The organism is Pseudonocardia broussonetiae (assembly GCF_013155125.1).
Classification (GTDB): domain Bacteria; phylum Actinomycetota; class Actinomycetes; order Mycobacteriales; family Pseudonocardiaceae; genus Pseudonocardia; species Pseudonocardia broussonetiae.
Genome location: NZ_CP053564.1, coordinates 7070575 through 7128245, shown reverse-complemented (window position 1 = coordinate 7128245; position 57671 = coordinate 7070575). Strand labels below are relative to the sequence as shown.

Genomic DNA, 57671 nt, shown 5'->3' with positions numbered 1-57671 from the left:
TTGGCCAGGTCGTACCCGGCGACGTTCTTGATGACGTGCCCGCCGCTGCGGGCCACGGTGGCGTCGGCGAGCACGACGGTGACGCCGATGACGAGGTCGCGCAGCGTCCCGTGCACCAGCGCCGCCGGGCCGGCGTCACCGGTGGCGACGAGCCCGCCGAGCGTGGCGCCGTCGGCGATCCGGGCGGCGTCGATGCAGACGTGCTGGCCGTGCTCGGACAGCTCCTCGACCAGCGCGCGCAGCGGCGTGCCGGCGTGCGCGGACACCGTCATGTCGCCGGGGTTGTGGGTGATCACGCCGGACAGGCCGGACACGTCGAGGACGGCGTCGACGGGCTCGAGCGCGCCGGCCCAGCCCGCGGCCGAGCCGGCACCGGCGACGGCGATCCGGCCAGGGGTGTCGCGCACGGCGTCGCGGACGCCGGCGAGGTCGGTGGGCCGCAGCGTGGTGGTGGGTGCGGGGTGCGTCAGCGGGCTGTTCACAGGCGTTCGATCGCTCCCGATTCCTCGAGGGGGTGGGGCTTGTACTTGCCCGGCCGCTCCCCGCACAGCCGCGGCGTCGGGAGGACCTTGCCGGGGTTGCAGATGCCGTCGGGGTCGAACGCGGCGCGCACGCGGTGCATCGTCGCGAGGTCCTCCTCGCCGAACATCTTCGGCATCGAGCACGCCTTGTCGGTGCCGATGCCGTGCTCGCCCGAGAGCGACCCGCCCATCTCGACGCACAGCTCGGCGATCGCGCCCGACAGCTCCTCGGCGCGCTCGGTCTCGCCGGCGGCCGCGCTGTAGAGCACCAGCGGGTGCAGGTTGCCGTCGCCCGCGTGGAAGACGTTGGCCACGCGCAGGCCCGCCTCCTCGCCCATCCCGGCGATCCGGTCGAGCACCTCGGCGAGCCGGGTGCGCGGCACGACGCCGTCCTGCACGAAGTAGTCCGGCGAGATGCGCCCGACCGCGGCGAACGCGGCCTTGCGCCCCTTCCAGATCTTGGCCCGCTCCTCCGGCGACCCGGCGATGTGCAGCCGCGTGCAGCCGTGCTCCTCGCAGATCGCCTTCACCAGCTCGAACTGGGCGTCGCACTCCTCGACCGGCCCGTCGAGCTCGACGACGAGCGCCGCGGGGACCCCGACGGTGTAGCCCGCGTGCACGGCCTCCTCGGCCGCCTCGATGGCGAGCGTGTCCATCATCTCGACGGCCGCGGGCACGATCCCCGCCGCCACGATGTCGGAGACGACGTCCCCGGCCGCCGCGATCGAGGGGAAGTCGGCGAGCAGCGTCCGCACCGACTCCGGCGCGCGCAGCAGCCGCACCGTGACCGCCGTCGTGATGCCGAGCGTGCCCTCCGAGCCGAGGAACACCCCGCGCAGGTCGGGCCCGGCCTGCTCGCCCGTGTCGGTGCCCAGCGTGACGACCGAGCCGTCGGCGAGCACGACCTCGCAGCTCAGGACGTGGTTGGTGGTGAAGCCGTACTTGAGGCAGTGCGCGCCGCCGGAGTTCTCCGCGACGTTGCCGCCGATCGTGCAGACCTGCTGGCTCGACGGGTCGGGCGCGTAGTACAGCCCGTGCGGCGCGGCCGCGGCCGTGATCTCCAGGTTCGTGACGCCGGGCTGCACGACCGCCCGCCGGTTCACCGGGTCGACCTCCAGCACCGACTTCAGCCGCGCCACGCTGATCACCACCCCGTCGGCGACGGGCAGCGCCCCGCCGGACAGGCCGGTGCCCGCGCCGCGCGCGACGAAGGGCACGCCGTGCTCGTGGCAGACCCGCACGGCCGCCGCCACCTGCGCGGCGTCGCGGGGGAGCAGCACGAGATCGGGCCGCACGCGGTAGCCGGTGAGGCCGTCGCACTCGTAGGCGCGGCACTTCACGGGGTCCGACAGCACGTCCCTCGGGTCGAGCACGCGCTCGAAGGCGGCCCGTACCGCGGTGTCCAGGGCCATCGTCGTCCCCTCGCCGTCGAAGGTGCCACCGGGCTCGGTGCCACCCCGCGAGGCTACGACGGCAGCGGTCCGTCGCGCGCGTCCTGACGGCGGTGTCCCCACCCGCCGCGGGGTCCTACGGTCGGCCGATGGACGCCGAGCCCCCGCTCGAACCCGATGCCGTGCCCGAGCGCAGGCCGCTGCCCGAGCGCCGCTACACCGGACGGGTCGTGGTCGTGCTCGCCGACCGCGTGCCCCTGGACGACACGGGCGACCTGGTCGAGCACGGCGAGCGCAACGGCGACCTGCTCGGGCCGCTCGTCGGCTACCTGCGGGCCAACGGCGTGCGCACCCACCGCCTGGTCACCGGCGTCGCGCTCGCCGACCTGCTGCGCGCCGAGGAGGAGGCCCGCGACAGCCCGTTCCCGCCGCTGCAGAGCCTGGCCCGCTACTGGGTGGTGGAGGCCGAGGGCTCGGGGAAGGGGCCCCAGGAGGTGGCGCGCGAGCTGCAGGGGCTGGAGGAGGGCCGCGAGCCGGCGTCCCGCGGCGTCGCGCAGGCCTACGCCGAGACCGTCGTCGGCGACCCGCGCACGGCCGCGGTCGCGCCGCTCACCGCGTCCACCGGGCAGGGCTGGCTCGCCCCGCGCCCCCGCGGCGTCGACGCCTTCCACGCCTGGGAGCAGCCGGGCGGGCGGGGGGAGGGGGTGCGGGTCGTCGACGTCGAGCAGGGCTGGGAGCTCGCCCACCCCGACATCGACGGCATGGTCGGCCCGCCGCTCGTCGGCGTCAACCGGTTCACCCTCGACCCGGCCGAGGGCAGCCACGGCACCAGCGTGCTCGGGCTGGTCGCGGGGCGCGTCAACGGCCGCGGGGGCAGCGGGCTGGCCGGAGCGCTCGCCGAGGTCGCCGTCTGCTCGCACTTCGACGGGCAGACCGACGGCGACGTCGTCAACGCCGTGCTGGTGGCCCGCGAGCACCTCTCGCCCGGCGACGTCCTGCTGCTCGAGGTCGACCGCCCCGGCGACGGCTACCTCTGCGTCGAGACCGACGACGCCGTCTACGCCGCGGTCCGGCTGGCCTCGGCGAAGGGGATCGTGGTCGTCGAGGCGGCGGGCAACGGCGCGGAGGACCTGTCGGCGTGGACCGGGCCGACGGGCCGGCGCCTCTCGCGCGACGACCGCGACCTCGACTCGGGGGCGATCCTGGTCGGGGCCGCGCACGGGGAGGTGGTCACCGACCCCGCCGGGCCGGTCGAGGGGCACCGCTGGAACGCCGGTGCGCTGTCCAACTACGGCGTGCGCGTCGACTGCTACTGCTGGGGCGGGTCGGTGGTCGCGCCACTGGCCGTCGGCTACGGCGCCTTCGGCGGCACCAGCGCCGCCGCCGCGATCGTCGCCGGGGTGGCCGCGGTCGTGCAGGGGATGCAGCGCGCGGCGGGCGGCCCGCCGCTGGGTCCGCTGGACGTGCGGGCGCTGCTCGCCCACCCGGGAGGGACGCCGCAGGTGCCGGTGGCGTCGTCGTTCCGGATCGGGCGGATGCCCGACCTGGCGCTGATCGCCGGGATGCTGCCGGTGCTCAGCTCCTGAGCGGGAGCAGGACGGCGACGGTCGTGCCGCCGCCCTCGGAGGAGGTGACCTCGGCGCGCCCGCCCAGCTCCCCGGCCCGGTCGTGCACCGAGGTGAGGCCCACGCCGTCGGGGGAGGGGGAGCCGCCGAGACCGCGGCCGTCGTCGGTGACCGTCACGGCGAGGTGCCTGTCGTCGCGCCCGACGACGATCCGGGCGTGCGCCGCCCCCGCGTGCTTGACGACGTTGGTCAGCGCCTCGGCGACGATCCGGTAGGCCGCCACCTCGACGGCGGCGGGCAGGTCGTCGAGGTCGGCGCCGACGTCGAGCGCGATCTCCGGGCCCTCCCCGCCGAACCGCGCGACGAGCCCGTCCAGCGCCGGCCCCAGCCCGGCGTCGAGCGCGGCGGGGCGCAGGCCGTCGATCAGCTCGCGCACCTCGGCGGTGCAGCCGTCGAGGTCGGCGGCCAGCGCGTCGAGCAGGCCGGGCGCGGGGCCGTCGACGGCGACGGTCCGGCGGGCCGCCTCGGCGAGCAGCCGCGTCCCGACCAGCGCCGACGCGACGCCGTCGTGCAGGTCGCGGCGCAGCCGGCGGCGCTCCTCCTCGCGGGCGAGCACGAGCCGGTCGCGGGCGCGCTGCAGGGCGAGTGCGCTGCGGCAGGCGTGCGCGGCCTGCGCGGCCTGCCCCGCGAGGTCGCGCAGCAGCCGCGCCTCCGCGGCGGTGAACCGGGCGCCCGCGGTCCGCGGCGCCACCAGGAGCTCGCCGACCACGGCGCCGTGCGCGACCATCGGGAACGCCGCCGGCTCGCCCGCCCAGCGGCCGTGCTCGGCGGCCGTGCCGGAGCTGCCGTCGTCGTCGACCACCCGGACGGCGGCGTAGGGCACGCGCAGGGTCGTGACCACGGACTCGGCGATCCGGGGCAGCGCGGCCAGCGGGTCGCGGACCCCCTCCAGGCTGCGGCCCAGCTCGGTGAGCACGGCGTACGGCTCGTCGCGGCGGCCGTAGAGCAGGCGCCGGACGCCCCGCTGGGCCACCCAGTGCGCCGGCTGCAGGAGCGCGGCGACGGTGGCCGCGGCGACGACCGACCCGGTCGGCGAGCCCGGCTCGGCCACCGTCGCGCCGACGAGCGTGGCGACGCCGACGTAGACGGCCACGACGAACCCCGTCAGCACCGCCCACACGGTGCCGCGGTGGATGTGCAGGTCGAGGTCGTGGAACCGGTAGCGCAGGACGGCGACGGTGAGCCCGAGGGGGAACGCCACCACGGCCGGGACCCAGGCGAACGGCACCTGCGCCGCGTCCAGCCCGACGCCGGCGAGCAGCAGGACCCCGGCGGGCGCGAGGCAGGCGAGCTGGCCGCGCTCGTCCCGGTCGGCGCGCCGCCAGCGCACGCCCAGCGACGCCAGCACACCGAGCACGGCCGCGCCGGTGACCAGGGCGGCGCCGCGCGCGACCAGCAGCAGGGAGCGCGCGGGCCCGGCGATCTCCTCCCCGCTGAACAGCGAGCGGGGTTCGACCGCCGCCGCCGCGGCGGCGGCGAGCACCAGCACGGTCCCGGCGGCGACGAGGCCGGCCAGCAGCGGCCGCCACCGGCGCGAGGGCAGCCGCCCGTCCGGCACGAGCAGCAGGACCACCGGGATCAGCGCCCACGCCGGCAGCCACAGCCACTGGCTCAGCCACGCCGCGGGCAGGAACCCCGACCAGGCGACGGCGGCGGCTGCGAGCCCCGCCAGGCCCCCGACCAGCAGCATCAGGCGCCCGATCGGGTGCCGCGGCACGCGGCGCAGCACGAGGACGGCCAGCGGGAGGAACGACGCCGCCAGCGCGACGGTCATCGCGGGACCGGCCGAGGGCACCGGCGCGGCGACGAGCGGCCCGGCCGCGGCGACCGCCGCCAGCGCGGCCGCGCCCAGCAGCAGGACCGGCACCGGGAGCGCGAGGACGCGTCCGGTCCCGCCCGCGGCCGGGGCCGTCGGGAGCACCGGGGTGGCCGCCACCGGTCTCAGTGCGCCCAGAAGTAGTGCCACCAGCTGCCGGGGGTGGGGTCGCCCGGTGTCGGGTCGAGGCCCGGTTCGAGCATCACGAGCACGCCGAGCACGTCGGCCAGCTCGCCCCCGACCCGCAGCATCCGCACGCGCTCGTCGTCGGTGGGCGGGTCGCCGCCCGCGATCCGCTCCGCGACGTGCGCGTCGAGGCGCAGCTGGGCGTGGGCGAGCACGAGGTCGATCCGCGACACCAGCACCTGGCGGGCGGCCCGCGCCGGCGCGGCGAGGCCGGCGTCGGCCGCGGCCAGGCCGCCCGCGGTGACGGCGAGCGCCCGCCCGTCGGCGTCGTGGAACTCCCAGTCGGTGGCGGGCGCCGAACCGCCTGCGGGCGGCTGCTCGGCCGTGACGTGCGAGAGCACCGTCGCGGCCGGGCCGAGGTGCATGCGATCGCTGCCCGGGGTGATCGCCAGCACCGGCTCGCGGATCGCCGTCATCATCGTGCCTCCCGCCGTCGGATCCGACCCAGGGTGACAGGTCACCCGGCCGGGGACGGCAGGTTCGCCCCGTTCGGCCTAGTGCTGGGAGCGCGCTGAACAACTCGGGCCTACTGCGCGACGCTCGCGACGGCCGGAGTTCTTCAGCACCCGCCTAGGCCGGTCCGAGCAGGCCGCGGTCGCGGGCCAGCAGGGCGGCCTGCACGCGGTCGGCGACGCCGAGCACCCCGAGCAGGATCGCGACGCGGTTGCGCACCGTCTTCTCCGCGACGCCGAGCTCGCGCGCGAGCTGGCCGTTCGTGCGGCCCTGCGCGAGCAGCGTGAGCAGGCGGAGGTCGCCGGGGGAGAGGCGGTCGAGCGGGGCGGGCAGCGCGGCGGGCCGGTGCGTCCCGAGTGCGGCCGGGGCGACCTCCGGGCCGAGCACCAGGCCGCCGTCGAGCACGGTGCGGGCGGCGCGCACGACCACGTCGGGCGGGCTGTCCTTGAGCACGTAGCCGGTGGCGCCCGCGGCCAGGCAGGCGCGCACGGCCTGCTCGTCGCGGGTCATGGTCAGCACCAGCACGGGGCAGCCGGGGGCGCGGCGCAGGCGGGTGACCAGGTCGACGCCGCTGCCGTCGGGCAGGCCCAGGTCGACCACGGCGACGTCGACGCCCTCGGCCGCGCCGGCCAGCGCGCCCTCCCGCACGGACCCGGCCTCGACGACCCGGCCCACCCAGTCCTCGAGCCCGAGCAGCGTGCTCAGCCCGCGGCGCACCAGCGGGTGGTCGTCGACCACGAGCACCGTGACCGGCTCCATGGCGCGGGAGCCTAGCCCGCGGCGCCGGGCGGACGTCCCGATCGAGGCGGGACCCACGGCCTCCCCGCGGGACCGCCCGGAGCCGAGCGTCACGGGTGACCCCAGCAGGACCGCCGGAAGGGCCCCCGTGATGCAGACGACCACGATCGAGCAGACCACCGAGCAGACCGGCCCGGACACCACCGACCTGCTGCGCGCCGCCGCCGAGGGCGCCCCCGGCGCCTGGGACGAGCTCGTGCGCCGCTACACGCCGCTGCTGCGCTCGCGCACCCACGGCTTCCGGCTGCAGGAGGCCGACGCGCTCGACGTCGCCCAGGCGACGTGGCTGCGGCTGGCGGAGAACCTGCACCGCATCCACACCCCCGAGCACCTCGGCGGCTGGCTGGCCACCGTCGTGAGCCGCGAGTGCATCCGGCTGCTGCGCCACGGCTCGCGCACCATCCCGGCCGACGAGCCGCTCGCCGCCGCGGCGGACCCGCGTCCCGGGCCCGAGGACGTCGTCGTCGACGCCGACACGTGCGCGGCCCTGCGCACCGCGCTCGACGCGCTGCCGGCCCGGCGCCGCGCGCTGGTGACGGCGCTGTTCACCGACGACCGGCGGCCCTACGTCGAGATCGCGCGGGACCTGGGCATGGCCGTGGGCAGCCTCGGGCCGACCCGGGCGCGCGCCCTGACCGACCTGCGGCGGCTGCTGGACCTCGCCGGCGTCGTCGCCTGATTCCGCAATGCGGAAAACTTGATCCGTATGGTAGAAAAGCGCCCATGGACCTGCGGATCGACCCGACCCTGCGCTCGTTCGTCGCCGAGGAGCTCCTGCCCGGGCTCGACCTCTCCCCGGACCGCTTCTGGAGCGTCCTCGCCGAGCTCCAGGAGCGCTTCGCGCCCCGGATCGCGACGCTGCTCGCCCGGCGCGACGAGCTCCAGGCGCAGGTGGACGACTGGCACCGCGAGCACGGGGCGGGCGACGCCGCCGCGTACGCGGAGTTTCTCACCGGGATCGGCTACCTGCTGCCCGAGGCGACGCCCTCGGTGCAGGTGAGCGGCGTCGACGCCGAGATCGCCGACGTCCCCGGTCCGCAGCTCGTCGTGCCCGCCACCGTGCCGCGCTACGCGCTCAACGCCGCCAACGCGCGCTGGGGCTCGCTCTACGACGCGCTGTACGGCACCGACGCGCTGCCGCTGGACCACGAGCTCGCGAAGGGCTACGACGAGCAGCGCGGCGCGCAGGTCATCGCCGCCGCCGACGAGCTGCTCGACGAGCTGTTCCCGCTGGCCTCGGGCAGCCACGCCGACGTCACGGAGTACGTCGTCGCCGACGGCGCGCTGTCGCCCGCGCTCGCCGACCCCGCCCAGTTCGCCGGGTCGGGCGAGGGCGCGGTCCTGCTGCGCCGCAACGGCCTGCACGTCGAGCTGCGGATCGACCCGGAGCACCAGGTCGGGCGCCAGCACCACGCCGGGGTCGCCGACGTCGTGCTGGAGTCGGCGGTCACCACGATCGTCGACCTGGAGGACTCGGTCGCCACCGTCGACGGCGAGGACAAGACGCTGGCCTACCGCACCTGGCTCGGGCTGATGACCGGCGAGCTGGTCGCGAGCTTCGACAAGGGCGGGAGGACCGTCGAGCGCCGCGTCCACGGCGACCGCACCTACGCCGCGCCCGACGGCTCGGAGCTCGTGCTGCCCGGCCGCTCGCTGATGCTGGTGCGCAACTGCGGCCACCACATGACGACCAACGCCGTGCTCGCCGACGGCGCGGAGGTCGCCGAGGGCGTCCTCGACGCGCTGGTGTCGGTCACCGCCGCGCTGCACGACCTGCGCGGGCTCGGCCGCTTCTCCAACTCGCGCGCGGGCAGCGTCTACATCGTCAAGCCCAAGCAGCACGGGCCCGAGGAGGTGGCGCTCACCGTCGAGCTGTTCGCCGCCGTCGAGGAGGCGCTGGGGCTGGACCCGCGGACGGTCAAGATCGGGATCATGGACGAGGAGAAGCGCACCTCGCTCAACCTCGGCGCGTGCATCGAGGCCGCCCGGGACCGCGTCATCTTCGTCAACACCGGCTTCCTCGACCGCACCGGCGACGAGATCCACACCGACTTCGAGGCCGGCCCGGTCGTGCGCAAGGACGACATGAGGTCGACGCCGTGGCTCACCGGCTACGAGGACCGCAACGTCGACGTGGCGCTGGCCGCGGGCTTCGCGGGGCAGGCGCAGGTCGGCAAGGGCATGTGGGCCAAGCCCGCCGCGATGGCCGCGATGCTGGAGCAGAAGGGCGCGCAGCCGGAGGCCGGGGCGACCTGCGCCTGGGTGCCGTCGCCGACCGCCGCCACCCTGCACGCGCTGCACTACCTGCGCACCGACGTGCGCGCGCGCCAGCAGGAGCTGGCCGGGCGGACGACCGACCGGGCGCTGCTGCTCGAGGTCCCCGTCCTGGAGAAGGACCTCTCGGACGAGGAGCGGACGCACGAGCTGGAGACCAACGCCCAGTCGATCCTGGGCTACGTCGTCCGCTGGGTCGGGCTGGGCATCGGCTGCTCGACCGTGCCCGACCTGGAGGGCGTCGGGCTGATGGAGGACCGCGCCACGCTGCGCATCTCCAGCCAGCTCATCGCCAACTGGCTCCACCACGGGATCGTCGACGAGGCCACCGTCCGCGAGACGTTCGCCCGCATGGCCGCGCTCGTCGACGAGCAGAACGAGGGCGAGCCCGGCTACGCGCCGATGGCGGCCGACCTCGACGGCAGCCCGTCGTTCCGGGCCGCGCTCGACCTGGTCTTCTCCGGGCGCTCCGAGCCCAACGGCTACACCGAGCGCGCGCTGACCTCGTGGCGGCAGAAGGCGAAGGCCGGGGCCTGAGTCCTAGGGTCGTGGGGTGCTCCAGATGCGCCCCACGCCCTTCGACCACCCCGACTCCCTGCGCCTGATCGCGGAGGTCCAGGCCTTCTACCGCGAGCGCTACGGCGACGAGGACACCACGCCCGTCGACCCCGCCGAGTTCGCCGCCCCCCGCGGCTTCTTCCTCGTCGGCTACCTCGACGGCGTCGCCGTCGCGAGCGGGGGCTGGCGGGCCCAGGACTCCGGCGCCGACCCGGAGCTGCGCGACGGCGACGCCGAGATCAAGCGGATGTACGTGTCGCCGGCCCACCGCGGCCGCGGGTACGCCCGCGCGGTGCTGGCCGAGCTGGAGCGCACCGCCGCCGCGGCCGGGCGCGTCCGCACGGTGCTGGAGACCGGCACGAAGCAGCCCGAGGCCCTCGCGCTCTACGCGAGCGAGGGCTACGAGCCGATGCCCGGCTTCGGCATCTACCGCCACGAGCCCGACAGCCGCTGCTTCGCCAAGCCCCTGCACGCCCGCGTCGGGTAGCCCGCCGCGGCGGCGACCGGCTCGCCGGTGCGTCCGGGTCCGGGCGACGATCGGGTGCCAGATCTGGCGCGCGGACGGTTGTCGGGCGATCATCCCCGCACGGCACCGACGCCCCGGGGGAACTCATGATCTCTGCGCAGGCCGACCTGCGGCTGGACACCACGTTCGTCGACTACGTGTTCGTGGCGTTCTACTTCCTGCTCGCGCTGGGGATCGGGGTCGCCGCACGGCGGTCGGTCAACTCCAGCCTCGACTTCCTGCTGTCCGGCCGGTCGCTGCCGGCGTGGGTCACCGGCCTCGCGTTCATCGCGGCCAACCTGGGCGCGATCGAGCTGATCGGGTTCACGGCCAACGGGGCCCAGTACGGCATGGCGACCGTGCACTACTACTGGATCGGCGCCGTCCCGGCGATGGTCTTCCTGGGCATCGTGATGATGCCCTTCTACTACGGCAGCAAGGCGCGCAGCGTCCCGGAGTTCCTGCGGATGCGCTTCAACACCACGACGCAGCGGGTCAACGCCGTGACGTTCGCGCTGGCGCAGGTGCTGATCGCGGGCGTCAACCTGTTCGCGCTGGGCCTGGTGCTCGAGGCGCTGCTGGGGTGGTCGCTGGCCGTCGCGATCCCGGTGGCCGCGCTCGTGGTGCTCAGCTACACCTTCCTCGGCGGGCTGTCGGCGGCGATCTACAACGAGGTCCTGCAGTTCTTCGTCATCCTGGCGCTGCTCATCCCGCTGACGATCGCCGGGCTCGCCCGCGTCGGGGGCTGGAACGGGCTCGTCGAGCGCGTCACGGCCGGCCCGGGCGGCTCCGAGCAGCTCTCGGCGTGGCCCGGCACGGAGCTCACCGAGATCCAGAGCCCGGTCCTGTCGGTGATCGGCATCGTGTTCGGCCTCGGCTTCGTGCTGTCGTTCGGCTACTGGACGACGAACTTCGCCGAGGTGCAGCGCTGCCTCTCGGCGAAGTCGATGTCGGCGGCGCGGCGCACGCCGATCATCGCGGCGTTCCCGAAGGCGCTCATCCCGGCCGTCATCGTGGTGCCGGGCATCATCGCCGCGGTGCTCGTCCCGCAGATCACCGAGCTCAAGGCGGGGTCGGGGGCCGAGGGCGTCACGTACAACAACACGCTGTCGCTGCTGATGGGCGAGGTGCTTCCGAACGGCGTGCTCGGCGTCGCCCTGGCCGGTCTGCTCGCGGCGTTCATGGCGGGCATGGCGGCCAACATCAGCTCGCTCAACACGGTCTTCACCTACGACATCTGGCAGGACTGGCTGCGGCCCGGCCGCGACGACCACTACTACCTGCAGGTCGGCCGGGCCGTCACGGTGATCGGCTGCATCCTGGCCATCGGCACGGCGTTCCTCGCCGGCAGCTACGAGAACCTGATGGACTACATCCAGGCGCTGTTCAGCTTCTTCAACGCCCCGCTCTTCGCGATCTTCATCCTCGGCCTGTTCTGGAAGCGGATGACCGGCACGGCGGGCTGGACGGGCCTGGTGTCGGGCACGCTCGCCGCGATCGCCGTCGACGTGCTCGTCCGCACGGGCGTGCTGGCGCTGTCGTCGCAGGCGGGCAGCTTCGTGGGGGCCAGCGCCGCGTTCGTCGTCGGCATCGCGGTGGGCGCTGCCGTCACCATGGTGACCACCCCGAAGCCCGATGCCGAGCTGGTCGGGCTGGTGTGGCAGCTGACGCCCAAGGCGGACCGCAGCCACACCACGACCGGGGAGGACGCCGGGTGGTACCGCTCGCCGGCCCTGCTCGGCGGCATCGTGCTCGTGATGACCGCAGCCCTCTACCTGCTCGTGCCCTGAGGGAGGGGAACCCGATGACGAACGAGAACCCGAACGAGACGACCGCACCCAGTGCGGCCAGTGCGCTCTTCGACCTGCGCACGGTGATCGCGGTGCTGTTCGCGGTCTACGGCGTGCTCCTCACGCTGCTCGGCCTGTTCGGCGGCAGCGAGGCCGACCTGCAGAAGGCCGGTGGCATCAACCTCAACCTGTGGACCGGCGTCGGGATGCTGGTGGTGGCGGCGGTGTTCCTGACGTGGCAGCGGCTGCGCCCGACGCTGACCGAGGCCCCGCCGGAGTGACCGGCCGCGCTGCCGGTCGGCGTCCCGTCAGCGACGGGTGTCGGCCGGCAGGCGCGGGTTGAGCACGGTCAGGGTCCAGGAGTCGAAGCGCTGCAGGAGTCGGCGGATCCGGCTGGTGGTGGTGTTGTTCTCAGTCACGGTCGGTACAGCGCACATGGCGTCTGAATCGTTCCAGTTCTGCGGGTGAGTCGGCTCACGGCCCGCTTCGACGCCCGGAACGTCCGGTCCCGCCCGGTAGGGTGGGCGGCACACGTCGCGATCACCCGCCGGCATCCCCAGGCCGGCCGTTGCACCGTGCCCGACCCGGAGGAGAGGCGTGCTCGCACTGGTCGTCGCCCACCTGGTGGTCGCGCTGGTGCTCCCGCTCCTCTCGGCCCGGGGGCACCGGCCCGCGTTCCTGGTGGCCGCCGTGCTGCCCGCCGTCACGCTCGTGTGGGCGCTGGCGCACGCCGGGGCCGCGCTCGGGCCGGGCGTCTCGGAGTCGGTCGCGTGGGCCCCGACGCTCGGCCTGGAGCTCGCGTTCCGGCTCGACGCCCTGTCGCTGGCCATGATCGTGCTGGTCTCCGGGCTGGGCGCGCTGATCCTGGTCTACAGCGCGGGCTACTTCGGCCCGACCTCGGAGGAGGCCACCCGCTCCGCGGCGCTGCTGCTGACCTTCGCCGGCGTGATGCTCGGGCTGGTGCTGGCCGACGACCTGCTCACGCTCTACGTGTTCTGGGAGCTCACCTCCATCACCTCCTACCTGCTCGTCGGCCAGCGCGGCGACAAGCGGGAGGGCCGCCGCGCCGCCCTGCAGGCGCTGCTGGTCACGGTGTTCGGCGGGCTGTCGATGCTGCTCGGGTTCGTGCTGCTGGGCGAGGCCGCGGGCACGTACCGGATCTCGGAGATCGTGGCCATGGGGCGGGCGGGCGAGATCGGCGGCGGCGGGATGGTGTCGGCCGCGCTGCTGCTGATCCTGGTCGGGGCGTTCACGAAGTCGGCGCAGCTGCCCTTCCACCCCTGGCTGCCGGCCGCGATGGTCGCGCCGACGCCCGTCAGCGCCTACCTGCACGCCGCGTCGATGGTCAAGGCCGGCGTCTACCTGGTCGGGCGGCTCGCGCCGGGCTTCTCCGACCTCGCGGTCTGGTGGGTGCCGATCGCCGTCGCCGGGATCGGCACGATGCTGGTCGGCGGCTGGCGCGCGCTGGCCGAGACCGACCTCAAGCGGGTGCTCGCGTTCGGCACCGTCAGCCAGCTCGGGTTCCTCATGGTGCTGTTCGGCGCCGGCGGGCGGATCTCCGCGCTCGCGGGCGTCGCGATGCTGCTCGCGCACGGGCTGTTCAAGGCCCCGCTGTTCATGGCCGTCGGGGCGATCGATCACGCCACCGGCACCCGCGACCTGCGGCAGCTCTCCGGCCTGCGGCACGCCCTGCCCGGCCTCGCGGCCGCGGCCGTCCTCGCCGCGGCGTCGATGGCGGGGCTGCCGCCGATGCTCGGGTTCCTCGGCAAGGAGGCCGCGTTCGAGGCCTTCCTGCACGAGGGCGGCGTGCGGGGCTGGACCATCGCGCTGGGCCTGCTGCTCGGCTCGGTGCTCACGGCGGCGTACAGCGCGCGGTTCGTCTGGGGCGCCTTCGGGCGCAAGCGCGGCCGCGACGCCACGCCGGTGCACCCGCCGGGCCGCCTGCTCACCGTCCCGGTCTGGCTGTGCGCGCTGGGCGGGCTCGCGACGGGCCTCGCCTTCCCGGTCGCCGACGCGCTGGCGGGCACCTACGCCGCGCAGTACGTCCCGGCCGACGCGGAGGCCGCGGAGTACCACCTCGCGCTGTGGCACGGCCTGGGCCTGCCGCTGCTGTTCTCGGCGGTCGCGATCGGCGGCGGTCTCGGAGTGCACCGGCTGCGCAGGCAGGTCAAGCGGCTCTCGCGGCGCACCCCGTTCGACGCCCAGGCCGGCTACGAGAACACCGTCGCGGGGCTGGAGCGCGTCGCCGTCGTCGTCACCGGTCGCTCGCAGGTGGGCTCGCTGCCCGCCTACCTCGCCACGATCCTCGCCGTCGTCGTCGCGCTGATCGGCCCGGTCACGCTGCTCATGGGCACCTGGCCCGCGCAGCCGCTCTACCACCAGGTCGCGCAGGTGCCGCTGGCCGTCGCGGTGATGGTCGCGGCGCTGGCCGTCGTGCGGTCGCGGCGGCGGTTCACCGCGGTGCTGCTGGTCGGCGTCATCGGCTACGGCGTGGGCGGGCTGTTCGTCGTCGAGGGGGCGCCGGACCTCGCGCTCGCGCAGTTCCTCGTCGAGACGCTGTCGCTGGTGGCGTTCGTGTTCGTGCTGCGCCGCCTGCCGGCGCACTTCACCGGCAAGCCGACGCGGCGCCGGTCGCAGTGGGCGAAGGCCGCGCTGGCCACCGTCGGGGGCGTCGTCGTCGCCGGGGTGGCGGTCGTGCTGTCCGGGGCGCGCGTCGGCCCGGCCTCGGCCAGCGACGACTTCCTCGCGCTCGCCCCCGACGGCGCGGGCGCCGACAACGTCATCGCGGCGATCCTGGTCGACTTCCGCGCGCTCGACACCATCGGCGAGATCGGCGTGCTGTTCGTGGCCGCGGCGGGGGTGGCGAGCCTCGTGCTGGCCACCCGGTACGACCGCAGGCACAGCAGCGGCCAGGGCTCGCCCCGTCACGAGGAGGATGTGCTCGGGTGAACGACGACCGCCCCTTCGACGAGTGGGACCGCCCCACGCACGGCTGGATGCTGCCCGGCACCGTGCGGGAGGGCCACGACCGCACGCTGCTGCTGGAGGTCGCGACCCGCACGCTGTTCCCGACGATGCTCGTGTTCTCGCTCTACCTGCTGCTGGTCGGGCACTACTCGCCCGGCGGCGGCTTCTCCGGCGGCCTCGTCGCGGGGCTGGCGTTCGTCCTGCGCTACACCGCGGGCGGCAGCGTCGGGCTCGGCGCGGTGTTCGCGGTCCGCCCGCCGGCGATCATCGGCACCGGCCTGGCGATCTCCGTGTGCACCGCGCTCGTGCCGCTGGTGCTCGGCGTCCAGGTGCTCACCAGCGCGAAGCTGCAGGTCGAGCTGCCGCTGATCGGGGTCGTCTCCACGCAGACCAGCCTGCTGCTCGACGTCGGCGTCTACGTCCTGATCGTCGGGGTCGTGCTCGACCTGCTGCGCTCGCTGGGCTCGGGCATCGACCGCGACATGCACGACGCCGGGGAGGTCGTCGGATGACCACGATCAACGTCGTCATGGCGCTCACGGTCGCCGTGCTGTTCTCCACCGGCTTCTACCTGCTGCTGCAGCGCTCGCTGATGCGCGTGCTGCTCGGCGTCGTCGTGCTCGGGCACGGCACCAACCTGCTGCTGCAGATCGCGGGCGGCCCGCCCGGGCGGGCGCCGATCGTCGGCACCGTGCCGCCCGAGCTGATCACCGACCCGCTGCCGCAGGCGCTCGCGCTCACCGCCGTCGTCATCACGTTCGCGCTCACCACGTTCCTGCTCGCGCTGGGGTACCGGTCGTTCGTGCTGGTCGGGCACGACGAGGTGCAGGACGACCTCGAGGACCGCCGCATCGCCACGCAGACGATGCCGTCGGCGTCGCTGGACGAGGACCACGACCACGAGCAGGTCGCGCGCGAGGTCGAGGACGACGAGGCCGACGACGAGGTCGAGGCGGCCGCCCGGTGACCTCCTTCGCCTGGCTGCTCGCGCTGCCGGTCCTGCTGCCGCTGCTCGGCGCGGCCGTCACCGTGATCGGGTCGCGCTCGCCGAACCTGCAGCGGGTCGTCGGCATCGTCGTGCTGGCGGCGGTGTCGGTGATCGCGGCCGTGCTGCTCGTCGTCGCCGACGCGGGCGGGCCGGTCGTCGCGGCGCTGGGCGGGTGGGCCGCGCCCGTCGGCATCGCGCTGGTGGCCGACCGGCTCTCCGCGCTCCTGCTGCTGGTCTCCACGCTCGTCACGCTGGCGGTGCTGGTATATGCGATCGACCAGCGCATCGCCGACTACGGCCGCGGCACGGCCAGCACCACGTTCCACCCGATGTACCTGATGCTCTCGGCCGGGGTCTCCCTGGCCTACCTCACCGGCGACCTGTTCACGCTGTTCGTCGCGTTCGAGATCATGCTGACGGCGTCCTACGTGCTCATCACGCGGCGCACCAGCGCGCGGAAGATCCGCGCCGGGATGACGTACGTGACGGTCAGCCTGCTGTCCTCGCTGCTGTTCCTCACCGCGATCGCGTTCGTCTACGCCGCCACCGGCACCGTCAACCTGGCCGACCTCGCGAACCGGGTGGCGCTGCTGCCGCCGGGCCCGGTCACCGTGCTCGGGCTGATGCTGCTGCTGGTGTTCGGGATCAAGGCCGCGATGGTGCCGCTGCACTTCTGGCTCCCCGACAGCTACCCCAACGCGCCCGGCCCGGTGGCGGCGCTGTTCGCGGGGCTGCTCACCAAGGTCGGCTTCTACGCGATGCTGCGCACGCAGACGCTGCTGTTCCCGCGCGAGGAGCCCTGGACGCTGCTGCTGGTGCTGGCCACCGCCACCATGCTGCTGGGCGCGCTGGGCGCGCTGGCGCAGAACGACATCAACCGCCTGCTGTCGTTCCTGCTGGTCAGCCACATCGGGTTCATGCTGTTCGGGCTCGCGGTGTTCGACGCGGCGGGCGTCGCGGGTGCGGCGCTGTACGCGGCGCACCACATCACGGTGCTGGCCACGCTGTTCCTGGTCTCCGGCCTCATCACGCGCCGCACCGGCACCGTGCAGCTCGACGAGATGGGCGGGCTGCTGCGCACGTCGCCGTGGCTCGCCGTGCTCTACGCGATCCCCGCGCTGACGCTCGCGGGCGTGCCGCCGACGGCCGGGTTCGTCGCCAAGCTCGCGCTGCTGCAGGCCGGGGCCGCGGCCGGGCTGTGGCCCGCGGTCGTCGCGGGGGTCGTGATCGTCGCCAGCCTGCTCACGCTCTACGCGCTCGCGCGCGTGTGGGTGCGCGTGTTCTGGGGCGAGCCGCGCGCCGCGCTGCCCGACGTGGACCCCGACGACGAGGTGCTCGTCGGCACCGCCCGCACGCCGGTGCCGATGTTCGCGGCCACGGCCGGGCTCGTCGCCGTCAGCCTGGCCATCGCCGTCTTCGCGGGGCCGCTCACCGCCGTCACCGGCCGCGCCGGGACCGACCTGCTCGACCGCGAGCCGTACCTGGTGGCCGTGCTCGGCGCGCCGCGGGCGGGGGAGCCCCGGTGACGCGCGCGCTGAGCATCGCCTGGCTGACCGTGGTGTGGGTGCTGCTGTGGGGGTCGTTCACGCTGCTGACCGTCGTCGGCGGGGTGCTGGTCGGGTGGGTCGTCACCGTGGTCTGGCGGCCCGGCGACGTCGACGCGCGGCTGCCGTTCCGCCCGCTGCCGTTCCTCGGGCTGGTGGCGTTCCTGGCGCGCGACCTCGTCGTGTCGTCGTTCGTGGTGAGCCGCGAGACGCTGCTGCACGGCCCGCGCTCACGCGGCGCGATCCTCGACCTGCCGCTGCTCAGCACGTCCGACCGCGTCGTCGCGATGATCGCCGGGGCGTACTCGCTCTCGCCCGGCACGCTGGTGCTGCAGATCGACCTGCAGGCGTCGCGCTGGTTCATCTACGTCATCGGCACCCGCGACACCGCCGACGTCGAGCAGGCGCGCAAGGGGGCGCTGGAGGTCCAGCGGCGGGTGCTCGACGCGCTGGGCTCGCCCTCGGAGCGGGCCGCGGCCCGCGAGCTGGAGGCGTCCGGATGACCGTCGTCTACGCGATCGTGCTCGCGATGCTGTGCGTCGCCGGCGTGCTCACGCTCTGGCGCCTGTTCCGCGGGCCCGACACCCTCGACCGCATCGCCGCGCTCGACGTGTTCGTCGTCCTGATCGTCGCGGCCACCGCGGTGTACGTCGCCTTCTACGCCGACGGCTCCAACATCCCGCTGCTGGTGGCGTTCGCGCTGCTGGCGTTCGTCGGCTCGGCCACCGCCGCCCGCCTCGCCGAGCGCCGGGAGCGGCACCGGTGAGCGCCGTGGAGGTCGTCTCGAACGTGCTGCTGCTGACCGGCGCGGCCCAGTGCCTGCTCGGGGCGCTCGGCCTCGTCCGCCTGCCCAGCCTGCTCTCGCGGCTGCAGGCGGCCACCAAGCCCCAGACCCTCGGCCTCCTGCTGATCCTGGCCGGCGCCGCGCTGCGGGTGCCGCTCGACAGCGCCGTCACCCTCGTGTTGGTCGGGGTGTTCCAGGTGATCACCGCCCCGGTCATCTCCCAGCTCATCGGCCGCTCGGCCTACCGCAGCGGGTCGGTCCGGCCCTCGATCCTCGTCGTCGACGAGCTCGCCGGGCGGATGCCGCAGGAGGGGCCGGAGCGGGAGGGGGAGTAGGGCGGGGTTCTGTGCGTGGGGGGCCGGGGCGGCGTCCGTCTGCCGGACCTGCGCGGGGTCTGCGGGCGGCCGCGGGGTTGCCGGCGGGCCGGCGCGGCTGCCAGCCTGCGTGCCCCCCCGCCCGGGCCCGGCTCGGCTCGGCCCGACCGCCAGCCTGCGTGCCCCGGTCCCGGCCAGACCGTGAGCTCGCGTGCCCGTCCCTGCCCGATCGCCAGTCCGTGTGCCCCCCGCCTCGACCCGACCGCGAGCCCGCCTGCCCCGCACCGGGCCGCCGGCGCGCCCGCACGCCCCGCACCGGACCGCCGGCGCGCCCGCCCGCGCCGTGATCGTCGGGAGTGTGACGTGGCGGTCGCGGGGACGGCGCTGGTGTCGCATTCTCGGCGATCATGCGGCGGTGATCGTCGGAACCGTGACGTCACGGTCGTCGCGACGACCGTGAGGTCACACTCCTGCCCTTCCTGCAGCGGGGAGCCACTGCACATCGGTTCTGGGGGCCGCACACCTGCTGCAACCGGTGTGGCGGGGGGGAACCGGTGTGCGAGCCGGCCGCACCCAACTACCGCCTGCCGCCCGCGGCACTCCCGCCCACGCCCCAGCTCCCGTCCCAAGCCCCCAGCTCCCGCCCCCAGTTCCCCGCCCTCCGCACGCCTGCACCCGCACGCACGCTGGCCCGCCCCGCCCCCCCCGGAACGCACGCCACCCTGCTCCGCCGCCCTGCTCCGCCGCTCTGCTCCGCCGCTCTGCTCCGCCGCTCTGCTCCGCCGCTCTGCTCCGCCGCTCTGCTCCGCCGCTCTGCTCCGCCGCTCTGCTCCGCCGCTCTGCTCCGCCGCCCTGCTCCGCCCGCTCGCCTGCCCCCGCCCGCCCCCCGCAAGCCCGCTGCCGAACGCCCCGCCCCACCGGCCCCGCCCGTGATCGTCGAGAGTGTGACAAGGCGGTCGCCGGGACGACGCTGGTGTCGCCTTCTCGGCGATCACCCGACGATGATCGTCGGAACTGTGACGTCAGGGTCGCGGCGACGACCGTGACGTCGCACTCCTTCCCGTCCGGCAGCGGGGCAGCCCGCCGCACATCGGTCATGTGTGCCGCACACCTGCTGCGACCGGTGTGGCGGCGGCGGAACCGGTGTGCGAGCCGGCCCCCACCCAGATGGCGCCCACCCATCGCATTGGTCTACGGGAAGCCGCCGCCCCCGACCCCCGACCCCCGCCGCACGGCCGGCTCGGGGCACGGGTCCTAGGGTGTCGGGGTGCCCCTCTACGCCCTCGGCGACGTCGAGCCCCGCATCCACCCCGACGCCTACGTCCACCCCGACGCGGTGGTGATCGGGGACGTCACGATCGGGGCGGAGTCGTCGGTGTGGCCCACCGCGGTGCTCCGCGGCGACGACGGCCACATCGTCGTCGGCGCCCGCACGAGCATCCAGGACGGCACGATCATCCACACCACCGTCGACCGGCCGACGATCATCGGCGACGAGGTGACCGTCGGGCACAACGTGCACATCGAGGCGGCCACCATCGGCGACCGGGCGCTGATCTCGTCGGGGTCGGTGGTGCTCAACGGGTCGACGGTCGGGGCGGGGGCGGTTGTCGCCGCGGGCGCGGTGGTCTCACCGAACGCGGAGATCCCGCCGCGCACCATGGCGCTGGGCATACCGGCGCGCGTGCGCGAGGGCTACGAGGTGCCGGCGGACGTCACCGAGTACGCGGTCACGTCCTACGTCCAGCGCGGCAAGCGGTTCCGCGCCGAGCTGCGCCGGCTGGAGGGCTGAGGTGGCGAAGCCGCTGAGCGAGGTCGTCGAGGCCGGGTGGGCGCGGGCGCTGGAGCCCGTCGCCCCGGTGATCGCCGACATGGGGGAGTTCCTGCGCGCCGAGATCGCCGCCGGCCGCCGCTACCTGCCGGCCGGGGCGAACGTGCTGCGCGCGTTCACGCAGCCCTTCGACGAGGTGCGCGTCCTGATCGTCGGCCAGGACCCCTACCCGACGCCCGGGCACGCGATCGGGCTGTCGTTCTCGGTGGCGCCGGAGACGCGGCCGGTGCCGCGCTCGCTGGCCAACATCTTCCGTGAGTACAGCGACGACCTCGGCCACCCGACGCCGTCGACCGGCGACCTGACGCCCTGGGCCGCGCAGGGGGTGCTGCTGCTGAACCGGGTGCTGACGGTCGAGCCGGGCAACCCGGGCAGCCACCGGGACAAGGGCTGGGAGAAGGTCACCGAGCAGGCGATCCGCGCGCTGGTCGACCGCGACGGCGAGCCGCTGGTGGCGATCCTGTGGGGTCGCGACGCCCGCAACCTCGCGCCGCTGCTGGTCGACGTGCCGCTGGTGGAGTCGGCGCACCCGTCGCCGATGTCGGCCGACCGGGGGTTCTTCGGGTCGAAGCCGTTCAGCCGGGTCAACGACCTGCTGGAGGAGATCGGCGGCGACCCCGTCGACTGGAAGCTGCCCTAGCCCGCGACTGGTCCGAGTTGCAGGAAAGCCACGTTCACGCCACCTGGTTGCATGAACGTGGCTTTCCTGCAACTCCCGGAGAGCGACGACGGGCACGACGAAACGGCGCCCCGCCTCAGCGGAGCGCCGTCGGTCGTTCAGCTCTCGGTCGTACAGCAGAGCCGCGTCAGGCGCGCGCGACCTTGCCCGCCTTGAGGCACGAGGTGCACACGTTGAGGCGGGTGCGGTTGCCACCGGCGGTGAGGCGGGCCCGAACGGTCTGGATGTTCGGGTTCCAGCGGCGGTTGGTGCGGCGGTGCGAGTGCGAGACGGACATGCCGAAGCCCGGACCCTTGCTACAGACGTCGCAGACGGCAGCCACGTCGAACTCCTCGAATCTGGGGGAACGCCGGGATTCCCCGGACGTGAAGCCCAAGAGTACCTGCGGCGTCCGCGGCGGGTGCACACCCCCCGGGTCACTACGCTCGGGACGTGCCCCCGATCCTCGACGCCGCCGTGCTCACCGGCTGGGCGAAGGCCGCGATCGGGTCGCTGGAGCGCCACCGCGCCGAGATCGACCGCATCAACGTCTTCCCGGTGCCCGACGGCGACACCGGCACGAACCTCCTGCTGACCATGCGGGCCGCGCTCGACGCCGTCGGCCGCGGCGACGGGCAGGTCGCCGCGGCGCTGGCGCGGGGCGCGCTGATCGGTGCGCGCGGCAACTCCGGGGTGATCCTGTCGCAGGTGCTGCGCGGGGTCGCCGACGCCGTCGCGGCCAAGGCGGGGCCGTCCGCGGGAGGGAAGGTCCTCGCCGACGGACTGGGCCGCGCGCACCGGCTCGCCACCGCCGCGGTCACGCGACCGCGGGAGGGCACGGTGCTCTCGGTGCTGTCGGCGGCGGCCGTGGCGTCGGTGGCGGTGGGGTCCGACCGGCTCGACGCGGTGGCCGTCGCGGCCGCCGACGCCGCCCGCGACGCGCTGTGCGAGACCACCGGGCAGCTGCCGGAGCTGGCCCGCGCCGGGGTCGTCGACGCCGGCGGGCTCGGCCTGTACCTCGTCCTCGACGCCCTGGCCGCGCTGGTCAGCGGGCGCGCCGGGTCGGCGTTCCCGGAGCCCTCGCCCGGGCGCGGCCCGGCCAGGGGCCGCAACGCGCTCGTCGCCGCCCGCGAGTCGGGCTCCCCGGTGTTCGACTACGAGGTCATGTACCTGCTGGAGGCCTCCGACGAGGCCGTCGCCGTCCTGCGCGCCGAGCTCGACGAGCTGGGCGACTCCGTCGCCGTCGTCGGCGACGGCAGCGGCACCTGGAACATCCACGTGCACTGCACCGACGTGGGCGCGGCGGTCGAGGCCGGCGTCGTCGCGGGGCGCCCGCACCGCATCACCGTCGTCCGCTTCGCCGACCAGATCGCCGCGGCGCCCGACCGCTTCGACCGCGCCCGCGCCGTGCTCCTCGTCGCCGCGGGCGCGGAGCTCGGCGAGCTCGCCCGCTCGGCCGGCGCCGACGTCCTGCCCCGCGAGGAGGCCGTCGACCACCGGGCGGTCCACGAGGCGCTGGTGGCCACCGGCGCCCGGCACGTCGTGCTGCTGCCCGCCGACAACGACCTGCTCCCCGCGGCCGAGCGCGCGGCGTCCGCGGCCCGGCTCGACGGCCAAGAGGTGCTGGTCCTGCCCACGGCGTCGGTGCTGCAGGGTCTCTCCGCGCTCGCCGTGCACGACCCGGAGCGGCGCCCGGCCGACGACGTCGTCGCGATGGCCGAGGCGGCGGCGCTCACCCGCACGGCCGCGCTCGTCGTCGCCGAGACCGAGGCGATGACGTGGGTGGGGCGCTGCGAGCCGGGGGAGGTGCTCGGCCTGTCCGACGGCGAGGTGGTGCTGATCGCGCCGGACCTGGCTGTCGGTGCCCTGTGGTTGGCTCACCGCATGCTCACCGCGGGGGGCGAGATCGTCACGGCGCTGCTCGGGGAGGGCGCCGACGACGCGCTGGGCGAGGGCCTGGCCGCCGACCTGCGGCGCACCCACCCCGAGGTCGACGTCGTGGTCCACCGGGGCGGGCAGACCGACTACCCGATCGTGCTGGGGGTGGAGTGAACGTCGACCTCGACGCGGCGCTGGAGCCGCTGCTCGGGCGCAAGTCCGCCGACCTGCTGGCGGCGCAGCTGGAGATCCGCACCGTCGGCGAGCTGGTGCGGCACTACCCGCGCCGCTACGTCGACCGCGGCAAGCTCACCGACATCGCGGGCCTGGAGATCGGCGAGCACGCCACGCTCGTCGCGCAGGTGGCCTCGTCCACGCTGCGCGACATGCGCGCGCGGCGCGGCAAGCTGCTCGCCGTCGTCATCCGCGACGAGAAGGGCGCGCAGCTCGACTGCACGTTCTTCAACGGCCACAAGGTCCAGCACCTGATCCACCCCGGCGTGCGGGCGGTGTTCTCCGGCAAGGTCGGGGTGTGGGGCGGCAAGCTGCAGCTCACCCACCCCCAGTTCGAGCCGATCGACGAGACCGACGAGGTGCGCCCGTTCCTCTCGGTCTACCCGGCCACCGGCAAGATCCAGTCGCAGGTCATCGCGAAGTGCGTGCGGATCGTGCTCGACCTGCTCGACGCGGGCGGGCGGGTCGAGGTCACCGACCCGCTGCCTCCGAAGATCCGCGAGCGCGAGTCGCTGCCCGAGCTGGGCCGCGCGCTGCGCCGCATGCACGTGCCCGAGACCGACGCCGACATCCACGCCGCCCGGCACCGCCTCGTGTGGGACGAGGCGCTCGGCGTCCAGCTCGCCCTCGCACTCCGCCGCCAGGCCACCGCCGCCCGGCCCGCGCCGGAGTGCCCGCCGGTGGCGGGCGGGCTGCTCGACGCGTTCGACGCCCGGCTGCCGTTCACGCTCACGGCCGGGCAGCAGGAGGTCGGGGCGCAGGTCGCGGCCGACCTGGCGCACGCCCACCCGATGAACCGCCTCGTCCAGGGCGACGTCGGCGCGGGCAAGACGATCATCGCGCTGCGGGCGATGCTCCAGGTCGTCGACAACGGGCAGCAGGCGGCCATGCTCGCGCCCACCGAGGTGCTGGCCGCGCAGCACGCGCGGTCGCTGCGGGCGATGCTCGGCCCGCTCGCGCAGGCGGGGGAGCTGGGCGGGGCCGAGCGGGCCACGAGCGTCACGCTGCTCACGGGGTCGCTGGGGGCGAAGGCCAAGCGCCAGGCGCTGCTCGACGCGCAGTCCGGGCAGGCCGGGATCGTCGTCGGCACGCACGCGCTGATCCAGGACCGCGTCGGGTTCGCCGACCTCGGGCTCGTCGTCGTCGACGAGCAGCACCGCTTCGGCGTCGAGCAGCGCGACGCCCTGCGCGGGCGCGGGGAGAAGGCGCCGCACATGCTCGTCATGACGGCCACGCCGATCCCGCGGACGGTCGCGATGACGGTCTACGGCGACCTCACGGTGTCCTCGCTGCGCGAGCTGCCCCGCGGCCGGTCGCCGATCGCCACGTCGGTCGTGCCGCTGGCGGAGAAGCCGCAGTGGTTCGCGAGCGTCTGGCGGCGCCTCCACGACGAGGTGGGCAAGGGCCACCAGGCCTACGTCGTGTTCCCGCGCGTGGGCGACGCCGAGAAGGACACCGACTCCGACGTCGAGCCCCCCGGCCCCGACGAGGAGGGCCGCCGCCCGCCGCTGGCCGTGCTCGACATCGCCCCCCGCCTGCAGGAGGGCGCGCTCGCGGGCCTGCGCCTGGGCATCCTGCACGGCAAGCTCCCCGCCGACGAGAAGGACGCCGTGATGCGGTCCTTCGAGCGCGGCGAGATCGACGTCCTGCTGGCGACGACGGTCATCGAGGTCGGCGTCGACGTCCCCAACGCCACCGCCATCGTCATCCTCGACGCCGAGCGCTTCGGCCTGTCCCAGCTGCACCAGCTGCGCGGCCGCGTCGGCCGGGGCGCGGCGCCCGGGGTGTGCCTGCTCGTCACGGAGATGCCCGAGGCCACCGCCGCCCGCGAGCGCCTCGCCGCCGTCGAGGGCACCACCGACGGGTTCGAGCTGGCCCGCCTCGACCTCGAGCTGCGCCGGGAGGGCGACGTCCTGGGGGCGCTGCAGTCCGGCCGCCGGTCCGGGCTGCGCCTGCTGTCGCTGCTCAAGCACGAGGACGTCATCGCGAAGGCGCAGGTCTACGCGGCCGACCTCGTGGCGCACGACCCGGGGCTGGCGACCAGCCCGGGCCTCGCCGCGCTGGTCGGCGAGGTCGTCACCGACGACCGCGCGGAGTACCTCGACAAGGTGTGAGGGCCCGCCTCAGATCCGCAGGTTCGCCGATCCGCCCGTGGGCGTCGGGGCGGCCGGCTCGGGCCGCCGGGTGCGGCGCGCCACCAGCACCACCCAGCCCCCCGCGAGGCCCAGCGTCAGGCCGGCAGTGAGCAGCGGGTGCGCCTGCGGCACGACGGTGTGCACGATCGCGAGGACCGCGAGGCCGAGCACCAGCAGCGCGAGGTCGACGACGGAGACGGGGAGCCACCGCGTCCAGGACGGGCCGGTGCGGCGGGGGCGGACGCGGGCGCCCTGGAAGCGGGCGGCGAGCGAGGGGTCCTGCGCGTTCAGGGCGTCCTCGATGGCGGCGAGCGCCCTCTGCTCGTGCGGCGACAGGGGCATGGCGGTCCTCCGGTCCAGCGGGCGTACGGGGTGCGACGTGCGGGCGTGCGACGGGCACTCCCTCGCAGGGTGACCGGTATTCGGGGGGTTCAACCCCGTGGTTCGGGGTCGGACCGGGCGGATCAGGCGGGCAGGGCGCCCCGGGCGGCCGCGTCGAGCGCCGCGCGGGCGGTGCGGGGGAGGTGGACGGTGCCCGCGGCGTCGAGCTTGTCGAGCTCGCTGCGGGCCCGGGCGTAGGCGCTGAGGCGCTCCGGCTCGTGGTCGGAGTCGCGGGCGGTGGTGAGCAGCTTGATCACCCGCTCGACCGTGGACCGCTCGGCGGGCGAGAGCCCCGCGAGCCGGATCCGCTCCGCGGCCTCGCGGGCCGCGCGCCAGGCGCGCTCGGCGGCGTCGACGGCGGCGACGAACTGCGCGGCGTGGGCGTCACCGGGGTAGGCGTCGGACTCCAGGGCCTGCGCGTGGGCGAACGCGTCGACGAACCGCCCGGTGCTGGGCACCGTGACGTCGGAGAGCGCCGGCAGGCGCAGCACGTTCATCGGGTCGCACTCGTGGGCGGCGTAGGCGGCGGCCAGTGCGTGGAACCGGTCGAGCGACAAGCGCCACACGACGTCGGGCCGCTTCGGCGCCGCCGGGCGCCCGGGCAGCGGCGCCGTGCCGGCCGAGCGGGCGCGGATCCGGCGCCGCACCACGTGGAAGGCGACGCCGCCGGCGACCAGGAACGGTGTGGCGGCCGCGACCGTCAGCCCGAGGGCGACCGCCGTGGCGAGCACGAAGGAGACCAGCGCCAGCACCCCGGAGACGAACAGGGGCAGGAGCAGCAGCCAGGGCAGGACCCGGCGCGGCACGGGCCGTGGCCGGCCCCTGCGGGCGCGACGGATCTCGGCGGCCCGGCGCTGCCGACGACCGTCGGCGAACGCGCGGGCGTCGTGGACGGTGGTGTGCCGGCTGTGTCCCACGACTCCTTGGTACCCGAACCAACGTGAGATTCGCACGGGTCCGATCGGGTGCGCCCGGGTACGGTTCGCGCGCCGGATCAAGAACGAGAGGGGTCGCCCGTGTTCCGCAAGGTTCTGGTCGCCAACCGGGGAGAGATCGCGATCCGGGCGTTCCGGGCCGCCTACGAGCTCGGGGTGTCGACCGTCGCGGTCTTCCCGTACGAGGACCGCAACTCCCTGCACCGGGCCAAGGCCGACGAGTCCTACCAGATCGGCGAGCCCGGGCACCCGGTGCGCGCCTACCTCTCGGTCGACGAGGTGATCAAGGCCGCGCGCCGGGCGGGCGCCGACGCGATCTACCCCGGCTACGGGTTCATGTCGGAGAACCCCGACCTCGCGCAGGCCTGCGCCGACGCCGGGATCACGTTCGTCGGGCCGCCGTCCTCGGTGCTGCACCTGACGGGCAACAAGTCGCGTGCGATCGCCGCGGCCCGCGAGGCCGGCGTCAACGTGCTGAGCTCGTCGGAGCCGGGCACCGACGTCGACGCCCTGGTGGCCGCGGCCGACGAGATCGGCTTCCCGATCTTCGTCAAGGCGGTGGCGGGCGGCGGCGGGCGCGGCATGCGGCGCGTGCAGGAGCCGGGCGACCTCCGCGAGGCCATCGAGGCCGCGATGCGCGAGGCCGAGTCGGCCTTCGGCGACGCCACGGTGTTCGTCGAGCAGGCGGTCGTGAACCCCCGTCACATCGAGGTGCAGATCCTGGCCGACGCCGAAGGCAACGTCGTGCACCTCTACGAGCGCGACTGCTCGGTGCAGCGGCGCCACCAGAAGGTCATCGAGATCGCGCCCGCGCCCAACCTCGACCCGGCGATCCGGGAGCGGATCTGCGACGACGCCGTGAAGTTCGCCCGGCACATCGGCTACGTCAACGCGGGCACCGTGGAGTTCCTGCTCGACGAGCGCGGCGAGCACGTCTTCATCGAGATGAACCCGCGCATCCAGGTCGAGCACACCGTGACCGAGCAGGTCACCGACCGTGACCTGGTCATCGCGCAGCTGCGCATCGCGTCCGGCAAGACGCTGCCCGAGCTGCGGCTCACCCAGGACCAGGTGACGTGCACAGGCGCCGCGCTGCAGTGCCGCGTGACCACCGAGGACCCGTCCAACGGCTTCCGCCCCGACACCGGGACGATCAGCAACTACCGCTCCCCGGGCGGGCCCGGCGTCCGCCTCGACGGCGGCACGACCCACACCGGCGCCGAGGTCAGCGCGCACTTCGACTCGATGCTGGTCAAGCTCACGTGCAACGGCCACGACTTCCCCAACGCGGTGCGGCGCGCGCGCCGGGCGATCGCGGAGTTCCGCATCCGCGGCGTGTCGACGAACCTGCCGTTCATCGCCGCGGTGCTCGCCGACCCCGACTTCCAGCAGGGCCGGGTCACCACGAGCTTCATCGAGGAGCGCCCGCAGCTGCTGCGCGCGCGCCAGCCCGCCGACCGCGGCACGCGGATCCTGACCTACCTCGCCGATGTCACGGTGAACCGGCCCAACGGGGAGCGCCCGCAGGTCGTCGAGCCCGTCGACAAGCTGCCGGTCTGCGACCTCGCCGCGCCCGCCCCGGACGGCTCGCGCCAGCTGCTGCGCGAGCTCGGGCCCGAGGGGTTCGCGCGGCGGCTGCGCGAGCAGACGGCCGTGGCCGTCACCGACACGACGTTCCGCGACGCCCACCAGTCGCTGCTGGCCACCCGCGTCCGCAGCCGCGACCTGCTCGCCGTCGCCCCGTACGTGGCGCGCACCGCCCCGCAGCTGCTGAGCCTGGAGTGCTGGGGCGGCGCGACGTACGACGTGGCGCTGCGGTTCCTCAACGAGGACCCGTGGGACCGCCTCGCCGCGCTGAGCGAGACCGTCCCGAACATCTGCACGCAGATGCTGCTGCGCGGGCGCAACACCGTCGGCTACACGCCGTACCCGACGGAGGTGACCGACGCGTTCGTCGAGGAGGCGGCGGCGTCGGGGATGGACGTCTTCCGGATCTTCGACGCCCTCAACGACGTCCAGCAGATGCGCCCGGCCATCGACGCCGTGCGGGCCACCGGCACGTCCGTCGCGGAGGTCGCGCTCTGCTACACCGGCGACCTGTCCGACCCGTCCGAGCGGCTCTACACCCTCGACTACTACCTGCGCCTGGCCGAGCAGATCGTCGACGCGGGCGCGCACGTCCTCGCGATCAAGGACATGGCCGGCCTGCTGCGCCCGCCCGCGGCGAAGGCACTGGTCACGGCCCTGCGCGAGCGCTTCGACCTGCCGGTGCACCTGCACACCCACGACACGGCGGGCGGCCAGCTGGCCACGCTGGTCGCGGCGATCGACGCCGGGGTCGACGCCGTCGACGCGGCGGTGGCGAGCATGGCCGGTACGACCAGCCAGCCGTCGCTGTCGGCGCTGGTGGCGGCCACCGACCACACCGAGCGCGCCACCGGGCTCTCGCTCACCGCGGTCGGCGACCTGGAGCCGTACTGGGAGGCCGTGCGCAAGGTCTACGCGCCGTTCGAGTCGGGGCTGGCGTCGCCGACCGGGCGCGTCTACCACCACGAGATCCCCGGCGGGCAGCTGTCCAACCTGCGCCAGCAGGCGATCGCGCTGGGGCTGGGCGACCGGTTCGAGCTGATCGAGGACCTCTACGCCGCCGCCGACCGGATGCTGGGGCGGCTGGTGAAGGTCACGCCGTCGTCGAAGGTCGTCGGCGACCTCGCCCTGCACCTCGTCGGCGCCGGGGTGGAGGCGGCCGACTTCGAGGCCGAGCCCGGCAAGTTCGACGTCCCCGACTCGGTGATCGGGTTCCTGCGCGGCGAGCTGGGCGACCCGCCCGGCGGCTGGCCCGAGCCGTTCCGCACCCGCGCGCTGGAGGGGCGCTCGCCGGAGAAGAACGCCGTCGAGCTGACGATCGACGACCGCCGCGGGCTGCGCGAGGACCGCCGCGCCACGCTCAACCGCCTGCTCTTCCCGGCTCCGACGAAGGAGTACGAGGCCCACCAGGAGGCCTACGGCGACACGTCGGTGCTCTCGACCAAGGACTTCCTCTACGGCCTGGAGCCCGAGACCGAGCACACCGTCGAGCTCGAGCAGGGCGTCACTCTGCTCATCGAGCTGGAGGCGATCTCCGAGGCCGACGAGCGCGGCTACCGCAACGTCCTGGCCACCCTCAACGGGCAGATGCGCCCGATGCAGGTGCGTGACGAGTCGGTCTCGACCGACGTCAAGGCGGCCGAGCGGGCCGACCGGGGCAACCCGCACCACGTGGCCGCGCCGTTCGCCGGCGTCGTCACGCTGCAGGTCGAGGAGGGCGACGCGGTCGAGTCCGGCCAGACCGTCGCCACCATCGAAGCTATGAAGATGGAGGCCTCGATCACCGCGCAGCAGGGCGGCCGGGTGGGCCGGCTCGCGATCGGCCGGGTCCAGCAGGTGGAGGGCGGCGACCTCCTGCTGGAGCTGGAGTGACCCCTCGTGAGCGGCGATCGTGGCCCTGGCCACGATCGCCGCTCACGGGCGGCGAAGCCGCATGACGAGGATCGTCGCCGGGGTCGCCGGCGGGCGGCGCCTGGCCGTGCCCCCGTCGGGCACCCGGCCCACGTCCGACCGGGTGCGCGAGGCCCTGTTCAGCTCGCTGACCCACGACCCCGGGCTCGACGGCGCCGCCGTGCTCGACCTGTGCGCGGGGTCGGGGGCGCTGGGGCTCGAGGCGCTGTCGCGGGGCGCGGCGCACGCGCTGCTGGTGGAGTCCGACCGGCGCGCGGCCGCGGTGCTGCGGCGCAACGTCGCCGACCTGGGCCTGCCCGGCGCCGAGGTGCGCGCGGCCCCGGCGGGCACCGTGCTGGGCTCGGACGCCCCGCGCCCCTACGACCTGGTGCTCGTCGACCCGCCCTACGACGTCCCCGACGCCGAGGTCGCCGGCTGGCTCGCCGACGCGGCCGCGCACGGCTGGCTCGCCCCGGACGCGGTGGTGGTCGTTGAGCGGCGGGCCGGGCGGGGGCGTGACGGCGGGTCGTTCGCGTGGCCGTCGCCGCTGGTCGCGGTCCGGCAGCGGCGCTACGGGGAGACGGTGCTGTTCACCGGGGCGTGTCAGTAGGCCTGCACGGCCAGCCACACCGCGAGGCCCAGCCCGGCCAGGGCGATCCCGACGCGCAGCGGCCCGGCCGGCAGCCGGCGCACCACCCAGGGCCCGCACCAGCCGCCGATCGCCACCCCGATCGCGAGCGGTGGCACCGCCCACCACTCGACGGTGCCCAGCACCGCGAACCCGACGGCCGCGACGGCGTTGGCCAGCCCGAGCAGCACGGCCTTGAGGGCGTTGCCCCGCGCCAGGCCCACCGGCAGCCCGATCAGCACCAGCGCCAGCATCAGCACCCCGGCCGCCGCGCCGAAGTAGCCGCCGTAGACGGCCACGGCGAAGATCCCGCCGAGCACCGCGGGACCGGCGTCGGGGGAGCCCCGGCGCGCGGCGACGGCCCGGATCCGCGGCTGGAACAGCAGCACCAGCGCCGCCCCGCCGACGAGGAACGGCACGATCCGCTCGAACGCCTCCGACGGCGTCACGAGCAGCAGGCCGGCCCCGGTCGCCCCGCCGAGCAGCGTCAGCGGGGCCAGCCGGCGCAGGACCGGCCACTGGCCCGACAGCTCGGGGCGCGACCCGGCCACCTGCCCGACCGTCGAGAACGCCAGCGCAACGGTGTTGGTGACGTTCGCCGTGGTCGCCGGCAGGCCCACGGCCAGCAGCGCCGGGTAGGAGAACAGGGACGCGAGCCCCGCGATCGACCCGGACAGCCCGGCCGCCACCCCGGCGAGGACCAGGAGCAGACCCGTCACGCCGGCCCCGTCCGACCCCGACACGCGCGCCACGAGACCCCGACTCGCGGGAAGTGCCTCCGCGAGTCGGGGTGTTCCCGCGAGTCGGGGTGTTCCCGCGAGTCGGGGTGTCGTGGCGACCGAGTCGGGGTGCCGCTGCGGCCGGTGCTCACGGGCGGGGCAGCGCCTCCGCGTAGAGGGACTCCAGCGCCGCCCAGTGCCGCGCGGCCGCCGCCTCGTCGTAGGTGGGGTTGTCGGGCACCGCGAAGCCGTGGGCGGCGGGGTAGGTCTCGATGGTGTGGGTCACGCCCGCCCCGGTCAGCGCGGCCTCCAGCAGGTCGCGCGCGGCCTCGTCGAAGGAGCCGTCGTCGGTGGCCCCGGCGACGTAGACGGCCGACCGGATGTCGGCGGCGCGCAGGTGCGGGCTGTCCGGGTCGTCGGCGGAGGCGAGGCCGCCGCCGTGGAACGACGCCGTGGCGGCGATCCGGTCCGGCCGGTGCGAGGCGACGACCATCGACGCGCGCCCGCCCATGCAGTAGCCCGTGGTGCCGACGGCGTCGCCGGAGACCTCGGTGGCGGTGGAGAGGAAGTCGAGGTAGGCGTCGAGGTCGCTGCGGTACATCGCCGCGGTCACGCCCTTGACCATCCCCATCAGCCGGGCGCGCTCGTCGGGCTCGGAGAACACGGTGGCGAGGTCGAAGGGGACCCAGCCGGGCGTCCGGTAGTAGACGTCGGGCAGCAGCACGCCGTAGCCGTCGCCCAGGGTGGCGAGGCGGTCGGCCATCGCCCGCATCGTCGCGCGGGTGCCGCCCGCGTCCGGGTAGAGGATCACCGCGGGCCACGGGCCGGGGCCCTCGTCGGGCAGGTGCAGGGTCACGGGGCAGTCGCCGTCGGTGGTCGGCACGACGTGATCGAGTACGGGCACGGGTCGAGTTCTACTCCGGACGGCGGCCGCGTGCGCGACGGGTAGGGTCACCGCCCATGAGGCGCGCGGTCTGCCCCGGTTCGTTCGATCCCGTCACGCACGGCCACCTCGACATCATCGGGCGCACCGCCCCGCTGTTCGACGAGCTGGTGGTCGCGGTGCTCGTAAACAAGTCGAAGAAGGGCATGTTCACGCTCGAGGAGCGGATCGACATGCTCACCGAGCAGACGGCGCAGTACCCGAACGTCCGCGTCGACTCCTTCCACGGGCTGCTCGTCGACTACTGCCGCGAGCACGACGTGCGCGCGATCGTCAAGGGCATCCGGGCGGTGTCCGACTTCGACTACGAGCTGCAGATGGCGCAGATGAACCACGGCCTGACCGGCGTCGAGACGCTGTTCATGCCCACCGCGCCGGAGTTCAGCTTCATCGCCAGCTCACTGGTCAAGGAGGTGGCGACGTTCGGGGGAGACGTCGCCCACCTGCTCCCGGAGGCGGTACACGCTCGGCTGATGGAGCGCATCGCGGAGCGGGCCTGATCACCCGAACGGAACTTGACACGCGGGTGCGGGCCGAATAATCGGTCCACGCGCGCCCCGATGAGAGGATGCCCGCGTGTACCGGGTCTTCGAATCGCTCGACGCGCTGGTCACCGTCGTCGAGGAGGCTCGGGGCGTCCCGATGACCTCGAACTGCGTGGTCCCCCGCGGGGACGTCCTCGAGCTGCTGGACGACGTCCGGGAGGCGCTCCCCGGCGAGCTCGACGACGCCCAGGACGTGCTCGACCGCCGCGACGACATCATCGGCGACGCCGAGCGCGAGGCCGAGCAGGCCCGCTCCGGCGCGCAGGCCGACGCCGAGCAGATGCTCGCCGACGCGCAGGCGGAGGCGACGCGGCTGGTCGAGGAGGCCCGCGCCGAGGCCGAGCAGACGCTCGCGCAGGCCCGGCACGAGGCCGAGCGCGCCGTGGGGGAGGGCCGCCGCCAGTACACCGAGCTGACCGACCGCGCCCGCGCCGAGGCCGAGCGCCTCGACGCCGCCGGGCGCGCCACCTACGACCGGTACGTCACCGACGGGCTCGCCGAGCAGGCGCGGCTGGTGTCGCAGACCGAGGTGGTGCGCACGGCGCACGCCGAGGGCGCGCGGGTCGTCGACGCGGCGCAGGCCGAGTCCGACCGGCTGCGCCGGGAGTGCGACGGCTACGTCGACGCCAAGCTCGCGGAGTTCGAGGACACGCTGGGCAAGGCGCTGCGCACCGTCGGCCAGGGCCGCAGCCAGCTCTGGCGCGGCCACGGCGGCGGGCCGGCCCCGGCGGCCCCCGGCTACGGCCGCTCCGGCACGGGGATGGACCTGATCGACTGACGATCGGCCACGGAGCGCGTCGATCACGCTACTGTCCGTGCCATGGCGCGACGGGTCGAGCCCGACCCCGCGGGCTGGTGGGAGCGCTACGGGCACCGCCTCCACGTCGGATCGGGTGCGGGGGAGACAGTGCACAGCACGAGCGGGCACAGCACGAGCGGGCACAGCACGAGCGGGACCGGCGCCGACGGGATGCACGGGGGGCGCACGGCCGGTGAGCTCACCGACGACATGATCGTGCGCCGGCGCGCCGACGTGCCCGGGGAGGGCTGGCGCCAGGTGGTGCACCGGGTCAGCGGCGGGCTGGTCAACCCCGGCCCGAGCGAGCTGGAGCGCGTGCGCCGCCAGCTCGTGCACCGGCTGCGCCGCCCCCTGCACGCCACGCACCGCATCGCCGTCACCTCGATCAAGGGCGGCGTCGGGAAGACGACGGTCGCCACCTGCCTGGGCCTCGCCCTGGCCGAGCACCGCGGCGACCGCGTCGTCGTCCTCGACGCCAACCCCGACGCCGGCACGCTCGCCGACCGGCTCACCGGCGAGTCGTCGGTGACGGTCCGCGAGCTGCTGCGCGACGTCGACCGCATCCACTCCTGGGCCGACATCACCCGCTACACGAGCCTCGCGGGCCGGCTGCAGGTGCTCGCCTCCGAGCAGGACCCGGCGTCCAGCGACGCGTTCAGCCGCGAGGAGTACGAGCAGGTCAGCGGTGCCCTCTCGCGGTTCTTCAACATCGTCATCACCGACTCGGGCACCGGGCTCGTGCACTCGGCGATGGAGGGCACGCTCACCCTCGCCGACAGCGTGATCATCGTCGGCGCCCCCACCGTCGACGGGGCGAGCCGGGCGAGCAAGACGCTCGACTGGCTCCTCGCCCACGGCCACCCCGACCTCGCCCGCGCCGCGATCGTGGTGCTGTCGTGCGACCGCACGAGCGACGAGGTCGACGCCGTCCGCATCCGCGAGCACTTCGCCGCCCGCTGCCGCGCCGTGGTGGAGATCCCGCACGACCCGCACCTGGCCACCGGCGGCCGCGTCGAGCTGGCCCGGCTGCGGCCGCGGACCCGCGACGCGTTCCTGGGCCTGGCCGCCCTGGTCGCGGACGCCTTCGACCGCCCCCCGCCCGCCCCGCCCCAGCTCCACCCGACCCAGCCGCCCACCCAGCCCCCCACCCCCCGGCCCAGCCCCCCACCCCCCGGCCCAGCCCCCCACCCCCCGACCCAGCCCCCCACCCCCCGACCCAGCCCCCCACCCCCCGGCCTGACCCCGGCGCACCACCCCCGCGAGTCGGGCTCTCGTTGCGCGCGAGTCGGGCTCTGACTGCGCGCGAGTCGGGGCGCGGACGGTGACCGCGTCGGGCCCGTGAGGTGAGCGGGGTAACAGCTCCCGCACGGCCTGCGAGTCCCCTCGGACCATTCGGGGATCGGGCGCCACCACCCGTGCCGCCCGTGGTCACACCTGCGAACGGTGACGAGGGGCTGGCGTGGAACGCACCCAGGACGCGGCACGACGGAGCAGATGGCCGGTAGCGGCCGTGGCGGCAGCGGTGCTGGTCGCCGCGGGGTGGGGGCCTGCGCCCGACGCGCTCGCGGTGCCCGCGGACGCGGAGCCGACCGCGCCGGTCGCCCAGCCGGCCGGCTCCGGCACCCCGACCTGGTCCGCGTCCGCGGCGGCGCAGCCGGTCGTGCCGCCGGTCGTGGTGGCCGCCGCCGTCGCCGCCGCTCCACCCGCGGAAGCAGCCGCGGCGGCCCCCGTCGGGACGGCGGCCGTGCCCTCCGCGCCGTCGCCCGCGACCGTCGCGGAACCGGGTGGCGCCGTGAACGCGGCCATCGCGTTCGCACTCGCCCAGATCGGCCTGCCCTACGTGTGGGGCGGCAACGGACCGGCCGACGGCGACCCCGGGTTCGACTGCTCGGGCCTGACCACCGCGGCCTACTCCTACGCCGGCATCGGGCTGCCGCGCACCGCGCACACCCAGTTCCAGGCCGGGCCCCGCCTGACGCCCGGCGCGGCGCTGCTGCCCGGCGACCTGGTGTTCTACGGGACGCTCGCACGGGTGCACCACGTCGGCATGTACCTCGGCGGCGGCCGGATGGTGAACGCGCCGCGGCGCGGGAAGCCGGTGCAGATCGCGATGGTCCGCTACCCCGGCGACGACTACCTGGGCGCCAGCCGGCCGGCCGCGGGCTCCGGACCGGCCACCGGCCCGTTCCTGCCGCCGACCGGGCCCGCCCCCACCGTCGAGCCGGCGTTCCCGGCTCCGGCGATCACGGCCGATCCGCGGGAGGTGCCGCGGGTGCTCACCGCGCCGCCGCTGCCCGCCCCGGTCGCCCCGGCCGTGCTGCCCGTGGTCCGGCAGGCGGCCGCCGCGCCGGTGGTGGTCGCGGCCGTCGCCGCACCACCGGCCGTCGCCGGAACCCCGACCGACGCGGGAGCCGCGCCCCCCGCGTCGCCGTCGCCCCCGTCGTCGCTGCCCGGCTCACCGGGGAGCGTCCCGCTTCCCGCGCCGGGCACCGCTCCGCCGGTGAGCACGCCCCCGGCCCCGTCGTCGCCCGTCCCGTCGGCACCGTCGACCCCGTCGTCACCCTCGCCCACCCCGGCGGCGCCGCCGTCGACGTCACCCGAGCCGGAGGAGCCCGTCGTGGCCCCGCCGCCGACCACGACACCGGCCCCACCGGCCACGGCCCCACCGGCCACGACACCGCAGGCCACGACACCTCGGGAGACGACGCCGGCGACCACGACGCCGCGGGCCACGACCTCCCCGCCCGCCCCGCCGCCCGTCGTCACCCCGCCGCCACCGGCCCCGACGACGAAGCCCGCACCCACCCCGGTCCCCACCACGACCGCCGTCCGGGAGCCGGTGACCACGACGGCGACGGAGCCGGACGAGGAGGTCACCGCCACCGCGGACGACGAGGAGGAGGACTCCGGCTGAGGGTCCGGGGCCGCGCGGCCGCAACCCGGTGGCGCGGAGCGCCTACCCTGGACCGGGTGAGCGCACACCGTCCCGCGTCCCGCGGCCCCGTGAGCCCCTGGGTCTTCGGCACCCGGGAGCTCGGGCGCCGACCGGGCGCCATGAAGTCCTACACCCGCACCGTGCCCGCCCCCGGCGAGCCCGAGCGGCTGGGCCTGGAGACGATCGGGGTGCCCGAGGGCAGCCCGATCGAGCTCGAGGTCCGGCTGGAGTCGGTCACCGAGGGCATCTACGTCTCCGGCACCGCGCACGCCTCCCTGGAGGGGGAGTGCGCGCGCTGCCTCGACCCGCTGACCGACGAGATCACCGTCGAGCTGGCCGAGCTGTTCGCCTACCCCGACAGCGTCACCGACGAGACCACCGACGCCGACGAGCTCCCGCGCGTCGGCGACGACCAGGTCGACGTCGAGCAGATCGTCCGGGACGCGCTGGTCCTGGACCTGCCGCTGTCGCCGCTGTGCCGCCCCGACTGCCCCGGACTGTGCGTCGAGTGCGGCGAGAAGTGGGCCGACCTCGCGCCCGACCACGGGCATGAGACACTGGACCCTCGCTGGGCCGCTCTGCGTGAGCGCCTGCCTGCCGACTGATAGCCCTGCCGACCGAGAACTCCTCCGGTCGGGAACCGAGTACTGCTAGGAGATTCATCGTGGCCGTTCCGAAGCGCCGGATGTCGCGGTCGAACACGCGCTCGCGTCGGTCGCAGTGGAAGGCCACTGCTCCCACGCTCGCCGCGTGCCAGAACCGCGCCTGCCGGGCCGTCAAGCCCCCGCACGTCGCCTGCCCGACGTGCGGGCAGTACGACGGCCGCCAGGTCGTCAGCCCGGCCTGATCCCCGGATCCTCGTGCCAGGACACGGCCAGCAGGGGCCCGCAGAGGACCGCGGGCCCCTGCTGCATGCCCTGGGTGTCGAGATCGGCGAGGAGCTGCTGGTCCTCGCGCTGACCCACCGCAGCTACGCCTACGAGAACGGCGGCCTGCCCACCAACGAGCGCCTGGAGTTCCTGGGCGACTCGGTGCTGAGCATCGTCGTCACCGAGCGGCTCTACCTCGAGCACCCCGACCTCCCGGAGGGGCAGCTCGCGAAGCTGCGCGCGAGCGTCGTCAACATGCACGCGCTCGCGGGCGTCGCGGAGACCATGGGCCCCGACGGGCTCGGCGCGTACCTGTACCTGGGGCGCGGCGAGGAGATGACGGGTGGACGCACCAAGTCGAGCATCCTCGCCGACGCCACCGAGGCCCTGATCGGCGCGATCTACCTGGAGCACGGCCTGGAGACCGCCCGCGCGGCGGTGCACCGGCTGTTCGACTCCCTGCTCGTCGGCGCCCCGCTGCTCGGCGCGGGCCTCGACTGGAAGACGAGCCTGCAGGAGTTCACCGCGGCCGCCGACCTGGGCGTGCCCGAGTACCGCATCACCGAGGACGGCCCCGACCACCTCAAGGTCTTCACGGCCACGGCGGTCGTCAACGGGCGCGACCTCGGCTCCGGCGACGGGCGCACGAAGAAGGAAGCCGAGCAGAAGGCCGCCGAGCTGGCCTGGCGCACGCTGACGGCCGAGGCCGCCACCGGCTCCGCCGCCTCCTGAGCGGGTCGAGCAGCCCCCGTGCCCGAGCTCCCCGAGGTCGAGGTCGTCCGGCGCGGCCTGGCCGACCACGTCCTCCGGCGCACCATCGCCTCCGTCGACGTCGCCCACCCGCGCGCGGTGCGCCGCCACGTCGCCGGCGGCCCCGACTTCGCCGCCCGCCTCGCCGGCCGCACGGTCACCGCGGCGCGGCGCCGGGGCAAGTACCTGTGGCTCGACCTCGACGGCGACGAGGGTGCGGGGGAGCAGGGCGGCGACGCGCTGCTCGCCCACCTCGGCATGAGCGGCCAGATGCTCGTCGCCGACGAGAGCCGCCCCGACGAGAAGCACCTGCGCATCCGCCTGCGGTTCGACGACGACGGCCCGGAGCTGCGGTTCGTCGACCAGCGGACGTTCGGCGGGCTGTCGCTGCACCCCGTCGTCGGCCCGGACCGGCTGCCCGAGCCCGTCGCGCACATCGCCCGCGACCCGATGGACCCCGCGTTCGACCTCGACGCCGCCGTGGCCGGCATCCGCCGCCGGCGCACCGGCCTCAAGCGCGCGCTGCTCGACCAGACCGTCGTGTCCGGCATCGGCAACATCTACGCCGACGAGGCCCTGTGGCGCGCGCGGCTGCACGGCGAGCGCCCCACCGAGAAGCTGACGCGGGCCCAGGGGCGGACGGTGCTCGCCGCGGCCGCCGAGGTGATGGACGCCGCGCTGGCCGCGGGCGGCACGTCGTTCGACGCGCTGTACGTGAACGTCAACGGCGCCTCGGGCTACTTCGACCGCTCGCTCGACGCCTACGGGCAGGCCGACCGCCCGTGCCGGCGCTGCGGCACCCCGATCCGCCGCGAGTCGTTCATGAACCGCAGCTCGTTCAGCTGCCCGCGCTGCCAGCCCCGGCCCCGGAGCGGCGCTACAGCCATCCGCGGCGCTTGAAGACGGTGTAGAGCCCGAGGCCCAGCAGGATCATCAGCATCAGGGCGAAGGGGTAACCCAGCGTCCAGTGCAGCTCGGGCATGACGTCGAAGTTCATGCCGTAGATCGACGCGACGAGCGTGGGCGCGAAGAGGATGGCCGCCCACGACGAGATGCGCTTGACCTGCTCGTTCTGCTCGTAGCCCGCCTGCGTCATCCGGGCCATCTCCTCGTTCTGCCGCTGGCCGACCAGTGCGGCGTTGACGGTGAGGATGTTGGTGAGCAGCGCGCGGAAGCCCTCGATGCGCTCCAGGACGCGCGTGGCGTGGTCGGCGACGTCGCGCAGGGCCCGGCGCAGCTCGAGGTCGCTCTCGGAGGCGGTCTCCTTGAGCCGCTCGCGCAGCCCGGCGAACAGCGTCTCCAGGGGCTCCACCGCGCGCTGGAACTCGATCACCTCGCGGGTGAGGGTGTAGATGCGCCGGGAGACGCCGGGGTCGCCGCCGAAGACCTGCACCTCGATCTCGTCGATGTCGTCCTGCAGGCCGTCGAGCACCGGGGCGTAGTCGTCGACGACCTTGTCCAGCACGGCGTAGAGCACGGCGTAGGGGCCGGTGTCGAGGAGCGCGGGGTCGGCCTCGAGGCGCTTGCGCACCTCGCCGAGGTCGGGCTCCTCCGCGTGCCGCACCGTGATCACGAAGTCGTGCCCGACGAACAGGTGCACCTCGCCGATGTCGACGACCTCGTCGTAGTCGACGTAGCGGGCCGGGCGCAGCACGACGAACAGCAGGTCGCCGTAGCGCTCGAGCTTGGGGCGCTGGTGGGCGGTGATGGTGTCCTCGACGGCGAGGGCGTGCAGGCCGAACTCGTCGGCGACGGCCCGGATCTCCTGCTCGCTGGGGCGCAGCAGCCCGATCCAGCCGAAGGTCCGTGGTCCGGCGGGACAGGCCTTGAGCTCCTCGAAGGTGTGGTCGAGCGAGGAGGGCACGACGGCGCGCTTCCCGTCGACGTAGATCGCGTTGTCGACGACGGACATGCGGACTCCTGGTCGGGCGGGCCGGGCCTCCCGCTGCCGGGAGGGCGCAGCCAGGGTATCCGGGCGGCGCACCCGCGGCCGCGACTCGCCGGTGCTGGTGCGCCTCTGACAGTACTGCGCGCCGCGTAGTACTGTCCGCCGCGTGGATCCGACGCAGCTGCTCCGAGGGGTGCTCGACCTGGCGGTGCTCGCGGTGCTCGACCGCGCCGACGGCTACGGCTACGAGGTCCTGCGGGGCCTGCGCGCCGCCGGGCTGGAGGACGTCGGCGACGCCTCGGTCTACGGGACGCTGCGCCGCCTCTACAACGCCGGGCTCCTGACGTCCTACGTCGTGCCCAGCGAGGAGGGCCCGCACCGCAAGTACTACAGCCTCAACGCGCTGGGTCGCGAGCGGCTGGCCGAGTCGACGGCGACCTGGCACACGTTCGCGAAGACCATGGAAGGGCTGGTGGACCGATGACCGCCGACGTGCACGGGGCAGCGCAGCAGGAGTACCTCGCGGGCCTGCGGGCCGCGCTCGCCGACCTGCCCGACGGCGAGGTCGGCGAGATCCTCGACGACGTCGGCGCGCACCTGGCCGAGCTCGACCCGGACGACGACCTGGTCGCGCGGCTGGGTCCGCCGCAGGCCTACGCCGCCGAGCTGCGGACCGCGGCCGGCTACCCGGCCGCGCCCGTCGCCGTCGACGCCGCCCCGGTGGGCACGGGCGGCGCGCGGTTCGCCCTCGTCGCGCTGGTCGGGTCGACGGCGCTGGTGCTGCTCGCCGGCCTCGTGGCGGTCGAGCCGGAGGCGGCGGCGCTGGTCCTGGTCCTCGCCGTGCTGCTCGGCCTCGCGGCGGCGCCGGTGGTGTTCCGGGCCGGCCCGCGCGTCGACGCGGTCGCGGCGCTGCCCGCGGTCCGCGCGGCGCTGGCCTCGCGCCCCGACCCCGACTCCTCGGGCGGCCGGCTGCTGGGCTTCCTCGCGAGCCTGCAGCCCGCGTGGTGGCTGCTGCGGGCGCTCGCCGCGGGGGCCCTGGTCGGCCTGGTCCTGGGTGCCGTCGGCGCGCTGCAGGTGGTCCTGACCGGGCTCGTGCTCGCGCCGTTCTCGGTGTGGCTCGGGTTCCGCTCCCGCCGCGACCGCCGCTGGCTCTGGTCGGTCGTCCCGCTCAACGCCCTGGCCGCGGCGGTCGTGGTCGTCGGGCTCGTGCTGACCCCGACAACGCCCTCCGTCCAGAGCACCTCCGCGACGCCGTACCTGCCCGGCCTGTGGCAGGACGGCGAGCGTCCCGTCGAGGACATCCGGCCCGTCGACGCGGCGGGCACCCCGCTGACCGGCGTGTACCTGTTCGACCAGGACGGCCGCCCGCTCGACGTCGGCGACAACGGGGAGTGCACGTCCGGGTACCGCGCCGGGCCCGCCCCGGTGCAGCCCTACCCGCGGGGCACCCCGCGCTACGACGACCGCACCGGCACCTGCGTGCCCGTGCCGCCCGGCCCGCTGGTGGTGGCGGTGCCGTCCGCGACCCCGGTGCCCCTGCCGGCCCTCACGCCCGTGCCGCCCGTCCCCACGGCCCTCACGCCGGCGCCCACCACGGCACCGCCGGCGCCCACCGTCCAGGCGCCACCCACCGGGTGACGTCCGCGACGGGCGGCCGGCGGTGCGGGGGCTCCGCCGGTCGCCCGGGGATCCGGGTCTCAGAACCCGAAGTTCTGCACCCAGTAGTTCCCGTCGTCGTCGAAGCCGACGCCGATGGCGGCGAAGTCGCAGTCGAGGATGTTGCGGCGGTGGCCCGGCGAGTTCATCCAGCCCTCCACGACCTCGGCCGCGGTCTCCTGCCCGCGGGCGATGTTCTCCCCGCCCGGGGAGGGGTAGCCTTCGGCGCCGATCCGGTCGTCGAAGCGGCGGCCGTCGCGGCTGACGTGGTCGAAGTAGCCCTGCGCGGACATGTCCTCGGCGTGGCCCTGCGCGGCGGCCCCGAGCCGGGCGTCGGTGGCGAGCGGGCCGCAGCCGGCGTCGGCGCGCTCGGCGTTGGTCAGGTCGACGACCTGCGCGGCCGCGCCCCCGGAGCTGCGGCGGGGCGCGGCGGGCTCGGGCTCCGGGGCCGGCTCGGGCGCCGGCTCCGCGGTGGTCGTCGGGGCCGGGGTGGTGGTGGGCGCGGCCGTGGTCGTCGGGACGGTGGTCGGGACGACCGGGAACGGGACGACGGCCCGGCGCGCGGGTGCCGGCGTCGGCGCCGGGGTCTCCGGCGGGGCGGTGGCGGCCAGCGGACTGCCCAGCGCCGTGTTCACGGCGTCGGGGAGCGCGGCGGGCGGGGCGACGACGGCGACCGTCCCGACGACGACCGCGCCCGCGGCGAGCCCGGCGAGCAGGGGCGCCGCGCGGCGCCCGATGCTGATCACGCCGGGTAACGTAGCAGCCTTGTGAGTACCACCACGCGTTCCTCCGTCCGGCTCACCGCCTGGGTCCACGGCCACGTCCAAGGGGTCGGGTTCCGGTGGTGGACCCGCTGCCGGGCGCGGGAGCTGCAGCTCGTGGGCGAGGCCCGGAACCTGCGCGACGGGCGTGTCGCCGTGATCGCGGAGGGTGAGCGGCGCTCCTGCGAACGGCTGCTCGTGCTCCTGCGGGGCGACCGGGCGCCGGGGCGCGTCGACGAGGTCGTCGAGCAGTGGGGCGACGCGCGGGGCGGGTTCGACGGGTTCGTCGAGGCCTGATCGGCCCCTGGCGCCGCGGCCCCGCACCGGTGACGATGGCCCGGTGACTGACGATGTTGCGGCGCCGACGACGACGCCGGGGCGGACCTCGGACCTGCAACGACGGGTCGTCGGGGTGCTGGTCGTGGCGCAGGTGCTCGGCGGGGTCGGAGTGTCCACGGGCATCGCGCTCGCGAGCCTGAGCGCAGCCGAGCTGTCCGGGTCCGACGTCGTGGGCGGTGCGGCGCTCACCGCGATGGTCGTCGGCACGGCGCTGGCGGCGCTGCCCGTCGCGCGGCTCGCCACGCGGTCGGGGCGCCGGCCCGCGCTGGTGCTGGGCTACGGGGCGGGTGCGGCGGGCGCCGCCGGAGCCGTGGGGGCCCTGTCGATCGGGAGCTGGCCGCTGCTGCTCGTCGCGCTGGTGCCGTTCGGGGCGGCGTCGGCCGCCGGGCTGGCGGCGCGGTTCGCCGCCACCGACCTCGCCGACCCCGGGTCCCGCGCCCGGTCGCTGGCGCTCGTGGTGTGGGCGGTCACGGTCGGCGCGGTCGCCGGGCCCAACCTGGCGGGCCCGATGCAGGGGCTGGCCCGGGCGCTCGGGCTCGTCGCGCAGAGCGGGCCGTTCCTGCTCGCCGCGGTCGCCTTCGCCGCCGCCGCGGCCGTCGTCGCGGCCGGGCTGCGACCCGACCCGCTGGTGCTCGCCCGCGAGCGCGAGGCGGCGGTCACCGCCACGGTCCCGGCCGCCCCCGCCCGCAGCGCCTGGAGCGCGGCGCGCGAGCACCCCGCGGCGCTGCTCGCCATCGGGGCGATCGCCGTCTCGCACCTGCTGATGGTCGGGCTGATGTCGCTGACGCCGGTGCACATGCACCACGGCGGGGCGACCGTGTCGGTGGTCGGGCTGGTGATCAGCCTGCACGTCGCGGGGATGTACGTGCTCAGCCCGGTGTTCGGCGTGCTCGCCGACCGGTGGGGCCGGCGCCCGGTGCTCGTCGTCGGCGCGGTCCTGCTCGTCACGGCGGGGCTGGTGGCCGCCCCGGCGGCACCCACCGACCCCGCGATGCTGGCCGTCGGGCTCGTCGCGCTCGGGCTGGGCTGGTCGGCGGCGCTGGTCGCCGGGTCGGCGCTGCTCACCGACGCGGTGCCGCTCGCCGACCGGGCGCAGGTCCAGGGGCTGTCGGACGTCACGATGAACGTCGCCGGCGCGGCCGGGGGCGTGCTGGCCGGGGTCGTGGTCGCCGTCGCGGGGTTCGGGGCGCTGGGATTCGGGGTCGCGGCGGTCGCCGTCGCGCTGCTGGGCGTGGTCGTCGTGGGTGCGCGCGCAGGGGCGCGCGCCTAGCGGGGCTGCGCCGATCGCTACTCTGCGGGGCCCGCCCGACGCAGGAGAGCCGTGCACCTCAAGAGCCTGACGCTGAAGGGCTTCAAGTCCTTCGCCTCGGCGACGACGCTGCGCCTCGAACCCGGCATCACCTGCGTCGTGGGGCCGAACGGCTCGGGCAAGTCCAACGTCGTCGACGCGATCAGCTGGGTGTTGGGCGAGCAGGGCGCGAAGGCGCTGCGCGGCGGCAAGATGGAGGACGTCATCTTCGCCGGCACGTCCGGGCGGGCGCCGCTGGGCCGCGCCGAGGTGACGCTGACGATCGACAACTCCGACGGGGCGCTGCCGATCGAGTACTCCGAGGTGTCGATCACGCGCCGGATGTTCCGCGACGGCGCGGGCGAGTACGAGATCAACGGCTCCTCGTGCCGGCTGCTCGACATCCAGGAGCTGCTGAGCGACTCCGGCATCGGCCGGGAGATGCACGTCATCGTCGGGCAGGGGCAGCTCGACTCGGTGCTGCAGAGCAAGCCCGAGGACCGCCGCGCCTACATCGAGGAGGCCGCGGGCGTCCTCAAGCACCGCAAGCGCAAGGAGAAGGCCCTCCGCAAGCTCGACGCGATGCAGGCCAACCTCACGCGCCTGACCGACCTCACCGCCGAGCTGCGCCGCCAGCTCAAGCCGCTCGGGCGCCAGGCCGAGATCGCGCGCCGCGCGCAGAGCGTGCAGGCCGACCTGCGCGACTCCCGGCTGCGCCTGGCCGCCGACGACCTCGTGACCCTGCGCGACTCCCTCGCCCGCGAGGAGGCCGACGAGTCCGCGGCGCGGGCGCGGCGCGCGGAGGTCGAGGAGCAGCTGTCCGTGGCGCGCGTGGAGCAGGAGCGGCTGGAGACGGCGCTGGCCGCCGACGCGCCGCTCCTGGCCGCCGCGCAGGACACCTGGTACCGCCTCTCCGCGCTGGCCGAGCGCCTCGCGGGCACCGTCCGCCTCGCCCAGGAGCGCGGCCGCCACCTCGCGGGCTCGGCCGAGGAGCGCACCCCCGGGCGCGACCCCGACCAGCTCGAGGCCGAGGCCGAGGCCGTCGCCGAGCAGGAGGACGAGCTGGTCGGGGCCGTCACCGAGGCCCGGGCCGCGCTCGCCGAGATCCTGGAGACCCGCGCCGAGCACGAGCGCACCCTCGCCGCCGCGGAGCGCGCGCACCGGGCCGCGGTCCGCGCGCTGGCCGACCGCCGCGCCGGGCTGGCCACCCTCGCCGGGCGCGCGGAGGCGATGCGCAGCACCGCAGCGGCCACGGCCGACGAGATCGAGCGCCTGTCCGACGCGCTGGCCGAGGCCGAGGACCGCACGGCGTCGGCGCGCTCGGAGCTGGAGGAGGCGGGCGACGCCGTCGACTCCGGGGACGTGCCCGCCGAGCTGGAGGAGCGCCGGGTCGCCGCCGTCGAAGGGCTCGACGCGGCCCGCGCGCGGGTGGCCGACCTGGTGGCGCAGGAGCGGGAGGCGGAGAAGCAGCGGGCGCACTGGCGGGCGCGGGTCGACGCGCTGTCGGTGGGGCTGGCGCGCAAGGACGGCTCGGCGTCGCTGTTGGGGGAGGACGGGGTGCTGGGCGCGGTCCCCGGGCTGCTGACGGTGGAGCCGTGGGCGCGGACGGCCGTCGCGGCGGTGCTGGGGGAGCTGGCCGACGCGGTGGCGGTGGCGGACGCGGGGGCGGCGGTGGGGGCGCTGCGGCTGCTGCGGGCCCGGGATGCGGGGCGGGCGGTGCTGGTGGTGGGGTCCGCCGAGTTGCAGGAAAGCCACGTTCACGCAACCTCGTTGCAGGAAAGTGGCTTTCCTGCAACGGCGCGCTGGGTGGCCGAGGGGGTCGCGCCCGACGGCCCCGTCGCCTCCGCCGTCCGCCGGCTGCTCTCCGGGGTCGTCGCCGTCGACTCCCTCGACGACGCCGCGGCCGTGGTCGCCGCCGACCCCGCGCTCACCGCCGTCACCGCCGAGGGCGACGTGCTCGGCGCCGCCCGCGCGTCCGGGGGATCGGGCACGGCGACCAGCGCGCTCGACGTCCAGGCCGCCGTCACCGAGGCCGCGCAGGCCCGCGACGGCGTCGAGGAGGAGCTGACCCGCCTGCGCCCGGCGCTGGAGGGCGCGCGGGCCGAGGAGTCGGCGCGCCAGGCCGAGGTCGAGGCGGCCCGGCGGGCGCAGAACGCGGCGGAGCAGCGTCGGTCGGCGGCGTCGGCGCAGCTCGGACGGATGGAGCAGGCCGTCCGCTCGGCCGCGGCCGAGGCGCAGCGGCTGCGCGAGCGGCGCGACGCCGTCGAGTCCCGGCGCTCCGACGCCCTCCTCGCCCTGGAGGCCGCCGAGCAGCAGCTCGCCGTCGCCGAGGACGAGCCGGTCGACGACGAGCCCGACACCGAGGTGCGCGACGCCGCCGCCGACGCCGTCGAGACGGCCCGCTCGTCGGAGGTCGACGCCCGCCTCGCGCTGCGCACCGCCGAGGAGCGGGCGCGGGCGATCTCGGGGCGGGCGGAGTCGCTGCGGCGGCAGGCGTCGTCGGAGCGGATGGCCCGCGAGCGCGCCGCGGCCGCCCGGGAGGCGCGGGAGCGCGGGGCCGCGGTGGCCGCGCTCGTCGTCGAGGCGGGGGAGGTGGCGTGCGCGCGGATCGCGCAGTCCCTGGCCGTCGCCGCGGCCGAGCGCGACGCGGCCGCCGCCGCCCGCGACGCGCGCGAGCGCGAGCTCGGCGAGGTCCGGCTCACCGCGCAGCGCCTCACCGCGCTGATGGAGAAGCTGACCGACGCCGTGCACCGCGACGAGGTGCTGCGCGCGCAGTCGCGGCTGCGCCTCGAGCAGGTCACGGAGAAGGTGCTGGCCGACCACGGCCTGGGCGTCGAGGACCTCGTCGCCGAGTACGGGCCGGACGCCCCGGTGCCCGCCTCGCTCGCCGAGGTCGCGGAGTACGAGGCGGCGCGCGAGCGGGGCGAGGACGTCACCGCCCCGCCCGCCATGCCCTACGACCGCGCCACGCAGGAGCGCCGGGCGGCCCGCGCGGAGAAGGACCTGGCGCTGCTGGGCCGGGTCAACCCGCTCGCGCTGGAGGAGTTCGCGGCGCTGGAGGAGCGCTACCGGTTCCTGTCGACGCAGCTCGAGGACCTCAAGAACACCCGCCGCGACCTGCTCACCGTCGTCCGCGAGGTCGACGACAAGATCCTCGAGGTGTTCGCGCAGGCGTACGAGGACGTGGCGCGCGAGTTCACGGTGGTCTTCGAGACCCTGTTCCCCGGCGGCGAGGGCCGGCTCGTGCTCACCGACCCCGAGGACATGCTGACCACCGGGGTCGAGGTCGAGGCCCGCCCGCCGGGCAAGAAGGTCAAGCGGCTGTCGCTGCTGTCGGGCGGGGAGCGGTCGCTGACGGCCATGGCCCTGCTGGTCGCGATCTTCCGCGCCCGCCCCTCGCCGTTCTACATCCTCGACGAGATCGAGGCCGCCCTCGACGACGTCAACCTCCGGCGCCTGATCAGCCTGATGGAGGAGCTGCGCGCCACCAGCCAGCTCATCGTGATCACGCACCAGAAGCCGACGATGGAGGTCGCCGACGCGCTGTACGGCGTGGCGATGCGGGGGGACGGGATCACGACGGTGATCAGCCAGCGGTTGAGGCCGGCGAGCTGAGAGCCCGTGAGCGGAAACCGTGGCTGGGGGCACGGTTGGCGCTCACGACCTGTTTCTGGGGGTTGGGCCGGGCTGGGGTGGTGTTCGGGCGGGGACGGCGCGGGGTGGCGCGGTCCGGGGTGGCGCGGCCCGAGTTGCAGCAAGGCCACCTTGTGGACGGTTCGTGGCGTGAAGGTGGCCTTCCTGCAACGGGCGGGTGGGTGAGCGGCGGGCGGGGTGAGTGAGCGGCGGGCGGGGACGCGTGGCGGCGGGCGGGCGGGGGCGGGTCGTGCCGGTGATCGCCGGGAGTGTCACGTGGGGGTCGTCGGGGGGACCGTGGTGGTGCGGTTCCGGCGATCACCGGCCGATGATCGTCGGGAGTGCGACGGCAGGGCCGTGACGGGGGCCGTGGTGGTGCACTTCCGACGATCACGGTGGGTGGGGTGCCGGGGCCGGTGGGCTCGGCCGGGGCATGACAGGCTGGTCGGGTGACCCCGGAGACCCTGTGGATCGTCGTCGCGGTCGTGGCTGCGGTCGTGCTCATCGCCCTCGTCGTGGGGCTGGTGCTCCGCAACCGCCGCCGCATCAGCCTGCGCCAGGCCGAGGAGCTGGAGCGCGCCGACGAGGCCGCCAAGCCCAAGCCGCGCGGTGGCACCTACCAGGCCGGCGGCGGGTTCTCGTTCGCCCCCGGCACCGGTGCTGCCACCCCGTCCGCGCCGCCGGTCGAGCCGCCGGCCGCCACCGCGCCCCCGGCCGACGTCACCCCCGGGCTCGACACCACCACCCGCCCCGAGGCGGAGCGCCCCGTCGACGCCGAGCCGACGACGGCCACCCCCATGCCGCCGCTGGGGACGTCGTCGGCCCCGACGGCCCCGTCGGCTCCGACGGCTCCGACGGCCCCCTCGGCCCCCACGACCGAACCGCCCCGGACGACCGAGCGGCCCCCGACGGCGACCCCGGTCCCGTCCACCAACGGCTCGGCCCCGACCGCGCCGAGCGCCCCGACGGCGACGCCCCCGACGGCGACACCGACGGCGACGCCCCCGACGGCGACACCAACCGCGACACCCCCGACCACGACACCGACCACACCCCCGACCGACACGACCCCGGCCCCCACCACCCCGGCCCCGACCCCCACCGAGGAGATCGCCCCACCCGGCGGCCGGCTCGAGCGCCTCCGCGGCCGCCTCGCCCGCTCCCGCTCCGGCTTCGGCCAGGGACTGCTGGGCCTGCTCGGCGCGGGGGAGCTGGACGAGGAGTCGTGGGAGGACGTCGAGGCCACCCTCCTGCAGGCCGACCTCGGCCCCGAGACCACCGCCGAGCTGATCGACCGGCTCCGCACCGAGCTGGCGGCCCGCGGCGTCCGCACCGCCGAGCAGGCCCGCCAGCTGCTCAAGGACGTCCTCACCGAGGCCCTGCGCCCCGAGCTCGACCGCTCCGTCCGCGCGCTGCCCCACGACGGGCGGCCCGCGGTGCTGCTCGTCGTCGGCGTCAACGGCACCGGCAAGACCACGACCACCGGCAAGCTGGCACGGGTGCTCGTCGCGGGCGGGCACCGGGTGGTGCTCGGCGCGGCCGACACGTTCCGCGCCGCCGCCGCCGAGCAGCTCGTCACCTGGGGCGAGCGGGCCGGGGCGACCGTCGTGCGCGGCGCCGAGGGGGCCGACCCGGCGAGCGTCGCGTTCGACGCCGTCAAGCGCGGCGCCGGCGAGGGCGCCGACGTGGTGCTGCTCGACACCGCGGGCCGGCTGCACACCAAGACCGGCCTGATGGACGAGCTCGACAAGGTGAAGCGGGTCGTGTCGCGCCAGGCCGAGGTCGACGAGGTGCTCCTCGTCCTCGACGCCACCACGGGCCAGAACGGGCTGACGCAGGCGCGGGTGTTCGGCGACGTCGTCAAGGTCACCGGCATCGTCCTGACCAAGCTCGACGGCACCGCCAAGGGCGGCATCGTCTTCCGCGTCCAGCGGGAGCTCGGGGTTCCGGTGAAGCTCGTCGGGCTCGGCGAGGGCCCCGACGACCTGGCGCCGTTCGAGCCCGCCGCCTACGTCGACGCCCTGCTGAGCTGACGCGTCATGCGGATGTAACTCGCGAGGGGGCCTCGTTCACGTCGCCGAAACACCGGTGGAGGACGACGGAAACACGCCGATCCGATAGTTCCCGCACCAGCCGCGGAACCCGTCCACTCCGGACGGAGCGCGGCGCAGACGGGAAGGAGTCGACGTGCCTGGAGTGCCCGATACCGGCGATACCGCCTGGATGATGACGGCGACGGCCCTGGTGTTGCTCATGACACCGGGACTCGCGCTGTTCTACGGCGGCATGGTGCGCAGCAAGAGCGTGCTGAACATGATGATGATGAGCTTCGCCTCGGTCGGCCTGGTCGGCGTCCTGTGGGTGCTCTACGGCTACTCGATGACGTTCGGCACGAGCGTCGGCGACGCGGGCATCGTCGGTGACCCGGCGCAGTTCGCCGGCCTGCAGGGCCTCACCGCGGGCACCTACCTCGCCGACGCCGAGACCGGCGCCGAGGTGGCCGTCCCGCTGGTCGGCACGATCCCGACCCTGGTGTTCGTCGGCTTCCAGGCCACGTTCGCGATCATCACCGTCGCCCTGATCTCGGGTGCGGTCGCCGACCGCATGAAGTTCGGCTCCTGGCTGGTCTTCGCCGGCATCTGGGTGTCGGTCATCTACTTCCCCGTCGCGCACTGGGTCTTCGCCTTCGACGACGTCACCGCGGGTGCGGGCGGCTGGATCGCCAACGACCTCGCCGCGATCGACTTCGCGGGCGGCACGGCCGTCCACATCAACGCCGGTATCGCCGCGCTGGTCCTCGCGATCGTCATCGGCAAGCGCCGCGGCTGGCCGCGCGAGCCCATGCGCCCGCACAACCTCACGCTGGTCATGCTCGGCGCCGGCATCCTGTGGTTCGGCTGGTTCGGCTTCAACGCCGGCTCCGCGGTCGGCTCGGGCGCCATCTCGGCGTTCGCCTTCCTCAACACCATCGTCGCCACCGCGGCGGCCATGATCGCCTGGCTGCTCGTCGAGCGCTTCCGCGACGGTCACCCCACGAGCCTCGGTGCCGCCTCCGGCGTCGTCGCGGGCCTCGTCGCGATCACCCCGGCCTGCTCCTCGGTGTCGCCGCTGGGCGCCATCGCGGTCGGTGCCATCGCCAGCGTCCTGTGCGCCCTGGCCGTCGGCCTGAAGTTCCGCTTCGGCTTCGACGACTCGCTCGACGTCGTCGGCGTCCACCTCGTCGGCGGTCTCGCCGGCACGCTGCTCATCGGCTTCTTCGCCACCGCCGACTCCGCGGCCGGCGTCGACGGCCTGCTCTACGGCGGCGGCGTCGACCAGCTCTGGCGCCAGGCCGTCGGGGCGCTCGCGGTGCTCGCCTACTCCGGCATCGGCACGGCGATCATCGCCTTCGCGCTGAAGTTCACGATCGGCCTGCGCATCTCCGACGAGGACGAGGCCACGGGCATCGACGAGACCGAGCACGCGGAGTCGGGCTACGACTTCTCGACCCTGCGGGGCGGCGGCAACCTGCGCCCGGCCGCGGGGGCGTCGACCCAGTCGGCGCGCGACCACGAGCCGGCCACCGCCGGTCAGGAGGTCTGAGCGATGAAGCTGGTCACGGCGATCGTCAAGCCGTTCGTCCTCGAGGACGTCAAGGGGGCGCTGGAGCAGATCGGCGTCCTGGGCATGACGGTCAGCGAGGTGCAGGGCTACGGGCGGCAGAAGGGCCACACCGAGGTCTACCGCGGTGCGGAGTACTCCGTCGACTTCGTGCCCAAGGTCCGGGTGGAGGTCGTCGCCGACGACACCCTCGCGGAGAAGGTCGTGGACGCGGTGGTCGAGGCCGCCCGCACCGGCAAGATCGGTGACGGCAAGGTCTGGGTCACCCCCGTCGAGAGCGTGATCCGGGTCCGCACCGGCGAGCGCGGCACCGACGCGATCTGAGCTCGACCGCTCGTCCCGGGCCCGCCGCACCTCGTCGAGGAGCGGCGGGCCCGGCGCCTTCCCCCCTTAGTGTCCGGTTCGTCACCGATCGGAGAACCCCGAGATGATGCTCGTGACGGCGATCGTCAAGCCCTTCGCCCTGGACGACGTGCGCTCCGGCCTGGAGACCCTCGACGTCGCCGGCATGACCGTGAGCGAGGTGTCGGGCTACGGCCGGCAGCGCGGCCACACCGAGGTCTACCGCGGCGCCGACTACCAGGTCGACTTCGTGCCGAAGGTGCGCGTCGAGGTCGTCGTCGACGACGGCGTGGTGGAGAAGGTGATCGACGCCGTGATCACCGCCGCGCGCACCGGCAAGATCGGCGACGGCAAGGTGTGGGTCACCCCGCTGGAGACGGTGGTCCGGGTCCGCACCGGTGAGCGGGGCGCCGACGCGCTGTGAGCGACGCGATCGCCGTGTCGTCGTCCGCGGGGGACGCGCAGGACCTGGTGCGGGCCAAAGCCGTGCTGCTCCAGGTGGGCGAGGGCAGGCGGCGGCTGTCCCCGGAGGCGCTGCGCACCGCGCTCGTCGACCTCCACGACTTCTGGCTGTCCTCACGGGCCGCCTCCATCGGCATCACCGACCGGGCCGCACTCGTCGCGGTCGGCGCGCTGGGCCGCCGCGAGCTCGCGCCGTGGTCCGACCTCGACCTCGTGCTGCTGCACGACGGCCGCAAGGACGTCGACCGGCTCGCCGACCAGCTCTGGTACCCGCTGTGGGACGCCGGCATCGGCCTCGACCACTCCGTGCGCACGCCGGGCCAGGCCGTCCAGGTGGCGGCCACCGACCTCCGGGCGGCCTTCGGGCTGCTCGAGATCCGTCACATCGCCGGTGACCCGGCGCTCACCTCCACCGTGCAGAACGCCGTCCGTCAGGCCTGGCGCGCGGGCATCCGCAGCCGCTTCGACGAGATCGTCGAGGCCGCGCAGGGCCGCTGGCGCAAGATCGGCGACGTCGCCCACCGCGTGGAGCCCGACCTGAAGAACGGCCACGGCGGGCTGCGCGACATCCAGCTCGTCGACGCCCTCGCCGCCGCCCAGCTCGTCGACCGCCCCGGCGGCGACGTCCTGGAGGCGCAGCGGCTGCTGCTCGACGTCCGCACCGAGCTGCACCGCCTCGCCGGGCGCGCCCGCGACGTCCTGCGGGCCCAGGACGCCGACGAGGTCGCCGCCGTCCTGGAGATCGGCGACCGCTTCGAGCTCGCCCGCGCGTTGTCCGGCGCGGCGCGGGCAGTGGCGTTCAGCGCCGAGACCAGCCTGCGCTCGGCGAAGGGGGCGCTGCCCCGCCGCGGCCTCGCGGCCCTGCGGCGCAGCCCCGTCCGGCGCCCGCTCGACTCCGGGGTCGTCGAGCACGCGGGGGAGGTCGCGCTGGCCCGCGACGCCGCCGCGCCGCGCGACCCCGCGCTGGTGCTGCGCGTGGCCGCCACCGCCGCCCGCACCGGCCTCCCGGTCGCCGCGGGCACCCTGCACCGGCTCGCCGACACCGCCCCCGAGCTGCGCGAGCCCTGGCCCCGCGACGCCCTGGGCGAGCTGCTGTCGCTGCTGGGCACCGGGCGCCCGCTCGTCGACGTCGTCGAGGCGCTCGACCGCACCGGCCTGTGGGGGCGCCTGTTCCCGGAGTGGGGCGCGGTGCGCGACCTGCCCCCGCGCGACCGCGCGCACGTCTGGACCGTCGACCGGCACCTCGTCGAGGCCACCGCGCAGGTCGCGCGGCTGACCACCCGCGTCGCCCGGCCCGACCTGCTGCTGGTCGGCACGCTGCTGCACGACATCGGCAAGGGCCGCGGCGGCGACCACTCGGTGGTGGGGGAGTCCCTCGCGGTGCAGGTCGGGCGCCGGCTCGGGTTCTCCGAGCCCGACGTCACCGTGCTCGGCGCGATGGTCCGCCACCACCTGCTCCTGCCGCACACCGCCACCCGCCGCGACCTGGAGGACCCGGCCACCGTGACGCGGGTCGTCGAGACCCTCGACGAGGCGGTGCGCGACGGCGCCCCCGGCACCGGCGGCCTGCTGCTGGACCTGCTCACCGCGCTGGCCGAGGCCGACTCGCTCGCCACCGGCCCCGGCGTGTGGAGCCCCTGGAAGAAGGCGCTGATCGGGGACCTGTCACGGCGCAGCCGGGCGCTGATGGCGGGGGAGGTCCTGCCGCTGCCGCCCGAGGGCTCCGACGACGGCATCGCGGCGGCGGTGCTCGCCGACCAGCGGCCGCAGGTGCGGTTCGTCGACGAGGACACCCCGGCCACGGTCCTGGTCGCGGTGCCCGACGCGCGCGGCTCGCTGGCCGCGGCCGCGGGCGTGCTGGCGCTGCACTCGCTGGAGGTGCACGCGGCGGAGCTCGCGACCACCGGCGAGGTCGCGGTGTTCACGTTCACGGTGTCGCCCCGCTTCGGCGGCCTGCCCGACCCGGCGGTGCTGCGCACGGCGCTGGGCCGCGTCCTGGACGGCACCCTCACCCTCGCCGACGCGCTGGCGCGCAAGGAGCGCGACTACGCCCCGGCCGCGTCGACCGAGCCCGCCGCCCCGCCGCGGGTGCTCTGGTTCGACGACGAGGCCACCGGCGCGGTCGTGCTGGAGCTGCGCGGCACCGACCGGATCGGCCTGCTGCACCGCGTCGCCGCCGCGCTGGAGGGCTGCGACGCCGCGCTGCGCTGGGCGCGCGTGTCCACCCTGGGCTCCTCGGTCGTCGACTCCTTCTGCCTCGCCGGGCCCGCGGGCGACGGCGCGATCCGGTCGACCGACCGCCGCCGCATCGAGGAGGCCGTGCTGGCCGCGGCAGGATGAGCGCGGCGGGGTGACCGGCCGGGTGAACTGCGGAGGCAACCCCGACGACACGACCCGGAAACGCAGGCGTAACAGACGGCGCTGACGATCACCGCCGTGACGGCGTCGTCGGGTGTGCAGGTGTTGTCGGGCGTGCAGGTCGGGAACACGGCGTACCTGCTGGGGTGCGCCGCCCTGGTCATGCTCATGACGCCCGGGCTCGCGTTCTTCTACGGCGGCATGGTCCGCGCGAAGAGCGTGCTCAACATGATGATGATGAGCGTCGTCTGCCTCGGCGTCGTCGGCCTGGTCTGGGTGCTCGGCGGGTTCTCCCTCGCCTTCGGCGACTCGACGGGCGGCCTGATCGGCAACCTCGACTTCGCCGGCCTGCGCGACACCACCACGGTCGTCGGCGGCGACGCCGGCATCCCGCTGCAGGTGTTCGCGATGTTCCAGCTGATGTTCGCCGTCATCACCGCGGCGCTGCTGTCGGGCGCCGTCGCCGACCGCGCCCGGTTCTGGCCGTTCGCGCTGTTCATCGCGCTGTGGACGGTGCTGGTCTACGTCCCGCTGGCGCACTGGATCTTCGCCTTCGACGGGTTCGTCGCGGAGCGCGGCGGCTGGATGGCCAACACCCTGGGCGCGCTCGACTTCGCGGGCGGCACCGCCGTCGAGATCAACTCCGGGGCCTCGGCGCTCGCCCTGGCCGTCGTGCTCGGCCGGCGCCGCGGCTGGCCGCAGCAGCCGATGCGCCCGCACAACCTGCCCGCCGTGCTGCTCGGCGCGGGCCTGCTGTGGTTCGGCTGGTTCGGCTTCAACGCCGGGTCGGCGCTGGCCGCGGGCGCCGTGGCGGGCAACGCCTTCGTCACCACGATGACGGCCTCGGCGGCCGCGGTGCTGTCCTGGCTCGCGCTGGAGCACCGCCTCGACGGGCGCCCCACCAGCCTCGGCGCGGCCTCGGCGGCCATCGCCGGGCTCGTCGGCATCACCCCGGCCTGCGGGTACGTCGACACGTTCGGCGCGCTGGCCATCGGCCTGCTCGCCGGCGTCGTCTGCCAGCTCGCGATCCGGCTCAAGTACCGCCTGGGCTACGACGACTCGCTCGACGTCGTCGCGATCCACGGCGTCGGCGGCCTGCTGGGCATGCTGATGCTCGGGTTCGTCGCCACGAGCGCGGTCAACGAGGCCGGCGCCGACGGCCTGCTCTACGGCGGCGGCCCCGCGCAGCTCGGCAAGCAGGTCGTGGCCGTGCTCGCGACCGCGGCGTTCGCGTTCGGGGTGTCGTTCCTGCTCGCCTGGCTGGTCCGCGCGACGATCGGGTTCCGCGTCGACGCCGAGGTCGAGGCCGAGGGCATCGACGAGGCCGAGCACGCGGAGACCGCGTACGACTACACGCCCCTGACCACCACCGGCCGCTCCCTGGGTGCGGCCCGCACCGAGGAGACCCCCCGATGATCCTGGTGACCGCCATCGTCAAGCCGTTCGCGCTCGGCGACGTGAAGAGCGCCCTGGAGCGCCTGGGCGTGCTCGGCATGACCGTGTCGGAGGTGCAGGGCCACGGCCGCCAGAAGGGGCACACCGAGGTCTACCGGGGCGCGGAGTACAACGTCGACTTCGTGCCGAAGGTCCGCGTGGAGGTCGTGGTCGACGACGAGGTGGTCGAGCGGGTGCTCGACGCGGTGGTCGCGGCGGCCCGCACCGGGAAGATCGGCGACGGCAAGGTGTGGACGACGCGCGTCGACCAGGTCGTGCGCGTGCGCACCGGCGAACGCGGCCCCGACGCGGTCTGATGCCCCCGAGCCCGCAGCGACCGCCGCCGCACAAGTAGTCTCGTGCGGGTGTTCGACACCCTCTCCGAGCGCCTCTCCGGCACGCTGGCGAACCTCCGTGGCAAGGGCCGTCTCTCCGAGGCCGACATCGACGCCACCGCGCGCGAGATCCGCATCGCGCTGCTGGAGGCCGACGTCGCGCTGCCCGTGGTGCGCGGCTTCGTCGCGCGCACCAAGGAGCGGGCCAAGGGCGCCGAGGTCTCGGGCGCGCTGAACCCCGCCCAGCAGGTCGTCAAGATCGTCAACGAGGAGCTCGTCTCCGTCCTCGGCGGCGAGACCCGGCGGCTGCGGTTCTCCAAGGAACCGCCGACGGTGATCATGCTCGCCGGCCTGCAGGGCTCCGGCAAGACGACGCTGGCGGGCAAGCTCGCGTTCTGGCTGAAGAGCCAGGGGCACACGCCGCTGCTGGTCGCGTGCGACCTCCAGCGCCCCAACGCGGTCACGCAGCTGCAGATCGTCGGCGAGCGCGCCGGGGCCACCGTCTTCGCCCCACATCCGGGCGCGTCAGCGGCCGGTCATCAGACACAGCCGGGCAGCGCGGAGCGCAACGGGGTGGGCGACCCGGTCGACGTCGCCCGCCGCGGCGTCGCGCACGCGCGGGACAAGATGTACGACGTCGTCGTCGTCGACACCGCGGGCCGCCTGGGCGTCGACGAGGAGCTGATGCGGCAGGCCGCCGACATCCGCGACGCGGTGCGGCCGGACGAGACGCTGTTCGTCGTCGACGCCATGATCGGCCAGGACGCCGTGGCCACCGCCGAGGCGTTCCGCGACGGCGTCGGCTTCACCGGCGTGGTGCTCACCAAGCTCGACGGCGACGCCCGCGGTGGTGCCGCGCTGAGCGTCCGCGAGGTCACCGGCCAGCCGATCCTGTTCGCCTCCGACGGCGAGAAGCTCGAGAACTTCGACGTCTTCCACCCCGACCGGATGGCCAGCCGCATCCTCGGGATGGGCGACCTGCTCACCCTCATCGAGCAGGCCGAGGGGGCCTTCGACCAGGAGCAGTCGGAGAAGGCCGCGGCGAAGATCGCCAGCGGCGAGCTGTCGCTCGAGGACTTCCTCGAGCAGATGATGGCCATCCGCAAGATGGGCCCGATCGGCAACATCCTGGGCATGCTCCCCGGCGCCAACACGGGCCAGATGAAGCACGCGCTGGCCCAGGTCGACGACCGGCACCTGGACAAGCTGCAGGCCATCATCCGCGGCATGACGCCGGCCGAGCGCGCCGACCCGAAGATCATCAACGGGTCGCGCCGGCTGCGCATCGCGAACGGGTCGGGCGTCGCCGTCGGCGACGTCAACGACCTGGTCAACCGCTTCTTC

Annotated in this window: 51 protein-coding genes and 1 pseudogene (2 of these 52 only partly in view); 40 read left to right on the top strand and 12 right to left on the bottom strand. The window is 75.3% G+C overall.

Translation table 11 applies throughout. The features are described 5' to 3' along the window. Together HOP40_RS34435 and HOP40_RS34430 are read right to left on the bottom strand one after the other, a co-directional pair. Positions 1-482, bottom strand: partial view of an FAD-binding oxidoreductase gene (locus HOP40_RS34435; protein ID WP_240157431.1) — the start only. Its footprint begins 703 nt before the window's first position; only the first 482 of its 1185 coding nucleotides appear in the window; it begins with the start codon at positions 480-482; its stop codon lies beyond the left edge, outside the window. Continuing rightward, positions 479-1933 (bottom strand): FAD-linked oxidase C-terminal domain-containing protein, encoded by a 1455-nt coding sequence (locus tag HOP40_RS34430; RefSeq protein ID WP_172167480.1) that lies wholly within the window; start codon positions 1931-1933, stop codon positions 479-481. The genes HOP40_RS34435 and HOP40_RS34430 overlap by 4 nt, the downstream gene beginning before the upstream one ends. A 128-nt stretch (positions 1934-2061) precedes the next feature. Here HOP40_RS34430 and HOP40_RS34425 point away from each other — a divergent pair, with 128 nt between their 5' ends. Beyond that, on the top strand, positions 2062-3498 hold the full coding sequence (locus HOP40_RS34425) for a S8 family serine peptidase (RefSeq protein WP_172167478.1): 1437 nt from the start codon (positions 2062-2064) through the stop codon (positions 3496-3498). Here HOP40_RS34425 and HOP40_RS34420 read toward each other — a convergent pair. The 3 genes from HOP40_RS34420 to HOP40_RS34410 form a co-directional block, all read right to left on the bottom strand. Beyond that, a complete protein-coding gene (locus tag HOP40_RS34420) occupies positions 3488-5473 on the bottom strand; it encodes a sensor histidine kinase (RefSeq protein WP_172167476.1) in 1986 nt (661 codons plus the stop codon). The two genes, HOP40_RS34425 and HOP40_RS34420, sit on opposite strands and share 11 nt — an antisense overlap. A 5-nt stretch (positions 5474-5478) precedes the next feature. Further along, complete coding sequence (locus tag HOP40_RS34415) at positions 5479-5958, bottom strand: hypothetical protein (RefSeq protein ID WP_172167474.1); 480 nt, start codon at positions 5956-5958, stop codon at positions 5479-5481. A gap of 151 nt (positions 5959-6109) precedes the next feature. Beyond that, complete coding sequence (locus HOP40_RS34410; protein WP_172167472.1) at positions 6110-6751, bottom strand: response regulator; 642 nt, start codon at positions 6749-6751, stop codon at positions 6110-6112. 130 nt (positions 6752-6881) lie between these two features. On the opposite strand from HOP40_RS34410, the gene HOP40_RS34405 reads away from it, so the two are divergent. The 14 genes from HOP40_RS34405 (at position 6882) to HOP40_RS34340 (ending at position 20985) form a co-directional block, all read left to right on the top strand. Then, a complete protein-coding gene (locus tag HOP40_RS34405) occupies positions 6882-7469 on the top strand; it encodes an RNA polymerase sigma factor (RefSeq protein ID WP_172167470.1) in 588 nt (195 codons plus the stop codon). Positions 7470-7513: 44 nt separating this feature from the next. Then, on the top strand, positions 7514-9601 hold the full coding sequence (locus HOP40_RS34400) for a malate synthase G (RefSeq protein ID WP_172167468.1): 2088 nt from the start codon (positions 7514-7516) through the stop codon (positions 9599-9601). Positions 9602-9626: 25 nt separating this feature from the next. Beyond that, positions 9627-10109 carry a GNAT family N-acetyltransferase gene (locus tag HOP40_RS34395; RefSeq protein ID WP_172169792.1) on the top strand — a complete coding sequence of 161 codons (483 nt, stop codon included), beginning with the start codon at positions 9627-9629 and terminating at the stop codon, positions 10107-10109. A gap of 125 nt (positions 10110-10234) precedes the next feature. Next, positions 10235-11917, top strand: coding sequence for a sodium:solute symporter family protein (locus tag HOP40_RS34390; RefSeq protein WP_172167466.1), 1683 nt, complete (start codon positions 10235-10237; stop codon positions 11915-11917). A gap of 14 nt (positions 11918-11931) precedes the next feature. Then, the gene (locus HOP40_RS34385) at positions 11932-12198 is read left to right on the top strand and encodes a hypothetical protein (protein WP_172167464.1); all 267 of its coding nucleotides are present in this window, start codon (positions 11932-11934) and stop codon (positions 12196-12198) included. Positions 12199-12514: 316 nt separating this feature from the next. Continuing rightward, on the top strand, positions 12515-14866 hold the full coding sequence (mbhE, locus tag HOP40_RS34380) for a hydrogen gas-evolving membrane-bound hydrogenase subunit E (protein ID WP_172167462.1): 2352 nt from the start codon (positions 12515-12517) through the stop codon (positions 14864-14866). After that, complete coding sequence (locus HOP40_RS34375) at positions 14863-15396, top strand: MnhB domain-containing protein (protein WP_240157430.1); 534 nt, start codon at positions 14863-14865, stop codon at positions 15394-15396. Before mbhE ends, HOP40_RS34375 begins: the two co-directional genes overlap by 4 nt. After that, on the top strand, positions 15393-15851 hold the full coding sequence (locus HOP40_RS34370) for a Na(+)/H(+) antiporter subunit C (protein WP_172167460.1): 459 nt from the start codon (positions 15393-15395) through the stop codon (positions 15849-15851). Before HOP40_RS34375 ends, HOP40_RS34370 begins: the two co-directional genes overlap by 4 nt. Next, positions 15848-17398, top strand: a complete 1551-nt coding sequence (locus HOP40_RS34365; RefSeq protein WP_172167458.1) for a Na+/H+ antiporter subunit D — start codon at positions 15848-15850, stop codon at positions 17396-17398. The genes HOP40_RS34370 and HOP40_RS34365 overlap by 4 nt, the downstream gene beginning before the upstream one ends. Beyond that, on the top strand, positions 17395-17919 hold the full coding sequence (locus HOP40_RS34360; RefSeq protein ID WP_172167456.1) for a Na+/H+ antiporter subunit E: 525 nt from the start codon (positions 17395-17397) through the stop codon (positions 17917-17919). Before HOP40_RS34365 ends, HOP40_RS34360 begins: the two co-directional genes overlap by 4 nt. Further along, a complete protein-coding gene (locus HOP40_RS34355; protein ID WP_172167453.1) occupies positions 17916-18182 on the top strand; it encodes an MrpF/PhaF family protein in 267 nt (88 codons plus the stop codon). Before HOP40_RS34360 ends, HOP40_RS34355 begins: the two co-directional genes overlap by 4 nt. Further along, positions 18179-18535 carry a monovalent cation/H(+) antiporter subunit G gene (gene mnhG / locus HOP40_RS34350; RefSeq protein WP_172167451.1) on the top strand — a complete coding sequence of 119 codons (357 nt, stop codon included), beginning with the start codon at positions 18179-18181 and terminating at the stop codon, positions 18533-18535. Before HOP40_RS34355 ends, mnhG begins: the two co-directional genes overlap by 4 nt. Before the next feature lie 1246 nt (positions 18536-19781). Next, positions 19782-20306, top strand: a complete 525-nt coding sequence (locus HOP40_RS34345; protein WP_172167449.1) for a gamma carbonic anhydrase family protein — start codon at positions 19782-19784, stop codon at positions 20304-20306. A 1-nt stretch (position 20307) separates the two neighbouring features. After that, positions 20308-20985 (top strand): uracil-DNA glycosylase, encoded by a 678-nt coding sequence (locus HOP40_RS34340; protein ID WP_172167447.1) that lies wholly within the window; start codon positions 20308-20310, stop codon positions 20983-20985. 166 nt (positions 20986-21151) lie between these two features. Here the strand turns inward: HOP40_RS34340 and rpmB are convergent, their stop codons facing one another. Then, on the bottom strand, positions 21152-21346 hold the full coding sequence (rpmB, locus tag HOP40_RS34335; protein ID WP_172167445.1) for a 50S ribosomal protein L28: 195 nt from the start codon (positions 21344-21346) through the stop codon (positions 21152-21154). Between the two features lie 110 nt (positions 21347-21456). Here rpmB and HOP40_RS36295 point away from each other — a divergent pair, with 110 nt between their 5' ends. Then, positions 21457-23055 (top strand): DAK2 domain-containing protein, encoded by a 1599-nt coding sequence (locus tag HOP40_RS36295; RefSeq protein ID WP_240157429.1) that lies wholly within the window; start codon positions 21457-21459, stop codon positions 23053-23055. Further along, complete coding sequence (locus tag HOP40_RS36290; RefSeq protein WP_240157428.1) at positions 23052-25229, top strand: ATP-dependent DNA helicase RecG; 2178 nt, start codon at positions 23052-23054, stop codon at positions 25227-25229. Before HOP40_RS36295 ends, HOP40_RS36290 begins: the two co-directional genes overlap by 4 nt. Positions 25230-25238: 9 nt before the next feature. Here HOP40_RS36290 and HOP40_RS34325 read toward each other — a convergent pair whose 3' ends face one another. Together HOP40_RS34325 and HOP40_RS34320 are read right to left on the bottom strand one after the other, a co-directional pair. After that, the gene (locus HOP40_RS34325; protein ID WP_172167443.1) at positions 25239-25592 is read right to left on the bottom strand and encodes a DUF3040 domain-containing protein; all 354 of its coding nucleotides are present in this window, start codon (positions 25590-25592) and stop codon (positions 25239-25241) included. Positions 25593-25714: 122 nt separating this feature from the next. Next, on the bottom strand, positions 25715-26548 hold the full coding sequence (locus tag HOP40_RS34320; RefSeq protein ID WP_172167441.1) for a hypothetical protein: 834 nt from the start codon (positions 26546-26548) through the stop codon (positions 25715-25717). A 99-nt stretch (positions 26549-26647) separates the two neighbouring features. On the opposite strand from HOP40_RS34320, the gene HOP40_RS34315 reads away from it, so the two are divergent. Together HOP40_RS34315 and rsmD are read left to right on the top strand one after the other, a co-directional pair. Then, positions 26648-30025 carry a pyruvate carboxylase gene (locus HOP40_RS34315; protein WP_172167439.1) on the top strand — a complete coding sequence of 1126 codons (3378 nt, stop codon included), beginning with the start codon at positions 26648-26650 and terminating at the stop codon, positions 30023-30025. 61 nt (positions 30026-30086) lie between these two features. Next, entirely contained in the window at positions 30087-30653 is a 567-nt protein-coding gene (gene rsmD / locus HOP40_RS34310) for a 16S rRNA (guanine(966)-N(2))-methyltransferase RsmD (RefSeq protein WP_172167437.1), read from the top strand. On the opposite strand, the gene HOP40_RS34305 is transcribed toward rsmD, so the two are convergent. After that, positions 30647-31390: a sulfite exporter TauE/SafE family protein gene (locus tag HOP40_RS34305; RefSeq protein ID WP_172167435.1), complete on the bottom strand. Its 744-nt coding sequence runs from the start codon at positions 31388-31390 to the stop codon at positions 30647-30649. The two genes, rsmD and HOP40_RS34305, sit on opposite strands and share 7 nt — an antisense overlap. A 148-nt stretch (positions 31391-31538) precedes the next feature. After that, positions 31539-32294: a dienelactone hydrolase family protein gene (locus HOP40_RS34300; protein WP_172167433.1), complete on the bottom strand. Its 756-nt coding sequence runs from the start codon at positions 32292-32294 to the stop codon at positions 31539-31541. Between the two features lie 56 nt (positions 32295-32350). On the opposite strand from HOP40_RS34300, the gene coaD reads away from it, so the two are divergent. From coaD to mutM, 8 genes and pseudogenes are all read left to right on the top strand, one after another. Continuing rightward, the gene (coaD, locus tag HOP40_RS34295; RefSeq protein ID WP_172167431.1) at positions 32351-32833 is read left to right on the top strand and encodes a pantetheine-phosphate adenylyltransferase; all 483 of its coding nucleotides are present in this window, start codon (positions 32351-32353) and stop codon (positions 32831-32833) included. Between the two features lie 76 nt (positions 32834-32909). Further along, positions 32910-33656 carry a DivIVA domain-containing protein gene (locus HOP40_RS34290; protein WP_172167429.1) on the top strand — a complete coding sequence of 249 codons (747 nt, stop codon included), beginning with the start codon at positions 32910-32912 and terminating at the stop codon, positions 33654-33656. A gap of 42 nt (positions 33657-33698) precedes the next feature. After that, positions 33699-34973 (top strand): MinD/ParA family ATP-binding protein, encoded by a 1275-nt coding sequence (locus tag HOP40_RS34285; RefSeq protein WP_240157427.1) that lies wholly within the window; start codon positions 33699-33701, stop codon positions 34971-34973. 493 nt (positions 34974-35466) lie between these two features. Beyond that, positions 35467-35832: pseudogene (locus HOP40_RS36285) on the top strand (C40 family peptidase); the annotation flags it as partial. 815 nt (positions 35833-36647) lie between these two features. Then, complete coding sequence (locus tag HOP40_RS34275; RefSeq protein ID WP_420821776.1) at positions 36648-37217, top strand: YceD family protein; 570 nt, start codon at positions 36648-36650, stop codon at positions 37215-37217. A gap of 59 nt (positions 37218-37276) precedes the next feature. Next, the gene (rpmF, locus tag HOP40_RS34270; protein WP_172167427.1) at positions 37277-37459 is read left to right on the top strand and encodes a 50S ribosomal protein L32; all 183 of its coding nucleotides are present in this window, start codon (positions 37277-37279) and stop codon (positions 37457-37459) included. A gap of 13 nt (positions 37460-37472) precedes the next feature. Beyond that, complete coding sequence (gene rnc, locus HOP40_RS34265; protein ID WP_172167425.1) at positions 37473-38213, top strand: ribonuclease III; 741 nt, start codon at positions 37473-37475, stop codon at positions 38211-38213. An 18-nt stretch (positions 38214-38231) separates the two neighbouring features. After that, positions 38232-39131 (top strand): bifunctional DNA-formamidopyrimidine glycosylase/DNA-(apurinic or apyrimidinic site) lyase, encoded by a 900-nt coding sequence (gene mutM / locus HOP40_RS34260; protein WP_172167423.1) that lies wholly within the window; start codon positions 38232-38234, stop codon positions 39129-39131. Here mutM and HOP40_RS34255 read toward each other — a convergent pair. Continuing rightward, positions 39109-40143, bottom strand: a complete 1035-nt coding sequence (locus HOP40_RS34255; RefSeq protein ID WP_172167420.1) for a magnesium and cobalt transport protein CorA — start codon at positions 40141-40143, stop codon at positions 39109-39111. The genes mutM and HOP40_RS34255 overlap by 23 nt on opposite strands. 142 nt (positions 40144-40285) lie before the next feature. Between HOP40_RS34255 and HOP40_RS34250 the strand changes: the two genes are divergently transcribed. After that, a complete protein-coding gene (locus HOP40_RS34250; RefSeq protein WP_172167418.1) occupies positions 40286-40603 on the top strand; it encodes a PadR family transcriptional regulator in 318 nt (105 codons plus the stop codon). Next, entirely contained in the window at positions 40600-41757 is a 1158-nt protein-coding gene (locus HOP40_RS34245) for an HAAS signaling domain-containing protein (RefSeq protein ID WP_172167416.1), read from the top strand. Before HOP40_RS34250 ends, HOP40_RS34245 begins: the two co-directional genes overlap by 4 nt. A gap of 59 nt (positions 41758-41816) precedes the next feature. Here HOP40_RS34245 and HOP40_RS36550 read toward each other — a convergent pair whose 3' ends face one another. Next, positions 41817-42521: a CAP domain-containing protein gene (locus HOP40_RS36550; protein ID WP_275691329.1), complete on the bottom strand. Its 705-nt coding sequence runs from the start codon at positions 42519-42521 to the stop codon at positions 41817-41819. A gap of 21 nt (positions 42522-42542) precedes the next feature. Here HOP40_RS36550 and HOP40_RS34235 point away from each other — a divergent pair, with 21 nt between their 5' ends. From HOP40_RS34235 to ffh, 11 genes are all read left to right on the top strand, one after another. Further along, positions 42543-42833, top strand: coding sequence for an acylphosphatase (locus HOP40_RS34235; RefSeq protein ID WP_172167413.1), 291 nt, complete (start codon positions 42543-42545; stop codon positions 42831-42833). A gap of 43 nt (positions 42834-42876) precedes the next feature. Further along, the gene (locus tag HOP40_RS34230; RefSeq protein WP_172167411.1) at positions 42877-44145 is read left to right on the top strand and encodes an MFS transporter; all 1269 of its coding nucleotides are present in this window, start codon (positions 42877-42879) and stop codon (positions 44143-44145) included. Positions 44146-44196: 51 nt separating this feature from the next. Further along, the gene (smc, locus tag HOP40_RS34225) at positions 44197-47778 is read left to right on the top strand and encodes a chromosome segregation protein SMC (RefSeq protein WP_172167409.1); all 3582 of its coding nucleotides are present in this window, start codon (positions 44197-44199) and stop codon (positions 47776-47778) included. A 467-nt stretch (positions 47779-48245) separates the two neighbouring features. Further along, entirely contained in the window at positions 48246-49829 is a 1584-nt protein-coding gene (gene ftsY, locus HOP40_RS34220; RefSeq protein WP_172167407.1) for a signal recognition particle-docking protein FtsY, read from the top strand. A 190-nt stretch (positions 49830-50019) separates the two neighbouring features. Further along, positions 50020-51378: an ammonium transporter gene (locus HOP40_RS34215; protein ID WP_172169777.1), complete on the top strand. Its 1359-nt coding sequence runs from the start codon at positions 50020-50022 to the stop codon at positions 51376-51378. 3 nt (positions 51379-51381) lie between these two features. Next, positions 51382-51720: a P-II family nitrogen regulator gene (locus HOP40_RS34210; protein WP_172167405.1), complete on the top strand. Its 339-nt coding sequence runs from the start codon at positions 51382-51384 to the stop codon at positions 51718-51720. Between the two features lie 103 nt (positions 51721-51823). Continuing rightward, positions 51824-52162, top strand: coding sequence for a P-II family nitrogen regulator (locus HOP40_RS34205; RefSeq protein WP_172167403.1), 339 nt, complete (start codon positions 51824-51826; stop codon positions 52160-52162). Then, complete coding sequence (locus HOP40_RS34200) at positions 52159-54540, top strand: [protein-PII] uridylyltransferase (RefSeq protein WP_172167401.1); 2382 nt, start codon at positions 52159-52161, stop codon at positions 54538-54540. Before HOP40_RS34205 ends, HOP40_RS34200 begins: the two co-directional genes overlap by 4 nt. A gap of 96 nt (positions 54541-54636) precedes the next feature. Next, a complete protein-coding gene (locus HOP40_RS34195) occupies positions 54637-55974 on the top strand; it encodes an ammonium transporter (RefSeq protein WP_275691328.1) in 1338 nt (445 codons plus the stop codon). Then, positions 55971-56309: a P-II family nitrogen regulator gene (locus HOP40_RS34190; protein ID WP_172167399.1), complete on the top strand. Its 339-nt coding sequence runs from the start codon at positions 55971-55973 to the stop codon at positions 56307-56309. Before HOP40_RS34195 ends, HOP40_RS34190 begins: the two co-directional genes overlap by 4 nt. Positions 56310-56357: 48 nt before the next feature. After that, positions 56358-57671: the 5' portion of a signal recognition particle protein gene (gene ffh / locus HOP40_RS34185; protein ID WP_172167397.1), read on the top strand. It continues 252 nt past the right edge of the window; 1314 of the gene's 1566 nt are visible here — the first part of the coding sequence; it begins with the start codon at positions 56358-56360; its stop codon lies off the right edge, out of view.

Bases quoted from the DNA above. Each gene is read 5' to 3' on its own strand.
- HOP40_RS34215 (WP_172169777.1), top strand. From the start codon at position 50,020: ATGATGACGGCGACGGCCCTGGTGTTGCTCATGACACCGGGACTCGCG.
- coaD (WP_172167431.1), top strand. From the start codon at position 32,351: ATGAGGCGCGCGGTCTGCCCCGGTTCGTTCGATCCCGTCACGCACGGC.
- HOP40_RS34425 (WP_172167478.1), top strand. From the start codon at position 2,062: ATGGACGCCGAGCCCCCGCTCGAACCCGATGCCGTGCCCGAGCGCAGG.
- rsmD (WP_172167437.1), top strand. From the start codon at position 30,087: ATGACGAGGATCGTCGCCGGGGTCGCCGGCGGGCGGCGCCTGGCCGTG.
- HOP40_RS34285 (WP_240157427.1), top strand. From the start codon at position 33,699: ATGGCGCGACGGGTCGAGCCCGACCCCGCGGGCTGGTGGGAGCGCTAC.
- HOP40_RS34395 (WP_172169792.1), top strand. From the start codon at position 9,627: ATGCGCCCCACGCCCTTCGACCACCCCGACTCCCTGCGCCTGATCGCG.
- HOP40_RS34370 (WP_172167460.1), top strand. From the start codon at position 15,393: ATGACCACGATCAACGTCGTCATGGCGCTCACGGTCGCCGTGCTGTTC.
- HOP40_RS34190 (WP_172167399.1), top strand. From the start codon at position 55,971: ATGATCCTGGTGACCGCCATCGTCAAGCCGTTCGCGCTCGGCGACGTG.
- HOP40_RS34255 (WP_172167420.1), bottom strand. From the start codon at position 40,143: ATGTCCGTCGTCGACAACGCGATCTACGTCGACGGGAAGCGCGCCGTC.
- HOP40_RS34415 (WP_172167474.1), bottom strand. From the start codon at position 5,958: ATGATGACGGCGATCCGCGAGCCGGTGCTGGCGATCACCCCGGGCAGC.
- HOP40_RS34410 (WP_172167472.1), bottom strand. From the start codon at position 6,751: ATGGAGCCGGTCACGGTGCTCGTGGTCGACGACCACCCGCTGGTGCGC.
- HOP40_RS34205 (WP_172167403.1), top strand. From the start codon at position 51,824: ATGATGCTCGTGACGGCGATCGTCAAGCCCTTCGCCCTGGACGACGTG.
- HOP40_RS34430 (WP_172167480.1), bottom strand. From the start codon at position 1,933: ATGGCCCTGGACACCGCGGTACGGGCCGCCTTCGAGCGCGTGCTCGAC.
- HOP40_RS34210 (WP_172167405.1), top strand. From the start codon at position 51,382: ATGAAGCTGGTCACGGCGATCGTCAAGCCGTTCGTCCTCGAGGACGTC.
- HOP40_RS34325 (WP_172167443.1), bottom strand. From the start codon at position 25,592: ATGCCCCTGTCGCCGCACGAGCAGAGGGCGCTCGCCGCCATCGAGGAC.
- HOP40_RS34355 (WP_172167453.1), top strand. From the start codon at position 17,916: ATGACCGTCGTCTACGCGATCGTGCTCGCGATGCTGTGCGTCGCCGGC.
- HOP40_RS34385 (WP_172167464.1), top strand. From the start codon at position 11,932: ATGACGAACGAGAACCCGAACGAGACGACCGCACCCAGTGCGGCCAGT.
- HOP40_RS34405 (WP_172167470.1), top strand. From the start codon at position 6,882: ATGCAGACGACCACGATCGAGCAGACCACCGAGCAGACCGGCCCGGAC.
- HOP40_RS34245 (WP_172167416.1), top strand. From the start codon at position 40,600: ATGACCGCCGACGTGCACGGGGCAGCGCAGCAGGAGTACCTCGCGGGC.
- HOP40_RS34400 (WP_172167468.1), top strand. From the start codon at position 7,514: ATGGACCTGCGGATCGACCCGACCCTGCGCTCGTTCGTCGCCGAGGAG.
- HOP40_RS34390 (WP_172167466.1), top strand. From the start codon at position 10,235: ATGATCTCTGCGCAGGCCGACCTGCGGCTGGACACCACGTTCGTCGAC.